Origin of the sequence: Intrasporangium sp., assembly GCF_040414665.1 — a bacterium.
Lineage (GTDB): Bacteria > Actinomycetota > Actinomycetes > Actinomycetales > Dermatophilaceae > Intrasporangium.
In genome coordinates, this window is sequence record NZ_JBEDUL010000002.1 from 1 (window position 1) to 57671 (window position 57671).

Annotated in this window: 46 protein-coding genes (1 of these 46 running past the window's edge); 17 read left to right on the forward strand and 29 right to left on the reverse strand. The window is 71.0% G+C overall.

The window, feature by feature from the left end; translation table 11 throughout:
- Together ABF401_RS00175 and ABF401_RS00180 are read left to right on the forward strand one after the other, a co-directional pair.
- Positions 1-1020, forward strand: a 1020-nt coding sequence (locus ABF401_RS00175) for an HNH endonuclease signature motif containing protein (RefSeq protein WP_353507495.1), incomplete at its 5' end; no start/stop codon positions are given.
- A 116-nt stretch (positions 1021-1136) separates the two neighbouring features.
- The gene (locus tag ABF401_RS00180) at positions 1137-2849 is read left to right on the forward strand and encodes a glycerol-3-phosphate dehydrogenase/oxidase (protein ID WP_353507496.1); all 1713 of its coding nucleotides are present in this window, start codon (positions 1137-1139) and stop codon (positions 2847-2849) included.
- A 78-nt stretch (positions 2850-2927) separates the two neighbouring features.
- Here the strand turns inward: ABF401_RS00180 and ABF401_RS00185 are convergent, their stop codons facing one another.
- A complete protein-coding gene (locus tag ABF401_RS00185) occupies positions 2928-5765 on the reverse strand; it encodes a M14 family zinc carboxypeptidase (RefSeq protein ID WP_353507497.1) in 2838 nt (945 codons plus the stop codon).
- Positions 5766-5917: 152 nt separating this feature from the next.
- On the opposite strand from ABF401_RS00185, the gene ABF401_RS00190 reads away from it, so the two are divergent.
- Complete coding sequence (locus tag ABF401_RS00190) at positions 5918-7111, forward strand: hypothetical protein (protein WP_353507498.1); 1194 nt, start codon at positions 5918-5920, stop codon at positions 7109-7111.
- Here ABF401_RS00190 and ABF401_RS00195 read toward each other — a convergent pair.
- The gene (locus ABF401_RS00195; protein WP_353507499.1) at positions 7106-7531 is read right to left on the reverse strand and encodes a VOC family protein; all 426 of its coding nucleotides are present in this window, start codon (positions 7529-7531) and stop codon (positions 7106-7108) included. The two genes, ABF401_RS00190 and ABF401_RS00195, sit on opposite strands and share 6 nt — an antisense overlap.
- Positions 7532-7644: 113 nt before the next feature.
- Between ABF401_RS00195 and ABF401_RS00200 the strand changes: the two genes are divergently transcribed.
- Together ABF401_RS00200 and ABF401_RS00205 are read left to right on the forward strand one after the other, a co-directional pair.
- Positions 7645-9507: a DUF294 nucleotidyltransferase-like domain-containing protein gene (locus ABF401_RS00200; protein ID WP_353507500.1), complete on the forward strand. Its 1863-nt coding sequence runs from the start codon at positions 7645-7647 to the stop codon at positions 9505-9507.
- Positions 9504-10190 carry an exonuclease domain-containing protein gene (locus ABF401_RS00205; protein WP_353507501.1) on the forward strand — a complete coding sequence of 229 codons (687 nt, stop codon included), beginning with the start codon at positions 9504-9506 and terminating at the stop codon, positions 10188-10190. The genes ABF401_RS00200 and ABF401_RS00205 overlap by 4 nt, the downstream gene beginning before the upstream one ends.
- An 82-nt stretch (positions 10191-10272) precedes the next feature.
- Here ABF401_RS00205 and ABF401_RS00210 read toward each other — a convergent pair whose 3' ends face one another.
- The gene (locus tag ABF401_RS00210; RefSeq protein WP_353507502.1) at positions 10273-11157 is read right to left on the reverse strand and encodes a DNA-formamidopyrimidine glycosylase family protein; all 885 of its coding nucleotides are present in this window, start codon (positions 11155-11157) and stop codon (positions 10273-10275) included.
- A 138-nt stretch (positions 11158-11295) separates the two neighbouring features.
- Here ABF401_RS00210 and ABF401_RS00215 point away from each other — a divergent pair, with 138 nt between their 5' ends.
- Positions 11296-12897 (forward strand): cyclic nucleotide-binding domain-containing protein, encoded by a 1602-nt coding sequence (locus tag ABF401_RS00215; RefSeq protein ID WP_353507503.1) that lies wholly within the window; start codon positions 11296-11298, stop codon positions 12895-12897.
- On the opposite strand, the gene ABF401_RS00220 is transcribed toward ABF401_RS00215, so the two are convergent.
- The 4 genes from ABF401_RS00220 to ABF401_RS00235 form a co-directional block, all read right to left on the reverse strand.
- A complete protein-coding gene (locus tag ABF401_RS00220) occupies positions 12831-15458 on the reverse strand; it encodes an Npt1/Npt2 family nucleotide transporter (RefSeq protein WP_353507504.1) in 2628 nt (875 codons plus the stop codon). The genes ABF401_RS00215 and ABF401_RS00220 overlap by 67 nt on opposite strands.
- Before the next feature lie 2 nt (positions 15459-15460).
- Positions 15461-15886, reverse strand: coding sequence for a cyclic nucleotide-binding domain-containing protein (locus ABF401_RS00225; protein ID WP_353507505.1), 426 nt, complete (start codon positions 15884-15886; stop codon positions 15461-15463).
- The gene (locus ABF401_RS00230) at positions 15871-17778 is read right to left on the reverse strand and encodes a GNAT family N-acetyltransferase (protein WP_353507506.1); all 1908 of its coding nucleotides are present in this window, start codon (positions 17776-17778) and stop codon (positions 15871-15873) included. Before ABF401_RS00230 ends, ABF401_RS00225 begins: the two co-directional genes overlap by 16 nt.
- A gap of 153 nt (positions 17779-17931) precedes the next feature.
- On the reverse strand, positions 17932-22794 hold the full coding sequence (locus tag ABF401_RS00235; RefSeq protein ID WP_353507507.1) for an ATP-dependent helicase: 4863 nt from the start codon (positions 22792-22794) through the stop codon (positions 17932-17934).
- A 77-nt stretch (positions 22795-22871) separates the two neighbouring features.
- Between ABF401_RS00235 and ABF401_RS00240 the strand changes: the two genes are divergently transcribed.
- From ABF401_RS00240 to ABF401_RS00250, 3 genes are all read left to right on the forward strand, one after another.
- Positions 22872-23372 carry a CinA family protein gene (locus tag ABF401_RS00240; protein ID WP_353507508.1) on the forward strand — a complete coding sequence of 167 codons (501 nt, stop codon included), beginning with the start codon at positions 22872-22874 and terminating at the stop codon, positions 23370-23372.
- Positions 23373-23558: 186 nt separating this feature from the next.
- Positions 23559-23978 (forward strand): CBS domain-containing protein, encoded by a 420-nt coding sequence (locus tag ABF401_RS00245; RefSeq protein ID WP_353507509.1) that lies wholly within the window; start codon positions 23559-23561, stop codon positions 23976-23978.
- 133 nt (positions 23979-24111) lie between these two features.
- Positions 24112-25113, forward strand: coding sequence for a UDP-glucuronic acid decarboxylase family protein (locus tag ABF401_RS00250; protein WP_353507510.1), 1002 nt, complete (start codon positions 24112-24114; stop codon positions 25111-25113).
- Here the strand turns inward: ABF401_RS00250 and ABF401_RS00255 are convergent.
- Genes ABF401_RS00255 through ABF401_RS00290 form a run of 8 tightly spaced genes read right to left on the reverse strand, consistent with a single transcriptional unit; the run spans position 25087 to position 35318 of the window.
- Positions 25087-26061 carry a glycosyltransferase family 9 protein gene (locus ABF401_RS00255; protein WP_353507511.1) on the reverse strand — a complete coding sequence of 325 codons (975 nt, stop codon included), beginning with the start codon at positions 26059-26061 and terminating at the stop codon, positions 25087-25089. The two genes, ABF401_RS00250 and ABF401_RS00255, sit on opposite strands and share 27 nt — an antisense overlap.
- The gene (locus tag ABF401_RS00260; protein WP_353507512.1) at positions 26058-26753 is read right to left on the reverse strand and encodes an SDR family oxidoreductase; all 696 of its coding nucleotides are present in this window, start codon (positions 26751-26753) and stop codon (positions 26058-26060) included. Before ABF401_RS00260 ends, ABF401_RS00255 begins: the two co-directional genes overlap by 4 nt.
- Before the next feature lie 6 nt (positions 26754-26759).
- Positions 26760-28175: a PfkB family carbohydrate kinase gene (locus ABF401_RS00265; protein ID WP_353507513.1), complete on the reverse strand. Its 1416-nt coding sequence runs from the start codon at positions 28173-28175 to the stop codon at positions 26760-26762.
- Positions 28172-30052 (reverse strand): glycosyltransferase, encoded by a 1881-nt coding sequence (locus ABF401_RS00270; protein WP_353507514.1) that lies wholly within the window; start codon positions 30050-30052, stop codon positions 28172-28174. The genes ABF401_RS00265 and ABF401_RS00270 overlap by 4 nt, the downstream gene beginning before the upstream one ends.
- A complete protein-coding gene (locus tag ABF401_RS00275; RefSeq protein WP_353507515.1) occupies positions 30049-31026 on the reverse strand; it encodes a glycosyltransferase in 978 nt (325 codons plus the stop codon). Before ABF401_RS00275 ends, ABF401_RS00270 begins: the two co-directional genes overlap by 4 nt.
- Complete coding sequence (locus tag ABF401_RS00280) at positions 31023-32111, reverse strand: glycosyltransferase family 9 protein (RefSeq protein WP_353507516.1); 1089 nt, start codon at positions 32109-32111, stop codon at positions 31023-31025. Before ABF401_RS00280 ends, ABF401_RS00275 begins: the two co-directional genes overlap by 4 nt.
- The gene (locus tag ABF401_RS00285; RefSeq protein ID WP_353507517.1) at positions 32104-33639 is read right to left on the reverse strand and encodes an HAD-IIIA family hydrolase; all 1536 of its coding nucleotides are present in this window, start codon (positions 33637-33639) and stop codon (positions 32104-32106) included. Before ABF401_RS00285 ends, ABF401_RS00280 begins: the two co-directional genes overlap by 8 nt.
- Positions 33636-35318, reverse strand: a complete 1683-nt coding sequence (locus ABF401_RS00290; RefSeq protein WP_353507518.1) for a carbamoyltransferase family protein — start codon at positions 35316-35318, stop codon at positions 33636-33638. The genes ABF401_RS00285 and ABF401_RS00290 overlap by 4 nt, the downstream gene beginning before the upstream one ends.
- A gap of 86 nt (positions 35319-35404) precedes the next feature.
- Here ABF401_RS00290 and ABF401_RS00295 point away from each other — a divergent pair, with 86 nt between their 5' ends.
- The 4 genes from ABF401_RS00295 (at position 35405) to ABF401_RS00310 (ending at position 40841) form a co-directional block, all read left to right on the forward strand.
- Positions 35405-36496, forward strand: coding sequence for an FUSC family protein (locus tag ABF401_RS00295; protein WP_353507519.1), 1092 nt, complete (start codon positions 35405-35407; stop codon positions 36494-36496).
- Between the two features lie 10 nt (positions 36497-36506).
- Positions 36507-37247: a phosphotransferase family protein gene (locus ABF401_RS00300; protein ID WP_353507520.1), complete on the forward strand. Its 741-nt coding sequence runs from the start codon at positions 36507-36509 to the stop codon at positions 37245-37247.
- A 114-nt stretch (positions 37248-37361) separates the two neighbouring features.
- Positions 37362-38222: a coiled-coil domain-containing protein gene (locus ABF401_RS00305; protein WP_353507521.1), complete on the forward strand. Its 861-nt coding sequence runs from the start codon at positions 37362-37364 to the stop codon at positions 38220-38222.
- A gap of 63 nt (positions 38223-38285) precedes the next feature.
- On the forward strand, positions 38286-40841 hold the full coding sequence (locus ABF401_RS00310; protein WP_353507522.1) for a DEAD/DEAH box helicase: 2556 nt from the start codon (positions 38286-38288) through the stop codon (positions 40839-40841).
- On the opposite strand, the gene ABF401_RS00315 is transcribed toward ABF401_RS00310, so the two are convergent.
- A complete protein-coding gene (locus ABF401_RS00315; protein WP_353507523.1) occupies positions 40838-41809 on the reverse strand; it encodes a zinc-binding dehydrogenase in 972 nt (323 codons plus the stop codon). The genes ABF401_RS00310 and ABF401_RS00315 overlap by 4 nt on opposite strands.
- A 108-nt stretch (positions 41810-41917) precedes the next feature.
- Between ABF401_RS00315 and ABF401_RS00320 the strand changes: the two genes are divergently transcribed.
- Positions 41918-42715: a DUF1206 domain-containing protein gene (locus ABF401_RS00320; protein WP_353507524.1), complete on the forward strand. Its 798-nt coding sequence runs from the start codon at positions 41918-41920 to the stop codon at positions 42713-42715.
- 28 nt (positions 42716-42743) lie between these two features.
- Here ABF401_RS00320 and ABF401_RS00325 read toward each other — a convergent pair whose 3' ends face one another.
- The 3 genes from ABF401_RS00325 to ABF401_RS00335 are packed head-to-tail and all read right to left on the reverse strand — an operon-like array spanning position 42744 to position 45146.
- Complete coding sequence (locus ABF401_RS00325) at positions 42744-43436, reverse strand: phosphatase PAP2 family protein (RefSeq protein WP_353507525.1); 693 nt, start codon at positions 43434-43436, stop codon at positions 42744-42746.
- On the reverse strand, positions 43433-44224 hold the full coding sequence (locus tag ABF401_RS00330) for a phosphatase PAP2 family protein (protein ID WP_353507526.1): 792 nt from the start codon (positions 44222-44224) through the stop codon (positions 43433-43435). Before ABF401_RS00330 ends, ABF401_RS00325 begins: the two co-directional genes overlap by 4 nt.
- A complete protein-coding gene (locus ABF401_RS00335) occupies positions 44217-45146 on the reverse strand; it encodes a diacylglycerol/lipid kinase family protein (RefSeq protein WP_353507527.1) in 930 nt (309 codons plus the stop codon). Before ABF401_RS00335 ends, ABF401_RS00330 begins: the two co-directional genes overlap by 8 nt.
- 50 nt (positions 45147-45196) lie before the next feature.
- On the opposite strand from ABF401_RS00335, the gene ABF401_RS00340 reads away from it, so the two are divergent.
- Entirely contained in the window at positions 45197-45826 is a 630-nt protein-coding gene (locus ABF401_RS00340; RefSeq protein WP_353507528.1) for a DUF1345 domain-containing protein, read from the forward strand.
- A gap of 23 nt (positions 45827-45849) precedes the next feature.
- On the opposite strand, the gene ABF401_RS00345 is transcribed toward ABF401_RS00340, so the two are convergent.
- Together ABF401_RS00345 and ABF401_RS00350 are read right to left on the reverse strand one after the other, a co-directional pair.
- Complete coding sequence (locus tag ABF401_RS00345) at positions 45850-46428, reverse strand: type 1 glutamine amidotransferase domain-containing protein (RefSeq protein WP_353507529.1); 579 nt, start codon at positions 46426-46428, stop codon at positions 45850-45852.
- A 122-nt stretch (positions 46429-46550) separates the two neighbouring features.
- Complete coding sequence (locus ABF401_RS00350; RefSeq protein ID WP_353507530.1) at positions 46551-47810, reverse strand: ATP-grasp domain-containing protein; 1260 nt, start codon at positions 47808-47810, stop codon at positions 46551-46553.
- Between the two features lie 293 nt (positions 47811-48103).
- Here ABF401_RS00350 and ABF401_RS00355 point away from each other — a divergent pair, with 293 nt between their 5' ends.
- A complete protein-coding gene (locus ABF401_RS00355; RefSeq protein ID WP_353507531.1) occupies positions 48104-49468 on the forward strand; it encodes a CoA transferase in 1365 nt (454 codons plus the stop codon).
- A 17-nt stretch (positions 49469-49485) separates the two neighbouring features.
- Here the strand turns inward: ABF401_RS00355 and ABF401_RS00360 are convergent, their stop codons facing one another.
- Complete coding sequence (locus ABF401_RS00360) at positions 49486-50094, reverse strand: class I SAM-dependent methyltransferase (protein WP_353507532.1); 609 nt, start codon at positions 50092-50094, stop codon at positions 49486-49488.
- A 62-nt stretch (positions 50095-50156) separates the two neighbouring features.
- Between ABF401_RS00360 and ABF401_RS00365 the strand changes: the two genes are divergently transcribed.
- Entirely contained in the window at positions 50157-50840 is a 684-nt protein-coding gene (locus ABF401_RS00365) for a TetR/AcrR family transcriptional regulator (RefSeq protein WP_353507533.1), read from the forward strand.
- Positions 50841-50861: 21 nt separating this feature from the next.
- Here ABF401_RS00365 and ABF401_RS00370 read toward each other — a convergent pair whose 3' ends face one another.
- The 7 genes from ABF401_RS00370 to ABF401_RS00400 all read right to left on the reverse strand — a co-directional run.
- On the reverse strand, positions 50862-51380 hold the full coding sequence (locus tag ABF401_RS00370; RefSeq protein WP_353507534.1) for a DUF4395 domain-containing protein: 519 nt from the start codon (positions 51378-51380) through the stop codon (positions 50862-50864).
- Positions 51381-51538: 158 nt separating this feature from the next.
- The gene (locus ABF401_RS00375) at positions 51539-53074 is read right to left on the reverse strand and encodes an MFS transporter (RefSeq protein WP_353507535.1); all 1536 of its coding nucleotides are present in this window, start codon (positions 53072-53074) and stop codon (positions 51539-51541) included.
- Positions 53075-53189: 115 nt separating this feature from the next.
- Positions 53190-54236, reverse strand: a complete 1047-nt coding sequence (locus ABF401_RS00380) for an ABC transporter ATP-binding protein (RefSeq protein ID WP_353507537.1) — start codon at positions 54234-54236, stop codon at positions 53190-53192.
- Positions 54233-55279, reverse strand: a complete 1047-nt coding sequence (locus ABF401_RS00385) for an ABC transporter ATP-binding protein (protein WP_353507538.1) — start codon at positions 55277-55279, stop codon at positions 54233-54235. Before ABF401_RS00385 ends, ABF401_RS00380 begins: the two co-directional genes overlap by 4 nt.
- 4 nt (positions 55280-55283) lie before the next feature.
- The gene (locus ABF401_RS00390; protein WP_353507539.1) at positions 55284-56210 is read right to left on the reverse strand and encodes an ABC transporter permease; all 927 of its coding nucleotides are present in this window, start codon (positions 56208-56210) and stop codon (positions 55284-55286) included.
- 13 nt (positions 56211-56223) lie between these two features.
- A complete protein-coding gene (locus ABF401_RS00395; protein ID WP_353507540.1) occupies positions 56224-57210 on the reverse strand; it encodes an ABC transporter permease in 987 nt (328 codons plus the stop codon).
- 121 nt (positions 57211-57331) lie between these two features.
- A protein-coding gene (locus tag ABF401_RS00400) for a peptide ABC transporter substrate-binding protein (RefSeq protein WP_353507546.1) crosses the window boundary here: on the reverse strand, positions 57332-57671 show its 3' end. 1271 nt of this gene lie beyond the right edge of the window; only the last 340 of its 1611 coding nucleotides appear in the window; its start codon lies beyond the right edge, outside the window — the gene reads right to left on this strand; it ends in the stop codon at positions 57332-57334.

The following is a 57671-nucleotide window of genomic DNA, read 5'->3' on the forward strand; positions in this document are numbered from 1 at the left end:
GACGGGTCCCGCCCGACCCACCAGCTCATCGTGGCCCGGCTGCGCCGGGTCCTGGCCGCCCACGCCCCGGCCGACGCCGGCGAACGCCGCGCGGACGCGCTGGCCCGCCGCAGCGCGTACGGCGCGATCGAGCCGGACGGCACCGGGACGATCACCATCACCAGCAGCGCCGAACGGACCGTGGCCATCCTCGAACGGGTCGAGTCGCTCGCCCGGGCGCTGCGCGCCGCGGGCGACCCGCGCACCCTGGACCAGCTGCGCTCCGACCTGGCCACCGACGGGCTGCTCGGCCACGACTACGGCCCCTGCCCCGAACACGCCGCGGACCCAACCGGCGAGCCCGCCGAGGCGGCTTCCGCCGGTGCCGGCCTGCTGACCCCGTGCCGGCCGGTGGCGCTCGAGCCGCTCCCCGGCCGGGACGGGCAGCCCGGCCCGTGCCCGTGCGCGCCGACCGCGCCACCCGCGAACGTGTGGATCGTGGTCCCGTTCGAGGTCGCCACCGGCGCCAGCGACGCCGCCTGCGAGATCCCCGGCCACGGCTGGGTCACCGCCGACCACGCCCGCGCCATCATCACCACCCCCGGCTCGGCGTGGCGCTGGCTGGCCGTCGACGCGCTGACCGGGCAGGCGCTGCACCTGGCCACCGACCGGTACCGCCCCACCCCCGCGATGATCGAGCAGGTCCGCGCCCTCGACGGGCACTGCCGCGGCCCGGGCTGCCAGGTCCCGGCGCACCGCTGCGACCTCGACCACCACCTGCCCCACCCGGACGGGCCGACCAGCACCGGCAACCTCGGCCCGCTGCACCGCGGCCACCACAACCTCAAGACCGCCCGGTCCTGGACCTGCGTCCCGACCGACGACCACGCGATCACCCGGGCACTGCACTGGCGCACCCTGGCCGCCCGCGACTACCTCACCCACCCCAAGAACTACCGCGAAGCCCTCGACGACCCCCCACCACCCCCACCCGCGTCACCGCCCACCCCGCCACCACCACCCGACGAACCACCCTTCTGACCCCACACCCCAGCCAGCCCACCCGCCCCCGGGAACCAAGCCCAGCGGCATACGCAAAATGCGTCTCGGCAGGTTGGTTATGGTGAGAGCGACGGCAAGGATCTGAGGGGAAGGGCATGACGACTCCCGTGCGCCTCGACGCGGAGTACCGCGCAGCGGCCTGGAGGCGACTCGCCACGAAGGAGTTCGACGTCCTCGTCATCGGCGGTGGGATCACCGGAGCCGGCGTCGCCCTGGACGCCGCCACCCGCGGCCTGTCGACGGCCCTCGTGGAGCAGCGGGACTTCGCCTCCGGCACCTCGTCCCGCTCGTCCAAGCTCTTCCACGGTGGGCTGCGCTACCTGGAGCAGATGAACTTCGATCTCGTCCGTGAGGCGCTCAAGGAGCGGGACCTCATGCTCAAGACGATCGCGCCACATCTCGTGCGGCCGGTCTCTTTCCTCTACCCCCTGACGAGCCGGGGCTGGGAGCGGCCGTACGTCACCGCCGGCCTGACCCTGTATGACTCCATGGGGGGCGCCCGGTCGATGCCCCGGCACAAGCAGCTGACCCGAGCCGGCGCGCTCAAGCTCGCTCCGGGACTCAAGCGCGACGCCCTGACCGGCGGCCTGCTCTACTACGACGCCCAGACCGACGACGCCCGGCACACCCTGACGACGGTCCGGACCGCCGCCGCCTACGGAGCGACCGTGCTCAGCTCGGCCCGCGTCGTCGGCCTGCTCCGCGCGGGCGAACGAGTCATCGGAGCGACCGTCGAGGACGTCGAGACGGGCGAGCGCCACGACGTCAACGCGTCCGTCGTCATCAGCTGCACGGGCGTCTGGACCGACGACATCCAGTCGATGGCCGGGGGCCGCGGCCACTTCCACGTGCGGGCCTCCAAGGGAGTCCACATCGTCGTCGCGCGCGACCGGATCAACTCGGAGACCGGCCTGATCCTGCGCACCGAGACGTCCGTGCTCTTCGTCATCCCGTGGGGCACCCACTGGATCATTGGCACGACGGACACCGACTGGGACCTCGACCGGGCCCACCCGGCAGCGACCCGCGCCGACATCGACTACCTCCTCGAGCACATCAACACGGTCCTCAAGGTCCCGCTCACCCACGACGACATCCAGGGCGTGTTCGCCGGGCTGCGGCCGCTGCTCTCCGCCGATTCGGAGCTGACGAGCGGGCTGTCCCGGGAGCACGCCGTCGCCCGACCCCAGCCGGGCCTCGTCTCCATCGCGGGCGGGAAGTACACGACCTATCGCATCATGGCCCAAGATGCGGTCGCCGCCGCCCGCTCCGACATCGGCGGTGACGTCAGCGACAGCGTCACCGAGTTCATCCCGCTCTCCGGGGCAGAGGGTTACGTCGCGCTCGTCAACCAGGTCGACCGGCTCGCCCGCAAGCAGGACCTGCCGGTGTGGCGGATCCGCCACCTGCTCGAACGCTACGGCTCGCTCGTCCATGAACTGTTCGCGCTGGCCGAGAACGATCGCACGCTCTACGAGCCGCTTCCCGGAGCCGAGGAGTACCTCAAGGTGGAGATCCGCTACGCGGCAACTCATGAGGCGGCCCTCCACCTCGATGACTTCCTCACTCGCCGCACCCGGGTGTCCATCGAGACGCCGCACCGCGGCATGGAGAGCGCGCGGGCTGTCGCCGACCTCGTCGCCCCGGTGTTCGGCTGGGACGAGGCTCGGGTCGAGGCCGAGGTCGCCGCGTACCTGGCCCGGGTCGACGCGGAGCTCGAGTCCCAACGGGAGACCGTCGACACCGAGGCCAATGCCGAGCGGCTCAGCGCACCCGACCCGCGCCGGATCCCCGTGAGCCGCGACTAGCTCGCCGACGTGGCGGAGTGGTTGGGCGCCCGAGGTCCCGGCCGGGGCGCTCGCCTCCGGCCGGGACCTCGGTGAGGGTCAGCCGACGACCGACCGCAGCGGAACCTTCGCGTCCTCCAAGTCACGCACCAGGTCCCGAAGGAACGGGTGCTCGTCGGCGTGGAGTCCGTCCGGGTTGGGGATCACGATGTACGCCGACCCGTCAGCAACCGAGGTCTGGGCGCTGTGGGTGTAGTGGCGGACGACGGCCTCGGCCTGGCCGCGGTCGCCCTCTGCGACCTGGATCGTGATGGGCCGCCACTCCCCGCCCAGGTTGGCCGGGACCGGTGCCGCCGCCGCCGCCGCCCGGGCTGCGTCCGCGCTCGACTGCGGAGCCGCCGTGCGCTGTGCCGGGCCGGTCGCCGATGGTGAGGTCCCCGCTGGGTAGAGCAGGGCGTTCGCGACCATGTGGATGCCGCTCTCGTTGTAGGCGCGGAACAGCGGGTTGTAGGCGAACAACACCGCGTGACCGGCGCCGGTCGGTTCGTCGACGAGCGCCACCGTTCCCTTGAGGGCGTCGGCGTGAACCGTGTAGCCGTTGAACCAGAACGAGTCGTTGCTCGGGTAGGTCAGCACATTGGTGCCCGTCGTGCTCGGCATGAGGATCGAGTCGGAGTTGTTGAACTCGAAGTCCTCTGCCGGCCGCCCGAGCGCGACGGGGCTGCTGGTGTCCACGTCGACCCGGAAGTGCGAGCCGAGAACCTGGTAGCCACTGGGCTTGGCCTTCTCCGTCGTGGAGGTCAGGCCGGCGGCCCGTGCGACGCGGGTGCCTTCGTTCCGGAGCCCGATGTACGTGCCACCGTCCGCGACCCACGCCTTGAGGTTGGCCAGACCCGCAGCGTTCAGACCGCCGTTGGCGCTGCTGCCGTCGGGTACGAGGAGCACGCTCCTGTCGGTGAACGCGGCAGTGTTGTTGTTGATGTCCGCCGTCGAGACCGACGTGAGGTCGAGGCCCCAGCGCTTGCCCAGCAGGTAGCGCGCCTCGCCGTGGGAGCCCGCCGTCGTCGAGACGCCGGTGCCGGCGAACAGCCCGACGTCCGGCAGCTGCAGCGCCGTCCCGGAGGCCGGTGTCGCGGCCCCGGTCAGCGTCACGCCGTGCGACCGCGCGAGCTTGTCGATCGCGCTGACCGGTCCGTTCGCGGGCACGCTGGCCATGTTGGTCGACAGGTCGCGTCGGACCTCGATGCCCTGGCCCAGCAACGCAAAGGTCAGATCGGACGCTGCGGCCGAGTCGAGCGGGTAGGAGTACGAACCGGTCGAGGGTGCGGCAACCGTGATGCCGCCATCGATCCCCTTCACCCGGTCGACCTTGGGTGCGAGGTCGTCTCCGGTGTAGATGGTCTCCACTCCCATCAGGAGCGGGTTGCTCCACGAGGAGACGTCGTAGAAGTAGGGGAACGGGACATAGGGGTCCTCGCCGATGAGCGCCTGGATCCAGTGCTTCTGGGGCTGCTCCATCGGGATCCAGTAGGCGCCGGCCGGCACCGTGAGGTTCCGTGCGCTGCGACCGCCGAAGATGCGTGCATCCGGAACGGTGACCGGGTCCTTGAGCCGGTAGACCTCCACATCCATCCCGCGGAGCCGCTCGACCAGCGCGCGGACGTCGCCCAGCTGCCGATCGGGCATCAGGAAGTACGACCGGATCTTGATGTCCGGGACCGGGAACTGAACGGTGTTGGTGGGCTGCACGACCTCGTTGGGCTCGAGCGTGCCGGTCTTGCCCTCGGCGAGTGCGGTCTGCCAGATCCGGTAGTAGCCCTGCAGGACCTCCTGCTTGTTGTCTGCTGCCCACCCGGTGGTGGCCCATTGCGTGAGGAACTGCTGCTGGACCCGGTCCGCAACCGCCGATGCGCTGCCCTTCTCGTAGGTCATGCCGGCGGCGCCGAACCCTGCTGCCGGGACGGTGTCGCCGTAGCCCATGAAGAACAGGTCGTAGGACTGGTAGTTGAAGTAGCACTCGACGGTCACGCCTGGACGGCAGGCTCCGTTGTAGTTCTCCTCGAAGGTCTGCGCGTTGGCCGTCCCGATGCGGTTGATCCAGTCGACCGGCTGGTCCGCGATCTCGTGGTGGATGGGATCTGCATTCGGCGGGAAGAAGTACTGCCGGCCCCCCATCTCGTGGGCGTCGATGAAGACCTGCGGCGGGTACGAGCGCAACAGGTCGATCTTGCCGTCCGTCTCCTGCTGGGTCCGGGCGAACCAGTCGCGGTTGAGGTCGAAGCCGAACTCGTTCTGGCGACGGCTCGCGTCCCGGCCGTCCGGGTTCTGGGTCGGCACGATGACGGTGACCAGGTTGTCCAGTCGCTTCTGCACGTCGCAGGACGCCCCGCTGGCCAGCTCGTACAGGGTCCGAAGCGCTCCGTCCGCGCCGCTCTTCTCTCCGCCGTGGACGTTGCCGGCCACCCACACGATCGCCGGGGTCTCGGCGGCATACTGAGCCGCCTTGTCCGGCTTGAGGGACCGTGGGTCACGCATCTCGGCGATCTGCGCGGCGACCTTCTGGAGCTGCCCCGGGACCATGGTGTGCTCGTTCGCCACGATCGCGTACGGGAGGGGCTGGCCATTCACGCTCTTGGCCATGACCCCGGTGATGACGCGGTCCGAGGCCTGGTCCACTGCCTGCAGGTAGTCGTAGATCTCCTGGGTCGTGACCGGACGGGTCTGCCCCGTGCCGAGGGGGAAGCCCAAGGCCTGTTCCGGGCTGGGCACCGACCCCACCCGGGCGTTCGGGTCCGGGCTGCACGTGCTGGTTGATGGCTGGGCGGCGCTGGCGACCGCGCCCGCCCCGACAGGGAGCACCGACACGACGAGTGCGGCGGCGGCAAGGCCAGCCACTCGGCGACGTGATGTCCCCTCTCTACCGTCGTGGAACACCATTGTTCCTCCTTGATCCGGAGAGGGTTTGCAAGGCACCCCGAAAGAAGGGGGTGTGATGGACGCTATTGGGTCAAGAAACGAGCTGCAACACGAGACGTTTTCGGGATGATTCGGTGGTCCAAGACGCAAGGGGGCGCTCCTACACTGGCCCGGTGAGGACCCGTCGCATCCTCGTCGCGCTCGGCGCAGCACTCTGCCTGCTCGCCGCCGGTTGCAGCGGCACGGGGCCCACCGGCCCAGCCCCGGCCATCCCGACTCGGGCGACCTCCCACGGCACCGGCGAGACCCCGCACGGAGCCAGCCCGACGACGGCGCAAGCGGCGCACGCAGCCCTTCGGGCCGGCGAGAAGGTCCAGCGGATTGCGATGCCAGCGACGTACCTGCCGAAGGCGCCGAGCGGCGGTACCGATGACTACCGATGCTTCCTGCTCGACCCCAAGCTCACCCGGGACAGTTTCGTCACGGGCTATGACGTGGAGCCCGGCGACGCGTCCATCGTCCACCACGTCATCCTCTATCGCGTCCCGGCGAGCAAGGTCGGTCTCGCCCGGGCGCAGGACGCCCGTTCGCCGGGCGACGGGTGGACCTGCTTCGGCGGCACGGGCATCGAGCAGCAGGGGGCGAGCCTCGACGACGCGCCCTGGGTGGGCGCGTGGGCGCCGGGTGGGACCGAGACCGTCCTGTCGCCGGATCTCGGAATCCCGTTGGAGAAGGGCTCCCGGCTGGTCCTGCAGGTCCACTACAACCTGCTCAACGGCCCCAAACCCGACCGGACCGCGGTGGACCTGCGCCTGTCGACCTCCTCCAGACTGACCCCCTTGGAGACAGTGCTCTACCCGGCGCCGGTCGAGCTGCCTTGCCGTCCGGGCAAGTCCGGCCCGCTCTGCAACCGGGAGGCCGCCGTCTGGGACGTCGCCCAGCGGTTCGGCGACCGGGCCTCGTGGCTCGTCGCCGGCCTCCTCATGCTGTGCGAGGGAGCGGTCACCCCTCATCCGGGGCCGACCCAGTCATGCACCCGGACCGTCGACGGGCCAGCGGTGGTCCGGGCCTCAGCAGGACACATGCACCTGTTGGGATCGAGCATCCGCATCGAGCTGAACGCCGGGACTCCCAAGGCCAAGACCCTGCTCGACATCAAGCAGTGGGACTTCGACGACCAGGGGTCTCGGCCGCTCCCGGCCACCCCGATCAAGCGCGGTGACCGGATCACGGTGACGTGCAGGCACGACCAGACGTGGCGTGACAAGCTCCCGGCCCTGGAGGGGATCCCGGAGCGCTACGTGGTCTGGGGAGAGGGCACGACCGACGAGATGTGCCTTGGCATCCTCAGCGTGACACGGTCATGAGCCTTCAGCGGCGGCTCCTGACGAGATGTTGACCATCCATCCGATGCCGAACTTGTCTGTGCAGGAACCGAACTCGTCTCCCCACATCTGCTTCTCGAGAGGCATGGTCACGTTGCCGCCCTCGGAGAGCTTGGTCCAGTAGCCGCGCAGCTCGTCGCTGTCGTCACCGCTCAGGCTCACGGTGATGTTGTCGCCCGGACGGTGCTCCATCCCCTGTGGCGTGTCCGACGCCATGATGGTGTAGCCGCTGTCGGTCTCCAGCTGCGCGTGCATGATCTTGTCGGCGTCGGGTGAGTCGGGCTGGCCGAACTCGCCGAAGGTGCTGAGGTTGAGCGTGCCGCCGAACACGTCCTTGTAGAACTCCATCGCGTCGCGCGCGTTGTCCTTGAACGAGATGTACGGGTTGAGTCGTGAAGCCATCTGATCCTGCTCCTTCGTTGCGGTGCTGATCGGGCGCCTACCAGCGTAGGACGCTCCGCCGACGGTGAGCGGGTTCAGCGGCGCAGCACCCGCTCGGGTGCGACGATGTCGCCGTGGCCGAAGTGGACATTCCGGAAGTCACTGACTTCCTCGCCGAGCACGCACCTTTCGCCGCGGTCCCTCGCGAGGACCTGGAGCGGCTCGGGCGCCGCCTCACCATCCGCTACGCGCGCCGCGGCACCCACCTGATGAGCGTCGGCAAGGGGAACGACGAGGTCTTCGTCGTCCGGTCCGGCGCCGTGCAGATCACTGACGAGAACGGCTCGCTCGTGGCGCGTGGCGGCGAGGGCACCGGCTTCGGCACGACCGCGCTCGGCGGCGCGCCCTCCCGCTTCGACGTGGTGGCCATCGAGGACAGCCTCCTGCTCGTCATGTCGTCAGAGGTCTTCACGGCACTGGCGGCCGGGCACGCGGCGGTCGGCGACTTCTTCTCCGAGCAGCGCGAGGCGCGCCTCCGCCACGCGCTCCAGTCGCTGCCGCACCACGACCGGAGCAACGCCGTCCTCCAGACGCGGCTTCGTGACCTGCTCCGGCGCGAGCCGATCACGACGCACGGCGACGCGACGATCCGCGAGGCAGCCGAGCTGATGGCCCGGCAGCAGGTTTCCTCGCTGCTCGTCGTCGACGACGACCGTCTCACGGGGATCGTCACCGACCGCGACCTGCGGACCCGAGTGCTCGCCGCAGGGCTCGAGACGACCGAGCCGGTCAGCGCCATCATGACGAGCAACCCGGTGACCGCCGCACCGGACGACCTGGCCATGGAGCTGGTCCTCGAGATGACATCCCGCAACATCCACCACATGCCGGTGGTCGAGGACGACCTCCCACTCGGCATGGTGACCAGCACCGACCTCATGCGGCTCGAGCGAGCCAATCCCATCCACCTCGCCGGAGACGTGGCCAAGGCGAAGGATCTCGACGCCCTGGTCCTCCTCAGCCAGCGGCTGCCCCGGATCGTCGACCAGCTCGTCCACGAGGACGCGACAGCGGACGGGATCGGGCGCATCGTCACCGCGATCGGGGACGCGATCGAGCGACGGCTCCTCGTCCTCGCCGAGCAGCACCTCGGGCCCGCGCCCGTGCCTTACGCGTGGATCGTCCTCGGCTCCCAGGCGCGGCTCGAGCAGGGGCCGGGCAGCGACCAGGACAACGCGCTCGTGCTGTCTGACGATGCGACCCCGGAGCACGACGCCTGGTTCGCGTCGTTCGCGTCCTTCGTCGTCGACGGCCTGGTGGCCTGCGGCTATCCGCCCTGCCCCGGCGGGATCATGGCGACGAACCCGCAGTGGTGCCAGCCCCTGCGAGAGTGGCGCCGGATGTTCGCCCGCTGGCTCGACGAACCGACGCCGGAGGCGGTGCTCCGGTCGGCCATCTTTTTCGACCTGCGGCTCCTGCACGGCGAGAGCACCCTCGTCGACGCGTTGGACCAGCAGATCGCCGAGGCGGCTCCGCAGAGCGGCCGCTTCCTCGCCCACCTGGCCCGCAACGCCGCGCGCAACGAGCCACCCCTGGGGTTCTTCCGCGGGTTCGTCCTCGAGCGGGAGGGCGAGCACAAGGACCGGGTCGACCTCAAGCGAGGCGGCGTGCACGCCATCGTCGAGGTCGCCCGCCTCCAGGCGCTCTCCCGAGGGTTGCCGCAGGTCAACACCCTCGCCCGGATCAGCGCCGCGGCCGGGGCGGGGGCGTTGTCGTCGGCGACGGCGGCCGACCTGCACGATGCCTTCGAGTTCATCCGCTACGTCCGCCTCACCCATCAGGCGCGCCAGCTGCGACAGGGACAGGAGCCAGACAACTTCGTCGCGCCGAGCGAGCTGAGCAGCTTCGAGAAGCGGCACCTTCGGGACGCCTTCCAGATCGTCCGGTCGGCACAACAGCTGGTCGTCCAGAGCTACCCACTCGGGTTCGTGACGTGATCCGGTCCCTCCTGCGTCCGGACCGGCGGCGCTCCCGGCTGGCGGAGCAGGCCCCTCCCGGACCGGTCCGCGACTACTTCGCGGTGCCCCTCCCGGGCTCGCGTACCGTCGCGGACGACCTGCGGCTGCTCGCCGTCGACATCGAGACGACCGGTCTCGACCCGCGGCGTGACCACATCCTGTCGGTCGGCTTCGTGCCTCTCGACGGCCTCGTCATCGACCTGTCCGGTGGGACGCACCTGCTGTGCCGGGCCGAGGCCGAGGTCGGCCAGAGCGCCGTCGTCCACGGGATCACCGACGACGCTCTGACGGCGGGCGTCCCGCTGTCCGAGGTCGTCGAGCGAGTGGCCGCGGCGCTGGCGGGCCGAGTCCTCCTCGCGCACCACGCCGCCATCGAGACCGAGTTCCTCTCCGCGGCCTGCAGGGCCACCCACGGTGTGCCCTTCCCGGTCGAGGTGGTCGACACCATGGAGCTGCAGGCCCGGGTGCTCCGCAGCCACACGGGCGCCGACCTGCCACCGGGCGCACTGCGCCTCGCGACGGCACGTGCGCACCTCGGCCTGCCGCGCTATGGAGCGCACGAGGCTCTGACCGACGCCCTAGCCTGTGCCGAGCTGTACCTCGCCCAGGTTGCCCGGTTGAGCGGTGGGCGGCCCGTGACGCTGAAGGCCCTGCAGCGCTGACACGCACCGGGCGACCCCGAAAGCCGTTCACTCGATCGACAGGGGCCGCCCGAAAGCCGTTCACTCGATCGGGTACGAGGCGTCAGGGTCGGTAGCGGCGACGGGCGCCCGCCCGACCGTCCTGCCTCGACTCGGAGCCGAGCGGCTGTTGGGGCCGACCGTCGTCGGTCGGGCCGAGACCGCCCTGGCAGCCCGGGCAGTAGAACATCGTTCGTTCCCGGGTGGGCTGGCCGATGGGCGCGACCCGCACGGTCGCGCCGCAGCGACGGCACGGTCGGCCGCTGCGGCCGTGCACGTAGGTCGTCTCGCCTCGGGCCCGCGAGCCGGTCGAGGACTGGACGGCGTCTCGACGTCCGCTGTCGATGAGCCGGTGCGCTCGCTCGACGACCTGCTCGACGAGCGTCCGCTCCAAGCCGGATGCGGTGGCCCAGGGCGGCAGCCGCAGCGCGAAGAGCGTCTCGGCGGTCCACAGCGTGCCGAGCCCGGCGAGGTTGCGCTGGTCGAGCAGCGCCTCGCCGATGGGAACCCGCGCCCCCGCGACGTTGTCGACCGCCCGGACGGCGTCCCAGTCGGGACCGAGCAGGTCCGGGCCGAGGTGTCCGACGAGCTCCCCCTCGCGGGCCGTCTCGACGAGGTCGAGCATCCCGAGACGGAGGCCCAGGGCAGTCCAGTCCCGGGCGGCCACGAGGGCGCGGAGGTCGGGTGAGCGCCGCCAGCCCGGCTTCAGGCCCGTCGTCGGCTCGATCCGCCACTGGCCCTCCATCCGCAGGTGCGAGTGGAGCGTCAAGCCGCCCTCGACCCGCTGGAGCAGGTGCTTGCCGCGGCTGACCACGTCAAGGGTCCGGCGGCCGGTGAGGTCAGCCGTCTCGATCCCGGGCCAGCGCAGGTCCGACTCGACGATCTCGTGCCCGGCCAGGGCCTCGTGCAGCCGGCGTGCCGTCCGCCACACGGTGTCACCTTCCGGCACCACGCCCTCCTCCCGGATCCGGCCCTCCAACAGCATTGGCGTTCGGCGTTCCTCGCATCACACATTGTGAACCCAGCGGCATACGGCAGAAATGTCTCTTCTCACTCGAATCGTCCGATGCTGCGTCACAATGGGCAGATGCGCTGGGGCCCCGTCCTCACGCCGCAGCGGGGACTCCAGACGGGATGGGGGCTCACCAGCGCGGCGCGGCTCTTCACGCCGGTGGTCCTCGTCGTGCTCGCCTACGAGCGTGGCGGGGCCGGCCTGCTGGCCGGGACCTCGGCCGCCCTTGCCGTCGTCGGTGCCCTCATGGCCGCGGTGGTCGGCCGTCTCGGGGACCGCGGCCATCTCGGCAGCGTGATCCGGTGGATCGTCGTGGGGTCGGCCGCGGCCCTCGCGCTCGCCACGCTCGGCGCGCTGGCGCAGTGGTCCGTGCTCTTCGTGCTGGCGCTCGGCGTCCTGTCCTGTGGACTGCTCTACGTCTACCGCCCGCTCCAGGCCGCGACCCTCCCCTGGCTGGTGCACACACCGCGGGAGCTCGCCGCGGCCAACGTCGCGTCGACCGCAATCGAGAGCGTCGCCTCGCTCGCCGGACCGGCGCTGGCGGGCGCCGCGCTGCTCCTCCTCTCGCCCGACGAGGCACTGGGGATCGGCGCCGTCTGCCTTGTGCTCGCCCTGCTGCCCGTCTCCCGGATCCACCTGCCGGCCGCATACCAGCACCGCCGCGTGGAGCCAGCCAGAAAGAGGTCGTATGCCGCCGGGCTCGGTGTGCTCGCCCGCGTCGTCCGCGGGGGCGGGGCTCCGGTCCTCGTGTTCGCCCAGACCTTCGCGAGGGGTGCCCTCACCGTGTTGCTTGTCATCCTCGTCCTCGACGAGCTGGCCGTTGGCGACGACGTGGTCGGCTGGTTGTGGGCCGCCCTCGGGGTCGGCGGGCTCGTCGGGGCCGCGGTCGGGGTGCGGGTCCTGCACGTCTCGCGCCTCGGCCGGAGCTTCGTCACGGGAGTCGTGCTGTGGGGGGCCGGGCTGGGAGTCCTTTCGATCGCTCGTACACCGTGGCTCGCCGCTCTCGCAATGGCCGTCATCGGGATCGGCAACGCTCTCGAGGACGCGAGCATGTTCACCTCGGTTGCCCGGCTCGCGCCTCGAGGAATGTCCGCGCAGGCGCTCGGGGCCATCGAGATCGTGGCCTGTGGCGGAATGGCGACCGGCGCCGCCCTCGCCCCCGCGGTCGTCGGGACGGTCGACGTGCAGACCGCCCTCCTCGCTGTCGGAGTGGCCCTCGTCGTGCTCGCGATGCTGTACCTGCCGTCGTTCCGCGCGGTGGACCGCACGGCCGGGCAGTCACAGGCCGCCACCGACCTGCTCACGGACGTCGTCATCTTCGAGCCTCTTCCCGTTGTCATCGTGGAGCACCTCGCGAGCCGGCTGGAGCCGCACGAGTACGGGCCCGGCGACGTCGTCATGCGAGAAGGCGAAGACGGGGACACGGTGCACATCATCGGATCGGGGACGGCAGCGGTGACGGTTGGCGGAGCGTCGCGACCAGACCTCGGGCCCGGAGATGCCTTCGGTGAGATCGCGTTGCTGCGTCACAGCCCCCGGACCGCGACGGTGACGGCTCGGGGCGACCTGACGACCTACTGCCTCGACCGAGAGGACTTCCTCACGGCCATTCAGGGCAGCTCGGCGTCGGCTGAGGCGCTCGCGGACGTCCGCCTCGCCCGGGACGCCTCGAGCTGAGCGAGCCAGTCGACCGTCTCGTCGAGGACGAGCTCGAGGCCGGTCGTGGGACGCCGGGGCGGCCGGGCGCGGACCCGCGAGACGACGGAGGGAATGGCGTCGGGCGCAACGGAGGGGAGCACCCGCAGCGCGCAGGCGCGCAGCCATGGGTCGCCCCACTGGTCGTCCGGGTCGACCGCGATGGATCGGACGAGCTCGGCGGCATCGCCACCGGTTCCGTCGCGGCTCGTTGGGTTGTCCTTCGTCTGGTCACGCTCCGACGGATGCAGGCCCGGGGCGACCACACCGAGGACGTGCGGTGCACGCCGTCCGAGCGCGACGTCGACCAGCTCCTCTGCAAGACCTCTCGTCGTGTCGTCCTCGTCCATCAGCCCGGCTGTGACGCGCGCCGGGCTGATGCCGGGGACGACGATCCCAACGAGCACGAGAAGTCGACGTGAGACCTCAGCGAGCTCATCACGTAGGGCGTCCCTGAGTGGCGCCGCCTCGTCGACTCCCTCCAGGACCGCCAAGCCGTTCCGGACGAGCTGGGCCCGGTCGAGCTGTCGGTCGACGGCCGTTCCCACCGCATTCCTGGCGCGAGTGTCGATGGCTTGGGCCGCCGCGGTGGCACGCATGCGGTGCAGCCCGGTGGCCGCCGCCTCGGAGACCTCCGGCCGCGGGTCGTGCAGGGCCGCGAGGAGCAGCGCCCGGCCACGTTCACCGCCGCCGCGAGCGGCGGCAGTGGTGAGCGCGACGAGACCCGGCCCCACCGTTCCTGCGTCGAGCCAGCCCTCGAGCTCGTCCACGAGCTGGTCACCGTGCGCGCAGAGGGCCTCCCGCAGCCCGGGGGTCTCCTGTCCCCGCCGCACGAGGCCGATGAGGTCAGGCACGAGCGCTGCGCTCGGAACGGCGGCCGCCGCCATGAGCGCATGGGCGGACGTGGCCTCATCAGCGAGAACCTGTCGCCAGACGAGGTGGCCATCCTCACGGCGGCCGGGCTGCCCGCGCGAGACGGCGGCCGCTGCGCGAGCGCGCACCGCGACGTCGGGGTCGCCCAAGAGGCTGCCGACCCGCTCCCGGACCTCGGGCCGGCGCATCTCACCGCCCCCCGCCAGCGCCTCGACGGCGGTGCACCGGACGGAGGGGTCGCTGTCCGACAGCGCGCCCACCGCCGCGTCGGCGAGACGCGGAGAACGGGCGTCCCGAAGCACGTCGATCCCGGTGCGACGATCGATCGGGTCATCGCTGGTGAGGAGGCGCCCGATCGCGTCTGCCGCGCCGCTGTCGATGCGCAGCGCGACGGGATCCCAGGAGCGGTCGGCCAGCACACCGCCGAGGTGTCCGGCGTAGCCGCGATACGCCTTGACGGCGAGCAGGATCCAGACGAGGGTGAGCGCGCCCGTGGTCCACACGACAGCCTGCACGTCGAGGCCGAGAGCCCGGACGAGGAGCAGGTAGGCACCGACGAGTCCGACCGCGATGGGGATTCCGGCCCCCTCGACGAAGGTCTGCGCCCGGAGCCGGTCACCGCGACGGATCCCCTGGTAGGTCGCGGCGATCGACGTCCGGGTCGTGCCGTCCGTCAGCGAGATGTCGACGATCTGGGCGGCACACACGGCAACGAGGTAGGTGAACGTCGCGATGCCCGGACCCAGACCCACGCTGAGCACGACGATGGTCATCACGAGCACGCCGACGGGGTTCAGGAGCAGGCCGAACCGGATGCCGAAGCGACTGAGCAGCCGCCCCGCGAGCAGGAGGGTGAAGAGGACCGCAACGATGTTGAGGATCGCGCCGAAGGCGCCCATGAACTGGGCGAGGCTGTCCGGGTCGGCGTAGTAGGCGGCCGCACGGTCCCAGACGACGTAGTCGAACAGCTGCGTCACTCCGGCCGAGACGATCTGATAGCCGAGGACGAGCAGGACGAACGGCTCCCGGAGCAACCGCAGGTCGGCCAGTCGGGACCTGGTCCTCCGTGCGTCCTGCGGTGCTGGCATTTGCGAGGGCGCGGTGAGCAGCTGACCCGGAAACTGCCGGCTCGTCGACCAGACGAGACCGATGAAGCCGAGCGCCATGACGAGGTCGATGAGCAGCAGGTTCGTCGGCCCGCCCAGCGGCGCCACCAAGGCCGCGGCCACGAGGCCGCCCACCGCGAAGCCGATCGAGAAGCCGGCCACGACCCGAGGGAAGTCCCGTTTGAGCGTCTGGACGTCGTAGAGGCGAACGGCTTGCGAGCCGACGAGCAGGAAACCGGTGGGGATCGAGAGCGGGAACAGGACGATGAGGACGAAGGTCACCCACGCCATGTCCCAGCGGCTGAGCAACACCCAGGCGGTGGCGACCAGCACCACGTAGAGAGTGAGCACCGCGAGCGCGAGCCGGCCCAGCGGCATACGGCGTTGGGCGACGGTGACCGCTGACGACACGGCCACGCCGGCGATGGCCACGCCGATGTAGGCGAAGGGCAGCGCTCCCGCCCCGAAGGTGTGGAGGAAGACGGCACTCGCGGGCACGACGAGGAACGCGACGGTCAGGCCCAGGGTGATCGCCTGACCGCCCAGGAGGGCGAGCAACCGCATTCTCACGGTTGCGGCTCGCGCTTCTCACGGAGCCGGTCGACGAGGGCGAGGATGACCCCGTGCGCGATCTCCGGGCGGCTCTCGAGGGCCTCGTCGAAGTCGGCCTTGGAGAGCCGGAGGGCGGCGACGTCCGTGACGGCGACGACGGTGGCGGATCGAGGCTGCGGGTCGAGAACGGCGAGGTCACCGACGACCACCGGCGCCTCGGCCCGGATCCGGCCGTCGCCACGAATGATCTCGATGACCCCCGACGTCACGACATGCAGCCAGTCCTCGGTGGCTCCCCGGCGGATGATCTCGTCACCGGCGGCGAAGTCCTCCTCGATGAGCGCTCCGGCGAGCCCGGCGAGGACCCGCCCGGGCGTCGCCGCGAAGATCCCGACGTGGCGCAGCATGGCCACGCGGTCGACGGTCAGGAGGCGCGCCATGGGCTCTCACCCCCAGCGGTCCTCGTGGGGATGCGAACCTCATGGACGCCGTCGGCCGTGTGAACCTCCGCATCCCCGGCAGCCATGAGGACATGGAGCATCGCGCCGTTGCCGGCGAGAACGTCCGCGGTGAAGGCCAGCACCCCGTGCCGAGCCGCGTAGTCGGACATGATGCGGTGCAGGGCATGCCCGAGGCCGAGCCCGTGCCAGGCGGAGTCGACCATGTAGGCGACGTCGGCCGAGCCGGTGTCCGCGTCGACGTAGTACTGGGCGGATGCGACGACCTGCTCGTTCTCGCGTCCTCCGGTCACCGCGACGAACGCCATCTCGGACTCGTAGCCGACGCTGGTCAGGTGCTCGGCGGCGTTACGGGTCAGCGAGGAGAGGTTCCGGAAGAAGCGGGTCTTGACGTCCTCTGGCCGCATCCGGAAGAAGAGCTCCTGGAGCAGCGCCGCGTCGCCGGTTCGGGTCGGGCGCACGAGGACCGCGATGCCGTTCTTGAGCGTGACCGTCCGCTCCTCCGCCACCGGGTAGGGCAGGCGTGAGCGCAGCTGCTGGCCGGGCGGGACGAGGCCGCACGACGCGGCTGCGTCCAGCAGCGCATCGCGGTCGTCCGGGTGGGCCAGCTCGATGAGGGCCACGGCCCGTTCGCGAAGAGACCGGCCATGGAGGTAGGCAATCCCGAACTCCGTTGCGATCCAGCGCAGCTCGTGCCTCGGGATGGCCACTGCCTCCTTCGGGCCGAGGCGTGCGACGAACGAGGGGGATCCATCGGGCTGCCGCGAGGCGAGCGCGACGATGGCCTTGCCCCCGGGTGACACCGCAGCCGCTCGGTGGAAGTCGGCTTGCGCGCCCAGTCCGCCGTAGATCTCGTCGCCGAGTGCATCGACACACACCTGGCCGGTCAGGTCGACCCGGAGGGCCTGCGTCACGGAGACGAGCCGGTACTGGGCCGCGAGCCCGGCCTGGACGTCGTCGATCGGGCGGAACTGGAAGTGCGGGTTGCCGTCGATGGCGTCATAGAGGCGCTGGCTCCCCATGGCAGCGCTCGTCACCACGACGCCCACATCGACGGTCTTGGCCCTGCCCGTGACGATGCCGGCCTCGACGAGGTCGAGGACAGCGTCGGTGATGACGTCGGAGTGGATGCCCAGATCATGGCGCTGCTGCAGGTGCGCCAGGACGGCGGCCGGGATGCGACCCAGCCCGACCTGGAGGGTCGCGCCGTCAGCGATCACGCGTGCGACGTAGCCGGCGATCCGCTCGCCGACGTCGCCGACCCCGGGGTGCGAGTAGGTGATGACCGGCCCTGGGACGTCGACGAAGTAGTCGATCCGGTCGACGGGGACGGTGCTCGCGCCCTCGGTCCACGGCATGGCCGGGTTGATCTCGGCGATGACGAGACCCGCCGACTCGATGGCCGCGGGCGCGGCGTCGACCGACACCCCGAGGCTGACCCTCCCGCAGCGGGGCGGGGTGACCTGGACGACCGCGACATCCAGCCGTTGTCGACCGGTGCGGAGGTCGGCCGGAAGGTCGGTGAGGCTCATCGGCACGTAGTCGACCGCTGCGCCGAGGGGCTTGACCTCACGCACGAGGTCGGCGAGCTCCGCGCCGACGAAGATCGTCCGGTGGTCGAAGTTCGTGCCGCTGTTGAGCGCGCGCACCCCGTCAGTGAGGTGATGCACGAGCCGCAGGCCGAGGTGCGCGTACGGCTGGTCCTCAAGGGCCCGCACCACTGTGCGTGGCGTTGCACAGGCGCTGCCGACATAGACGGTCGAGCCCGCCGGCACGGCGGCGGCCGCCGTTCCTGCACTCACCAGTCTGGAACGCCACTCCTCGTCGGTTTCCGTCGCCGTCGCGTCCGCCCGGCCGGCCGGCCTCGTCGTCACTGGGCCACACCTCCCTGGCGCTTGGCGCGGCGACGCGCAGGACGGGAGGATGCAGCGCCCGGCAAGCCACCGCTGGTGGTCCTTCGTTCGAGAATGGCACGCTGCTCATCCAGACGCGAGGGATTGCCGAAACACCACCGTGCCTCGAAACGGTCAGCGTCGCAGACGCAGTCCCCGCGGCGTCATGTGGAATCCGGCCTGGGACAGCGCCTGGACGAGTGGGTGGTCCGAGCCGAGGACCGGCGAGCCGTCGGCCTTCTCGACGGTGAGCCGGCCCAGGGCGCCCTCACGCACCGCGAGCGCCAAGGCATCCGCGGCAGCCTGCAGCACCTCGAGGTCCTCGGACCAGCAGAGCATGGTCTTGCCCCCACGCTCCACGTAGAGCACGAGCTCTCCGTCGACGAGCACGACGAGCGCCCCTGCCTTGCGGCCGGGCTGGTGGCCCTTGCGGACAGTGGGCCCCTCACCGCGCTCCCCCGGCGCGCCCGGGGTTGAACTGGGCCGGCCGGGCCAGGCGAGGGCAGCGCCGTAGGGGTTCGACGGGTCGCTCGCCGCGAGCACGAGCGCGCCTGGAGCCTCGGCACGCCGCGTCGAGCTCGGTCCGTCGGCTCCCGTGACACCGGGAAGCCTCGAGAACGACCGGAGCCGGTCGACCGCACCCGTGGAGGCGAACTGCGAGGCACCAAGCGACTCGACGAAGTAGCCTCGGCGGACCTTGCCGGCCTCCTCGGCGGCGGCGAGCACGCGGTAGACCGCCGCGAAGCCGCCCGGCACGTCCTCCGCGACCACGGAGCCCCGGGTGAGCACGCCGTAGCGGTCGAGCAGGAGCTCCGCGCTCGTCACGGCGCGGACGGTCGGGTCGGTCTCGGCCACCGGCAGCAGGGTCCACCGTCCGACGCCTGCCGCTGGAGCGGACTCGAGCGAGCGAGCCCGCAGCGCCCTTGCGGTCGCGGACTCCTCAGCAGCCGCAAGGCGCTCGGGGCTCACGCCCGCGAGCGAGCCCCCCGCCGAGCGCGCCATCGACCCCTGCAGGGATCCGAAGCGCCCGAGCGAGGTCCGGCGGCCGCCGTAGCGTGCCGACCGTGGAGCCGTCGAGCTGCGCTTGTGGGCGGTGCGCCCGCCCGACAGCAGGCCGCGGAGCGGCGCAATGGTGTCATTGGTGAGGCGGCCGGCCCAGAGGAGCGACCACAACGCGTCGAGGAGGTCGGAGTCAGCGAGGTCGGTCCCCCTCGCGGTGCCCAGCGACCGGACCCGGTCGGCGAGCGGGCGGAAGAACCAGGCACCTCCGCCCGCGAGCGCCTCGAGGACCGCGTCCTCGGCGTCGCTCGGATCGCCCCGCTCCGGCGGGACCAGCGTCAGATGGGCCGTGTCGGCGAGGTGGAGGCTGACCCAGCCGTCGTCCCCGGGCAGGGAGCCGTGGCCGCGCCAGATGACCTCGCCCGAGCTCATCACCTCGTCGAGGAGCGCCGGGCGGTAGTCGGCAACGCGAGCCGGCAGGACGAGCGTCTCGAGCGCGCTCGCGGGGACGACTGCCCCGGTCAGCTGCTCGACCGCGCGCAGCAGGCCCTCGCGTCCACGCTGACCACCGCCGACGCCCTGCCAGTGCGGGAGGAACCTGGCCAGGTCGACCTGGGAGACCGGCTCCACCTCGTGCCGGAGCGCCGCCAGCGATCGCCGCCGCAGGATCCGTAGGACCTCGGCATCGCAGAACTCGGCACCGTGCCCCCCACCGTTCTCGGTGGGCAGCAGCTCGCCCTCGACGACTCGTCCGGCCGAGACGAGGCGCCGCAGGGAGTCGTGCACGACGGCGGGGCCGATGCCCCACCACGCGGCGACGGTGTGCACGGTGAAGGGTCCGTGGGTCCGCGCGAAGCGGGCGACGAGGTCGCCGAGTGGATCGGCCACCGGCTCGAGAAAGGCGTCCGGGACCCCGACCGGAAGGGCGGTGCCGAGGGCATCGCGCAGGCGGCCCGCGTCCTCGACCGCCGCCCAGCGATCCTCGCCGGCCACCCGGACGCCGATGATCCTGCGGGCCTGCTCGAGCGATCGGAGCGCCGCCTCCACGTCGGCCGCCCCGAAGCCCTCGGCCGACCGCGCGAGGACATCGCTGGTCGAGAGCGGCCCGAGGACGCGAACGAGGTCGGCCAGGTCCTCGGCATCCCGAGCGGCTCGCTCGGGGGTGAGCCGCTGGAGCTCGGCCTCGGTCCGCGCGACCGCCGCCGGATCGAGCAGGTCTCGCAAGGCGAGCGCATCTCCTCGGCCGAGCAGCTCGGACAGGAGCGACGGGTCGAGCGCCAGCGCTGCAGCACGCCGCTCGGCCAGCGGCGAGTCGCCCTCGTAGAGGTACTGGGCGACGTAGCCGAAGACGAGGGACTTGGCGAACGGGCTCGGCTGGGCCGACTCCACGTCGACGACCGTGACTGCACGAGAACGGATCTCGGTCATCAGCCCAACGAGGCCGGGCACGTCGAAGACGTCCTGGACGCACTCACGGACAGCCTCGAGGACGATGGGGAAGGTCGGGTACTGACTCGCCACCTGGAGCAGCTGTGCCGCCCGCTGGCGCTGCTGCCACAGCGGCTGACGCCGGTCCGGGCGCCGGCGCGGCAGGAGCAGTGCCCGCGCGGCACACTCGCGGAACCGCGCGGCGAACAGCGCCGACCCACCGATCTCCTGCGTCACGAACTCGACGACGTCCTCAGGCTCGAGGGTGACGAGCTCCACGAGCTGGCGGCCGATCTGCCCACTCGACGCGGCCGCGCCACCCTCGTCGAACTCGAGATCGGGCAGCCGGAACACGATGCCGTCATCACCGTGCATGGCCTGCACGTCGATCCCGAAGCGTTCCCTCATCCGGGCGGCGACGCAGAGCGCCCACGGCGCGTGGACCTGCCCGCCGAACGGCGAGAGCACGGCGACCCGCCAGTCGCCGATCTCGTCCCGGAACCGCTCGACGACGATGGTCCGGTCGTCGGGCACGTGCCGGGTGGCCTCGCGCTGCTCGGTGAGGTAGGCCAGCAGGTTGTCGGCCGCCCACTCGTCCAGCCCCGCCTCGACGACCCTGGCCCGCGCCTTGGCGCTGGGCAGCCCGACGACCTCGCGAACGAAGGCGCCGACGGCACGACCCAGCTCGGCGGGCCGGCCCTGCTGGTCGCCCTTCCAGAACGGCAGGCGACCGGCCTGCCCGGGCGCAGGCGTCACGAGCACCCGATCGTGCGTGATGTCCTCGATCCGCCACGACGACGTGCCGAGGGTGAACACGTCACCGACGCGCGACTCGTAGACCATCTCCTCGTCGAGCTCGCCGACCCGGCGCCCCGGCCCCTCGCCCGACGCGAGGAAGACGGCGTAGAGACCGCGGTCCGGGATCGTCCCGCCGCTCGTCACGGCAAGACGCTGCGCACCACGACGTCCGGTGAGCGTGTCGGTGATCCGGTCCCACACGATGCGCGGGCGCAGCTCGGCGAACTCGTCGCTCGGGTACTTGCCGGCGAGCATGTCGAGCGTCGCCTCGAGCACCGTCCGAGGCAGTCCGGCGAAGCTCGCCGACCGCCGCGCCAGCGCCTCGACCTCGTCGACCGTCCAGTCGTCCATCGCGCACATGGCGACGATCTGCTGCGCCAGCACGTCGACCGGGTTGGCGGGGACGCGCAGGCTCTCGATCGCCCCGGCCTGCATCCGCTCGACGACGACGGCGGTCTGGACCAGGTCACCCCGGAACTTCGGGAAGAGCACCCCGCGGCTGACGGCGCCCACCTGATGGCCCGCTCGGCCCACCCGCTGCAGGCCGCTCGCGACGCTCGGTGGGCTCTCGACCTGGACCACGAGGTCGACGGCACCCATGTCGATGCCGAGCTCGAGGCTGCTCGTAGCGACGACGGCGGGCAGCCGCCCGGCCTTGAGGTCCTCCTCGATGGCCGCGCGGTGCTCCTTGCTCACGGAGCCGTGGTGGGCCCGGGCGAGGACGGCCGGGGCGCCGTGGCTGGCTCCCGACTGCGCCATGATCTGGGCAGGCGGCCCATGATCGACCGCCCCGGCCTCGGACACGCGCTCCTCCCAGATCTCGTTGAGGCGGGCGGTCAGGCGCTCTGCGAGCCGACGGGAGTTGGCGAAGACCAAGGTCGAACGGTGCTCCGTGATGAGGTCGGCGATCCGCTCCTCGACGTGCGGCCAGATGGACGCCTGGGGAGCGTTGCCCGCAGCCGGGCCCGACAGGTCGGGCACTCCTGGGGAGATCTCGGCCGGGGCGCCCGACAGCTCAGCCATGTCGGGGACGGGGACGACGACGTCGAGGTCCCATTCCTTCGTCGACGGTGGTTGCACGATCTCAGCAGGACGGCCTCCCGCGAGGTAGCGCGCCACCTCCTCGACGGGTCGGACCGTTGCGGAGAGGCCAACCCGCTGCGCCGGCCTGTCGAGCAAGGCATCCAGGCGCTCGAGGGACAGGGCGAGGTGCGCGCCGCGCTTCGTGCCGGCGACGGCGTGGACCTCGTCGATGATCACCGTCTCGATGCCGTGCAGTGCCTCGCGCACCGACGACGTGAGCATGAGGAACAGCGACTCAGGCGTCGTGATGAGGATGTCGGTCGGCGTCCGCGCGAAGGCGCGGCGCTCGGTTGCCGGCGTGTCACCGGAGCGGACCGACACCCCGATGTCGGGGACCGGCAGCCCGAGCCGCCGGGCCGCGTGCCCGATCCCGACGAGAGGCGCGCGCAGGTTCCGCTCGACGTCGACGGCGAGCGCCTTCATCGGCGAGACGTAGAGGACGCGGCACCGCGCCAGTCGCTCCTCCGGCACGGGCTCGGTCGCCATCCGGTCGATGGCCCAGAGGAAGGCGGACAGCGTCTTGCCCGAACCGGTGGGTGCGACGACGACGCAGTGGTGGCCGGAGGAGATCGCCTCCCACGCCCCGGCCTGCGCGGCCGTGGGCGCGCTGAAGCTGCTCCGGAACCACGCCGCCGTCGCCGGAGAGAAGCGGTCGAGCACATCCATGCCCGCCTGATCTGCCTTGCCCATCAGCCCCAGCCTGCCACCTGCCGCTGACAGTGGGCGCAGAGCCGGTGTGACCGCGCGGCTGGGGGTAGGGGGTGGTGATGAGCCGACCGGACGACCTGACGAAGCGCGCCGAGGAGATCGCGCGCTCCATCGCCCGCGCCGCCACCCGTGCGGGGCATACCGTGGCGCTCGCGGAGTCCCTCACGGGCGGCCAGATCTCGTGCCAGCTCGGCGCGGCACCCGACTCCAGCGAGTGGTACGCGGGCTGCGTCGTCGCCTACGCGAGTGACGTGAAGCGCAGAGTGCTCGGGGTGCCGGCCGGTCCGGTGGTCAGCGAGGCGGCAGCCGCCGCCATGGCCGAGGGAGTGGCGGACCTGCTCGGTTCCGACCTCGCGGTGGCCGTCACGGGCGTCGGTGGCCCGGATCACGAGGAGGGCGAACCGCCCGGGACCGTGTGGTTCGGGATCTGCGACCGGGGGACGGTGACGACCGAGCTGGAGCGCCTGGACGGTGACCCGGAGGAGGTCCTCGCCCAGACGACGGTGCACGCGTTGACCTTGCTGGATCGCGCCCTGCAGGGTCGCGCCGCCCCCGGCTGAGCGGCATACGGCTGCCTCTCCCTGACTCCATGTGAGCTGCCGACTTGTCGGGGTATGGCATCGGGAGGAGAGTGGAGCGTGGGCGACGTGCCGGATGGCCGCTGACGCCCGTCGTCGTTGCCAGCGCCTGCCGACGCACCGCCTCCATCACCCACCAGGACGACCCTGAGGTACGAGGAGGAACTGATGACGACTGCCCGAGACATCATGAACGCTGGAGCGACCTGCGTCGGCGAGGACCAGACCCTGCTCGAGGCTGCGCGGATGATGCGGGACATGGGAGTGGGCTCCCTGCCCATCTGCGGCAACGACCAGAAGCTGCACGGCATCATCACCGACCGAGACATCGTCGTGAAGTGCGTGGCCGAGGGCAAGGACGTGTCGACGTGCACGGCCGGTGAGCTCGCCCAGGGTGAGGTCACCTGGGTCGACGCCATGACCGACGTCACCGACGTCGTGGACGTCATGGGCCGCGAGCAGGTCAAGCGGCTTCCTGTCATCGAGAACCACCAGCTCGTCGGCATGATCAGCGAGGCAGACCTCGCGCGTCACCTCGACGAGCACCAGCTGAGCGAGTTCGTGGAGAAGGTCTTCGCGCGACCCTGACCTTCACTGAAGGCTTTTGCCGTATGCCGCTGGGCCGGCTCCCGTCGGGGAGCCGGCCCTGCGGCGCCTGCACGTCGTCACGCCGGGCTCCGGTGCCCGTTTCCCTTCCGGTGGTCGGGGGTAGTGGGCTCGCGTGAACCAGTCGAACGCCGATCGTCGCACGCCCCGGCGCGTTGTCGTGACCGGCGGGGCCGGTTTCCTCGGCAGCCACTTGTGCGAGGCGCTCCTCGACGCCGGCTCAGAGGTGCTGTGCATGGACAACTTCATCACCGGCACGCCAGACAACGTGCACCACATCCAGGAGCACCCTCGCTTCCGGCTGATCCGGTGCGACGTCACCGACTTCGTCCACGTGCCGGGCGAGGTCGACCTCGTCCTCCATTTCGCGTCCCCCGCTTCGCCCATCGACTACCTCAAGCTGCCGATCCACACGCTCAAGGTGGGGGCCATCGGCACCTGGCACGCGCTCGGCCTGGCGAAGGACAAGGGCGCCCGGTTCGTGCTCGCCTCCACGTCGGAGGTCTACGGCGACCCGCAGGTCCACCCCCAGCCGGAGAGCTACTGGGGGCACGTCAACCCGATCGGTCCGCGGGGCGTGTACGACGAGGGCAAGCGCTACGGCGAGGCGCTGACGACGGCCTACCGGTGCAGCGAGGAGGTCGACACCGGCATCGTCCGCATCTTCAACACGTACGGCCCACGGATGCGCCCCCACGACGGCCGGGCCATCCCGACCTTCATCCGGCAGGCGCTGCGCGACGAGCCGATCACTCTTGCGGGAGACGGGTTGCAGACGCGATCCGTCTGCTACGTCGACGACCTCGTCGCCGGGATCCTCGCCTTCGCCGGCAGCGGGCATCCCGGTCCCGTCAACATCGGCAATCCCGACGAGATGACCGTCCGGCGGATCGCCGAGGACATCGTCGCGGCGGCCGGCTCACGATCGGAGATCATCAGCATCGACCGTCCGGTCGACGACCCGCAGGTCCGCCGGCCCGACACTGCCCTGGCCGAGGACCTGTTGGGTTGGCGGCCGCTCGTGCCGTGGGAGAAGGGGCTGGAGCGGACGGTGGCGTGGTTCCGCGAGGAAGCCACGGCCGCAGGGGAGCTACCTCCGGAGAGCCTCGTCGGCTGACAGGCGGCGCGCCTCGGCCAGCACGTCCTCGACTGCGATCCGCCTGAGCCGGATGTCCGTCGTGTGGCCGTGGGGATCGCCCGGAGGGTCGCCCGGCTCGGGCCGATGGAGCACGCGGTGCAGGTGCGAGTCGATGCGCGGGCCCCAGTGGTCCGGAGGCGTCGGGCCGAAGAGCAGGACAGAGGGTGTGCCGTAGGCGGTCGCCACGTGGGCGACACCGGTGTCCCCCGACACGAGGAGCCGTGCGGCGCCGATGAGCGCAGCCAGGTCGCGCAGGCCGAGCCGGCCTGAGAGATCGGCGACTCCGGGGTGGGCGGCCACCCGCCGGCAGGCGTCCTGCTCACCCGGTCCACCCGTGACCACGACGGGCCAGCCCTCCTCCGACAGGCTGGTCGCGACCGCCGCCCAACGGTCCGGTGGCCAGCGCCGGGAGCCGGCCGCGGCGCCCGGGTGGATCACGACCGGCGTGTCGGGGAGGTCAGCGAGCGGCGAGCCGGGATCGGCCTCGGGTGGGGGCAGCCGGAGGTCAGCGGCCGAGCAGTCGCCGCCGGCCGAAGCGACGAGCCGGCACCACCGGTCGACCTCGTGCTCATCCGCCTGCCATGCCGGCCCATCGACGAATCCCGCTGCCGCACAATGGAAGGCGACCAGGTGGCGCGGCGACAGCCGGCCCAGAGCCCGGTGACTCTCCGGTCCGCTGCCGTGCAGGTTCACCGCGACGTCGGGGCCCGGATCGTCCCACCGAGGGGTCGACGGGCCGTCGGTCGGCACGACCCGGTCGACGAGGCCGTGGGCAACCATGAGCGCGCCCAGCGCCGGGTCCGCAGCGAGCGCGACCTCCGCCGACTCCCACCGTCGGCGGATCCCGCGCAGCGCCGGGACCGCCGCATAGAGGTCGCCGAGCCCGAGCGCACGGAGCACCAGGACACGCTCGACCACTGGGGTCACGGCCAGGACGGCTCCGTCGACGGCGCCGCCACCACCTCGCGCAGCTCGAAGCCCTCGGGCTGCTGGAGCACCATGACGATGGCGCGGGCCACATCCCCCGGGTCACTGAGCTTGGCGTCCGGTGGCGGCTTGTACTGCTCGTCGCGCCCGTCGAAGAAGTGCGTCCGCATGCCGCCCGGGGTGACCATCGTGACGCCGACCCGGCCAGCCAGCTCGGTGGCGAGTGCTCGGCTGAACCCGACCACCCCGAACTTCGACGCGCAGTAGGCAGTGGCATCGCCCGCGGCCCGCAGCCCCAGGGTGGAGCCGATCGTGACGACGGCGCCGCGGGAGCGCTCGAGGTGCGGCAGACAGGCCCGCACGACGGCGGCCGTGCCGATGAGGTTGACGCGGATGACGCGCTCCCAGTCCTCGGCCGGGACCGTGGCGAGGGGCCCGCACGAATCAGTCCCGGCAGCGGTCACGACGGCATCGGGCGGCCCGACCGTGCGGACGAGCTCCTCGACGGAGGAGGCGACGGCGGCGGTGTCCGACACGTCGGTGATGGCGTGTGGCGCGCCGCTCTCCGGAACCACCCGGTCGAGCACGGCGGGCTTGCCACCAGCGGCTGCCACCGCCTCGACCACGGCGGCGCCGAGCCCGCTGGCCCCTCCGGTCACGTAGACGATTCCGAGGTCACGCATATCGGTCATCGAGAGTTACCCCGCATCCTTGAGGATCGCTGTTGTCGACCGCCCCGGGAGGAGCGGCAGGATCTGGACTCGCCCACCCCAGCTGCGGACGAGGTCCGCCTCCGGGAGGACGGCTCCGGCATAGTCGGCGCCCTTGGCCCACACGTCGGGCCGGATCCGGTCGAGCACGGCGGACGGCTCGTCCTCGTCGAAGATGACGACGGCGTCGACCGCGTCGAGCGCGAGCAGGACCTGGGCACGGTCCCGCTCGGTCTGCACGGGCCTGCTCCTGCCCTTGAGGCGCCGGACGGAGGCGTCCGAGTTGAGCAGCACGACCAGCGCATCACCGAGGGCGCGCGCCGCGCGAAGGCTCTGGACATGCCCGGCGTGGAGCACGTCGAAGCACCCTCCCGTCGCGATGAGCGCGCCGCCGCGCGCGTGCACCTCACGAGCCAGTCCCATCGCCGCCGCCTCACCGAGTCGGGTGACGACGTCTGGGTCCCGCCTGCGCGGGCTGCCGCCGTCGGGGCGGTCAGCTGCGGCGGCGGACCCGACCCGATGCGCGCTGACCCCTCCAGCCGCGACCCAGGCGGAGGCCTCTGCGACGCCCAGCCGGATGGCGTCGGAGAGGTGCTGCCCTCGCGTCAGCGCGACGGCCACGGTCGATGCATAGCGGTCGCCTGCACCGCACGTGTCACCGTCGTGGCACTCGGGCGCCGGGATCCGCAGGACGTCGCCGTCCGATCGAGCGAGCCAGACGCCCTCGGCGCCAACCGTGACGGACACCGCAGTCGAGCGCCATCGCTGGACGAGCTCGGCTGCCACGTCGGGCGGCCGGGCGACCGACCGGCCGCTGGCCGCCACCGCCTCCGCCGCCTCGGCGGCATTCGGCGTCGCGACCGCGCAGCCGGCGATGGGCGGCGCACCGCGCGGGTGCGGGTCCCAGATGACCGGCACCTGTCCGGCCTTGTCAGCGAGCACCTCCCGCAGCGGCTCCATGCGCGTGGTCCCGGCGCCGTAGCAGGAGACGAGGATCCCGTCGGCTGCCTCGAGCGCCTCCAGCGCCCGCCGTGGAAGTCGCCCGAGCGGCGCGGCCGGACCGCCCTCGTCGAGCCGGGCAACGACCTGGTGGCCGATCCGGATCCGGCACTTCGTGCGGGTGGCGCCCTCGTGCCCGAGGGCGACGAGATCGACCCCTGCCGCAGCGAGGCCCGCACGAACCCGCTCCCCTGCTGCGTCGTCCGCCACGGGGGCGATGAGCGTGACGTCGACGTCCGCACCCGCCCCCAGGACCGCAGCGAGCCCGGCACCGCCCGGCCCCTCGTCGACGCGCTCCACGTCGATGACCGGCGCCGGTGCGTCGGGGCACAGCCGCGTGGTCGAGCCGACCACCTCCCGGTCGAGGAGGACGTCGCCGACGACGACGAGGTTCGGCCGGCTCACGACGCCCTCCTGCCGGAGGCGCCCTCGAGCATCGCCCGCGCCGCAAGGACGCTGTCCATGGCGGCACAGAGCGCATGGATGATGACGAGGTGGACCTCCTGGACTGCGGCGCTCGACCCGGCGGGCACGGCGATCGCACTGTCCGCCATCGCAGCGAGCGGGTTCGGGGCCGGTCCGGTCAGCGCCCAGACGGTGAGCCCCACGTCGTGGGCGCGCTTGGCGGCGTGCAGCACGTTGCTGCTCGTGCCGCTCGTCGACAGGAGGACGACGATGTCACCCGGCCGGCCGTGCGCCTCCACCTGTCGCGCGAACACCTCGTCGCCCCCGTAGTCGTTGAGGATCGCGGTGAAGCTCGACGACTCTGCATGGAGCGAGATCGCCGACAGCGGCCGCCGCTCCGTCAGGAACCGGCCGACCAGCTCGGCGGTGAGGTGCTGCGCCTCGGCCGCGCTGCCGCCGTTGCCGGCCGCGAGGACGCGGCCGCCGTCGGGAAGCGAACGGGCAAGCTGCTCGCCCCAGGACTGGACGAGCGGCCAGGCGCGCTCCACCTCGGCGAGGCCGTCCCTCAGCTCGCGCTCGTGACGCTCGAGCCACGAGTGGCCGAGCACGGCGTCCCCCCAGTCCGCGGGGAGCTCGGAGGCATGCGGCACCGGGAGAGCGCTCCCGTTCGTCGGGGTGCGCGCCACGTCGGCGAGGATCTGCTCGGTGGCGGCAGCCACGATCGACCAGTCGAAGCGCTGGAGTGCTCGCCGGCGTGCTTCGGCGCCCATCGCGGCGCGACCCGCGGGGTCGGCCAGCAGCTCGCGGACCACTGCCGCCAGCGCCTTGGAGTCCCCCGGCTCGACGAGTCGACCGGTCTGACCGTCGATGACGGAGTCGAGCAGCCCGCCCACGGCATGCCCGACGAGCGGCCGGCCACAGGCAGCCGCCTCCAGCGGGGTGATCCCGAAGGGCTCGTACCACGGTGTCGAGAGCACGACGTCTGCCCACCGGTAATGCTGGGGCAGGTCCTCGTGAGCGATGCCCCCGAGCAGGCGGACCCGGTCGGCGACGCCTGCCTCGCGAGCGACCTCGAGGAGACGCCGCGCCTCCGGGTCGTCGAGGATGCGGCTCTCGTCAGGTCCGCCCGCGATGGCGAGCTCGGCGCCCGGGATCTCCGCGAGCGCCCTGATGACCGTGTCGCAGCCCTTCCGGGGCACGAGCCGACCGACGACGAGGAGCCGGCCACCGCGGTCGGCTGAGCTCATCTCGGCGGCGGCGTCTCCACCGTTGTCCGGGCGGAACAGCGCCGTGTCGACGCCGCACGGGACGACGCGCGCCCGGTGCACCGGAGCGCCCATGGCGCCGAGCTCGGCCACCTCGTCCGAGCAGGTCGCGATGATCCGGTCGACCTGCCACGCGAGCTGGCGCTCGAGGTCGATGCGGTCGGCGGGGCTGGTGTCGTCCGAGCCTTGGTGGCGTTGCTTGACGGTCCCCAGCGCGTGAAAGGTCTGGGCGACCGGCACCCCGACCGCCCGAGCAGCCTGGACGGTCGCCAGGCCGGACATCCAGAAGTGGGCGTGTGCCACGTCGGGCGGGCCAGTGGCCAGCCAGTCCTGCTCGAGCCAGCGTCCGAACTCCGGCATGTAGGGCAGCAGCTCGTCCTTCGGCACCGCTCGTGGCGGGCCCGCGGGGACGTGTACCACCGTGACTCCGGGCGCGAGGGCAACTCGCTCGGCGAGGGACTCGTCATCCCGTCGCGTGTACACGTAGACGTCGTGGCCGCGCTGCCCGAGGTGGCGGGCGAGAGCATCGACGTGGACGTTCTGACCACCGGCGTCAACGCCACCGAGGACGGCCAGGGGGCTGGCGTGCTCGGAGATGAGGGCGATCTTCACGAGGTCACCTCCTTGAGGACGTGGTCCCAGCTGTCGAGGAACCGATCGAGGGAGTAGCGGTTGAGGACGTGGGCGCGGGCGGCTGCACCGTGCCGCCGGGCGGTGGCCGGGTCGTCGAGCCACTCCTGCGCGGCGGCGTGCAGGCGAGCGAGGTCGTTGGAGACGACGCCGGCCTCGGGTGGCACCGCCTCGGGGGCCTCCGTCGTCGACAGGGCGAGGACCGGCAGGCCGAGCGCCATCGCCTCGAGCATGGCCAGCCCGAGGCTGGTCCACCGGTAGGGGTGCAGGTAGGCGCGATGCCGGCCCAGCACGGCGTGCAGCTCCGCCTGGGTCAGGTCATGGGTGCGCCCGGTCAGGTCCACTCCGCGTTCCTGGGCCACTCCGACCAGCGCTGCGGTCTGCATCCCGTAGACGTGCACCGGGACGTGCCGCGCCACCCGCAGCAGCAGGTCGGTGCCGGCGACCCGCCATCGCCGCACCGGCTCGTTGACGACCGCCGCGAGGCTCGGGTCCGCGCCGGTGTAGCGGTGGCCGGGGTCGGCCACGCCGTGCTCGACGACGAAGACCTCGTGGTCGCCGCAGTCCCACGCCATCGCGTTGAAGTACGTGACGTGAACAAGGGGTATGCCGCTGAGCCGGCTCTCGAAGGTCACTGCATGCCGGGTGCCCACCGCGGTTCCCGTCGGCGTGTTGTGCTCGACGTACACCGCGGGCACGTCCACACCGACCCGCAGGCCCGTCCACTGCTCGAGAAGCTCCGCCTCGTGCGGGCGCTGGAGGACGACCACGTCGAACGGCTCGCCCCTCAGGTGGGCCACCGGCACCTCACGGGCCCGCGCCGGCCAGTCCCACGTCAGGGCTCGACCGCGGCCGTCGGCGTCGCGATCGGGTGTCAGGGGGATGACGTAGTCGTGCGGTCCCGAGAGGAACGACGTCATCCAGGAGCCGTGCACGTGCCAGGCGAGGACCCTCATGCGACCACCACCTCGGAGCTCACCAGCTCGTCCACGGCGTCGACGACCTCGGCGCGGGAGATGCCTGACAGGCATGGGTGCCCGTCGACCGGGCACTCGCGGGCCCGCGTGCCGCGGCAGCCGGCATGCTGGTCGCCGAGAACCCGGAACGGGACACCCCACGGGCCCCACCGCTCCACCGGCACGACGGGGGCGAACAGGCTGACCACGGGTGTGCCCACGGCAGCAGCGAGATGGGCGGGGCCGGAGTTGACCGAGACGACACACTGCGCACCGGCCAGGATCTGGGCCAGCTCTGCGAAGCTGGTCGTCCCGCGTGCGTCGGTGACTGGCTCGCTGCCTGCCGACGCGAGCGAGCCGACCCGTCGTCGCGCGTCCGCGGTGGCCGACGCCGCTCCGGTGACGACCACGTGCCAGCCGGCGTCCATGAGTCCAGCCACCAGATCAGCGGTCTGCCAGTCGGGAATCGAGCGGGAGGGGACCGATGCGGTTGGGTGCACGACCACGACATGCCGCGGCAGCGACGCCGCGAGTCCGGTGGGCGGGCCGAGCGCTCGCAGGCGGAGGCGGAGATCGTCACCGGCCGGCGGCTCGTGTCCGGCCGCCCGCGCAAGTGCCAGTGCCGCCTGCACCTCATGGCCGCCCTCCGGTCCCCCGGTGTCTGGTGCCCCATCGGGGAGACGACGGTGCCGGACGTCGAGCAGGGAGCCTGCGTAGTCCTCGCTGCTGCCGGCGACGCGCGGGATGCCGGCCAGGCGGGCGAGCAGTGCGATGGGCAGCGGGCTCTGGTGGAAGGAGGTGAAGATGACCGCCTCGTCGTAGCCGCCGTCCCTCAGCCGCTCGACCAGCCCGAGCATGCCTGGCGAGTCGACAGGTGGGGGTTCGTAGCCGACCCAGGGCGCGTCGAGAGTGATGACGTCGTCGATGCCGGGGAGCAGCTCGGCGGCGGGCGCGCCGGCGGGCGAGACGAGCAGGTCGAGGCGGCTGGCACTGTTGCGCAGGGCGCGTAGCGCCGGCCCCATGAGCAGGACGTCTCCGAGGCTGTCGAGGCGCACGGCGAGGACTGAGCGACGCAGTTCAGGCACGGGACCGCCCCCGCGCCAGTGCGACGTCCACCGCGGCGGACAGGGTCTGTGCCACCCACGGTGCCGACTCGATCTCGTCCCTCCGGGTCACGGACGTGGGCACGAGAATCCCCGTCGCCCCCGCGGCGCGCGCCGCCAGCACGTCCGCTCCGATGTCGCCGATGACGACGCACCTCGTCGGATCGACCCCGAGGCGCCGGGCCGCCGCGCGGACGAGTCCCGGGCGTGGCTTCCGACAGTCGCAGCCGTCGTCGGGCCCGTGGTGGCACACCTCCCACGCGTCGAACGGCCCGACCGTCCGGTCGATCCGCTCGTTGACGGCTCGCACGTCGTCCGTGCTGATGAGGTTGCGTGCCACGCCTGACTGGTTGGTGATGACGCCCACGCGAATCCCCTTGATGCGCAAGCGATCGACCGAATGTCGGGCGTCCGGCTTCGGCCGGACCTCCTCGGGGTCGCCGTTGTAGGGGACGTCCTCGACGATCGTGCCGTCCCGGTCGAAGAGGACCGCCTCGATCGGAGGTGGCCACGGCTCTGCGTTGCGATGTCGCCACCAACCGGTGAGGCGGTGCGCCACGGCCAGCGGAGGAATCATCGCGCTCGTCCACGCCATCGTGGCGACCTCACGCGGAGTCCTCGGTCCCGGTGCGATGCGGCGCAGCATGAAGTCCCCGGTGAGTCCCAGCCAGGCTGCGGCGCCCAGCGCGCCCACACGCCTGCCACGCAGCCCCAGGGCGGCAAACGTCGTGGCGGCGGCCAGCGTCGTTGCGACATGCCAGGGCAGCCGGCCTCGTCCGGTCTCCGCGCGACGGCGCCAGTCCCTCCCATGGAGACGGCGCATCAGGGCGTCGTCGGTGTTGCCGCGCTGCACGCGGACGCTCACCCAGGGATCCGCCGGCCGCACCGGGTGCAGGACGTACCGCTCCCCCACGGCGAGCTGCCATCCGGAATCGCGAACGCGAAGGGCGAGGTCGGCGTCCTCGCGATAGGCCCTGGGGAAGCGTTCGTCGAAGCCGTCGACCTCCCGCAGCGCGGTGGCCCGGTATGCCAGGTCGGCGGTGGCCCAGGTGGCCCGTTCGAGACCGGCCGTCGAGCGCTCCCAGTCCGTCGGGCGCCTCCCGTCGGGCAGGGGCACCCGGATCCGGCCCTGGACACCGGCGACCCGGTCGCCGGCTGCCGCGAGATCGCGCTGGAGTCCGCGTGCCCAGCCGGCGGGCACGACCACGTCGTCGTCGAGGAACGCGATCCATTCGGTGCGGGCCAGTCGTGCCCCGAGGTTGCGCGCCGCCGCAGGGCCCCTGCCCAGGCCCAGCACGACCCGCACGGAGATCCGCTCGGCAACCTCGTCGGGCACCTCGATCGCGGGGGTGGGTTCCGGGCGGTCGTCCACGACGATGACCTCGGCTGCCGCACAGTCCTCCTGGCGAGCCAGGCCCACGAGGAGATCGGCCAGCGTGGCGCGTCCCACGGTGGGAATGACGACGGTGTGGTCCGCCGCCCCCGGAGCTGAGGCGACCCGTGACGTCACGACGAGGACCCCTGCGTGGTGAGGCCGGCGCGCCGCACGAGGTGCGGGCCGAGCACGAGCGCGTCCACCGGCGTCGATCCGAAGAGCTCGAGGGCGTCCCTGGGGGCGTCCACCATGGGCCGTCCCGCGGTGTTGAGGCTCGTGTTGATGACGACGGGCAGGCCGGTCCGGCGGTCGAAGTCGCGGATCACCCCGGCCAGACGGGGCTGGGTCGCTTCGTCGACCGTCTGGATGCGGGCCGTGCCGTCGACATGGACGACGGCCGGGATGCGGTCGACCCACTCCGGCGCAACCCGATGGACGAAGAGCATGTAGGGACTCGGGATCGGCCCCTCGCTGAAGATCTGCTCGGCCCGCTCCGCGAGCACCATCGGCGCGACGGGTCGGAACTGTTCCCGGCCCTTGACGTCGTTGAGCCGCTCGAGGTTGGCGGCGTGACCGGGATGGGCGAGCAGGGACCGCTGGCCCAGGGCGCGCGGCCCGAACTCGCTCCGGCCGTCGAACCACGCGATGACCCCGTTGGCGGCGAGGAGAGCCGCGACCTCGCCGGCGAGGTCGTCGGGAGTGGTGAACGGCACGGCCGCCGTGCGCAGCGCCGCCGCCAGCTCGTCATCGGACCAGCCGCGTCCCAGAGCCGCGGTCGTGAAGGGCTCGGCGAGCGATGGGCCCCCGTTGTCCCGGGCGAGGTCCGCCGTCAGCTGCAGGGCTGCCCCGAGGGACGTCCCTGCATCGCCAGCGGCAGGCTGCACCCACACCTCGTCGAACGGCGTCTCTCGCCAGAGGCGGCTGTTCGCGACGCAGTTGAGTGCGACGCCGCCCGCGAGGCACAGAGTCGAGTCACCGGTGCGGGCATGCAGCCACGTGGCCAGGTCCACGAGCACCTCCTCCAGGCGCGCCTGGACGCTGCAGGCGAGGTCGGCATGGGCCCCGGACCACTCGCCATCACCCTTCGGCCTGGCCGGCGCAAACTCTGACCACTCCGGGATGGAGGCCTCGAATCCCCCGGTCTCCGTGGCGAACACGTTCTCGCGGAACCAGCCGAGGTGTCGGGGACGACCGTAGGACGCCAAGGCCATGACCTTGAACTCGTCGCTGGAGCGAAGGAAGCCGAGGTGCTCCGTCAGCGACTCGTAGAGCAGGCCCAGCGAATGGGGCAGCTGCTGTGTCGCGAGCGTGTCCAGGCGCCCAGCCTCGTACCGCCCGGAGAGGTGGGAGGCCTGTTCACCACGGCCGTCGAGCACGAGGACGCTGGCCGGCCGACCCGGCTGGGGTATCGGAGCGGCCAGGGCGGCCGAGGCCGCGTGTGCGACATGGTGCGCGATGAAGTGCACCTTCGACGGGTCCAGCCCGGGCAGCACGGACGCGATGAACTCGGGTGCGCGTTCGGCGTAGAGCCGTCTCAGGTGGTCCCAGGGGTCGTCGAGCCCCATGTCCTCCGCCGGCTTGGCCAGCTGGGGGTCGAAGGAGTACGCGACGGCGTCGAGGTCCTGGGGCGCCAAGCCGGCGTACTCCAGACACCATCGCATGGACAGCTCGGGCAGCTCCCACGCGGAGAAGGGGACCGGGCGCTTTCCGTGCTTGCGCCGGCTGAACCGCTCCTCCTCCGCCGCCGCGGCGAGACGGCCGTCGACGACGAGTGCCGCCGATGGGTCATGGAACAGCGCGTTGACTCCCAACACTTTCACACCGAAGGGCCTACCCATGCCCGGGCGAAAAGCACTTCCAGCCGAGGCGGCGCCTCCGGAACGGGGCCTAGGTTGAGTGGATGGAGCAGGCCGGTGTACCGCGCCCCGGTGCGTCGCGTGCCGGACACGTCCGCCAGCTCGGCCGGAGGCTCGTCACCATCGGTCCACACCGGGGTGCGCACCGCGTCGCCCTCCGGGCCGGCATCTCGGTCCTCGTCCCCCTGCTCCTCCTCGTCGCCGTGGGCCGGCCGGAGTGGACGCCGTACGCCGCGTTCGGCGCGTTCACCTCGCTCTACGGCCGGGCGCACCGGCGTGCCGAGCGGACAGGCATGCAGGCGATGGCCGGGCTCGCCCTCGTCGTGTCCGTGACCCTCGGTGTCGCCGTGTCGCTCGCTCCGGGGTCACGGTGGCTGGTCGTCCCCGCCGGCGCCCTGCTCGCGGCCTGGGGTTCACTCACCTCCGACGCCTATGCCTGGCACCCGCCGGGTCCGCTCTTCCTCGTGTTCGGACTCGCCGTGTGCGCCATGATCCCGGCCGAGCCCGTCGACCTGGTCATCGCCCCCGCAATCGCGGCGGCGAGCGCCGGCTTCTCGCTGCTGGTCGGCCACCTCGGCGTCCTTCGCGAGCCGGGCTCCTGGGAGCGTCCGTCGCTCCCGAGGCCTCAGTTCCGGGACGCCCTGGACCCCGTCGGGTCACGGGCCCACCTGATTCGCTACGTCGTGGCGCTCTCTGTGGCTGGAGCGTTGGCCACGGCTCTCGGTTGGGTGCACCCGTACTGGGCGATGGTGGCTGCCGTCGTCGTCCTGGCTGGTCCCGACCTGGCCTCCCGCCTCGTCCGCGGCCTGCACCGCATCGTCGGCACACTGCTCGGGATCGGAGTCGCCGCAGTCGTGCTCGCCCGGTCGCCGCAGCAGGGCGTGTGGGCCGTGGTCGTCATCGCCGCGCTGCAGGTGTTGGCGGAGCTGTTCGTCGGACGGAACTACGCCCTGGCCCTGCTCTTCGTCACACCGCTGGCGCTGCTGATGGGACAGCTGGTCGCGCCCTCGCCCGTGGGACCCTTGCTGGGCGACCGGTTGCTCGAGACGGTGGTCGGCTCGCTCGTCGCCATGGCAGTGCTCCTCCTCGTCCCCGACCGTCTGCCCCGGCGGCGAACCGCATCCACGCCCGAGTGAGGGAGGGTCGATGTCCGAAGAGGTCGAGGTCGTGGTGGCCCATCACGACTGCGCCACCCTCCGCGTCGGCGAGGTGTTCCTCAAGATCGACGCCGACCAGACGCGGACCGACGTCGAGGTCGAGGCGATGACCCTGGCGCCGATCCCGACCCCGCGGATCCTGTGGCACAGCCCGCCCGTCCTCGCGCTCGCCGCGCTACCGGGCACACCGCTCGGCCGCCTCGGCGAGCCGTCGGGCGCGTCCGCGGCGGCGTGGGTCGCCGCGGGTGCCACGATGCGGAAGCTGCATGATGCGCCTCTGCCGCCGTGGCCCGGGGCGAGTCTTGACGAGAGGGCGGCGGAACTCGACCGCGAGTGCGCATGGCTCATTGCGAACAATGTCCTTCCCGCGGAGCTGGTCACGCGCAACCGCGAGCTTGCCGAGGCTGCACTCCGCCCGTGGACACCGATGTTCGTGCACGGCGATCTGCAGGTCGCCCACGTGTTCGTTGACGGGGACCAGATCACTGGCGTGGTCGACTGGTCCGAGGCCGGTCGGGGCGATGCCTTGTACGACCTCGCCATCCTCACGCTCGGTCACCCGGAACACCTTGACGACGTCGTCGCCGGCTACGGCCGGGACGTCGACCTCGACGTCATCCGCGCCTGGTGGTCACAACGGAGCCTGACGGCGATCCGCTGGCTCGCCGAGCACGGATTCGACCCGTTCTCACCGGGTTGCGAGGTCGACGTGCTGAGGGCCCAGCTGTGAATCCGATCCTCGTGCCGGGCCAGCACGTCGATTCTCGTGCGTGAGGTGACCCCGCCCATCTACGATGCCCCGAAAGAAGGCTCAGGGGGGTCCAATAGAAGGCAGCACCCAGACATGTCCGGTTTCGACAGATCTGCCCGCACGGCCTCGGTCATCCGCCGGAGGTCCCCCGGCCGTCGGCCCGCAGCGGCGTTGGCCCTCGCAGCGGCCCTGGTCGGCGTGCTCTCGGGGGGACCGGCGTCTGCCGCAGCCACCTCCACGACCATCGGCATCTGCCACGGAGTCCTGAACCAGCTGGCGTCCCGCGGCACCGTGCAGGCGAACCTCCTCAAGGCCGCGGCGAGGCAGAATGCGGACCTGATCGGGTCCATGACGGCACGGCGCACCGCCCTGCAGGAGCAGGCCACGGACCTGCAGGCACAGGTCGACCAGGCCAACCAGCAGCTCGCCGAGCTCGAGGCCAAAGGCGTCGAGCTCGAGGAGGGCCTCAAGACCCGCCACCTCACCCTGGACTCAATCAGCGCGCAGCAGGCCAGCGTCGCCGATCACATCGCCACCCTGCAGAAGACGCTGTTCAGCCTGCAGGCGCAACGGACCGACGTCCAGACGCGGCTGGACACGCTGGTGGCCGAGCTCAACGACCTCCTTCCCCAGGCAACGCCCGGTGATGCTGCCGTCCTCGACCTCCAGGCCCGGATCGCTGCGCTGCTGGTTCAGCTGAACCAGCTGGGCGACGAGATCGCCGCGACGGAGGCCCAGCTGGCAACGCTGCAGGGCCACCTCATGTCGCTGGACACCCAGGCCGCCGCCGAGCAGGCGGCCCTTCGCGGCCTCGAGGCACAGGAGAAGGCGAACAACGACGCAATCCTCGCCGAGACGGCCAGGCTGCAGGGCCTGCAGGACGAGCTCCGCAGCGCCGAGGACCAGATCAGTGCGATCGACCGCACGATCGCACTCGGTGGGTGCGCGGCCTGAGCCCGGTCCCGGGAAGCCAGCCCAGCGGCATACGGCATCGTTCTGAGGCGCCATACTCGCGGGGTGAAGAACCTCACCGAGCGCATCCCACGGGACGTCGACCCCGACTCCCTGTACGAGGCGTTCGTCGGGTGGGCGACCGACCAGGGGCTCATCCTGTATCCGCACCAGGAGGAGGCGTTCCTCGAGGTGCTGAGCGGTAGCAACCTCATCCTCTCGACTCCCACCGGCTCCGGGAAGTCGCTCGTTGCGAGCGCCGCCATCCTCACCGCCCTCGCCGAGGACCGGGTCTCCTTCTACACCGCGCCGATCAAGGCGCTCGTGTCCGAGAAGTTCTTCGCCCTCGTCGACCAGTTCGGCGCCGAGAACGTCGGGATGATCACCGGCGACGCATCGGTCAACTCCGACGCGCCCATCATCTGCTGCACGGCCGAGATCCTCGCCAATCTCGCCCTTCGCCAAGGGGCGACCGCCGACGTCGGCCTCGTCATCATGGACGAGTTCCACTTCTATTCCGAGCCGGATCGCGGCTGGGCCTGGCAGGTGCCGATTCTCGAGCTCCCCCAGGCCCAGGTCATCCTCATGTCCGCGACCCTCGGTGACGTGACGATGTTCCGCGACGACCTGACCCGGCGGACGGGGCGGGCCACGGCCGTGATCACCGGCACCGAACGGCCCGTGCCGCTCGAGTTCTCCTACGCGGAGACGCCGATCAACGAGACCATCGAGGAGCTGCTGGAGCACGACCGGGCGCCCGTTTACGTCGTCCACTTCACGCAGGCGGCAGCGCTCGAGCGCGCCCAGGCCCTCGTCGGCGCACGGATCACGACGCGCCAGGAACGGGATGCGATCGCCGACCGGATCGGCGGCTTCCGGTTCGGGGCCGGCTTCGGCCGGACCCTGTCACGGCTCGTGCGACACGGCATCGGCGTCCACCACGCCGGCATGCTGCCGAAGTACCGCCGACTTGTCGAGCAGCTGGCCCAGGACGGCCTCCTCAAGGTCATCTGCGGCACCGACACGCTCGGCGTCGGGATCAACGTGCCGATCCGCACCGTCCTGCTCACCGGGCTGACGAAGTTCGACGGGACGAAGCAGCGGCTGCTCAAGGCCCGGGAGTTCCACCAGATCGTCGGGCGGGCCGGACGGGCCGGATTCGACGCGCGGGGCTGGGTCGTTGCGCAGGCGCCGGAGCACGTCATCGAGAACCTCCGCGCCCTCGAGAAGGCGGGCGACGACCCGAAGAAGCAGCGGAAGGTCCAGCGCAAGAAGGCGCCCGAGGGGTTTGTGAGCTGGTCGCGCGAGACGTTCGAGCGGCTCATCGCGGCGGAGCCGGAGCCGCTCCAGCCCCGGCTGCGGATGTCTCACTCGGTGCTCATCAATCTCCTTGCCAGGGAGGGCAATCCGGTGGCGCACGCGGTGCGGCTCATCAGGGAGAGCCACCATGACGACAAGGACCAGCGCCGGCTGGGGCGCCATGCGCTCGTCCTCGCCAGGGAGCTGCTCACATCCGGCGTCGTCGAGCGGCTGCCCCACGCCGACGCGTCCGGGCGGCGCCACGCGCTGACGATCGACCTCCAACGGGACTTCGCGCTCAACCAGCCGCTCGCGCCGTTCGCGCTCGCCGTCATGGACACCCTTGACCCGGAGTCGGAGACGCATGCCCGCGACATCGTGTCGGTCATCGAGGCCATCCTCGAGGACCCCCGCCAGGTCCTGTGGGCCCAGGAACACCGGGCCCGCGGAGAGGCCGTCGCGGCGATGAAGCTCGACGGGATCGAGTACGAGGAGCGGATGGAGCGGCTCGAGGAGGTCACCTGGCCCAAACCGCTCGGGGACCTGCTCGAGGCGATGCTCGCGACCTACCGGCAGACCCATCCATGGGTCTCGGCCGACGCCCTGTCGCCGAAGTCGGTGGTCCGCGAGATGTACGAGCGCGGCATGACGTTCAACGAGTTCATCTCGGCCTACGGCCTCTCGCGCTCCGAGGGGCTGGTGTTGCGCTACCTCAGCGATGCCTACCGGACGCTGCGGCACACCGTCCCCGAGTCCCACCGCAGCGAGGAGCTCGAGGACCTCATCGAGTGGCTCGGCGAGCTGGTCCGGCAGACCGACTCGAGCCTGCTCGACGAATGGGAGGACCTCGTCAATCCCGCGGAGGCCCTGTCGACGGCACTGGCTCGAGAGGCGGAGGTCGCGCCACCCGCCCGACCCATCACGGCCAACGAGCGTGCGTTCAGGGTGCTCATCCGCAACGCGATGTTCCATCGGGTCGAGCTCGCGTCGCGCGACCAGTGGGAGTCGCTCGGGGAGCTCGAGGCGCGCGTCGCCGAGCTGACCGACCCGCCGCAGAAGGTCGTCATGGACGCCCAGGCGTGGAACGACGCCCTCGGCACCTACTACGACGAGCACGACTCCATCGCGACCGACCAGCAGGCGCGTTCGCCGTCGCTGCTGCAGCTCGAGAAGCTGCCCGGGACGTGGCGGCTGCGCCAGGTCGTCGTCGACCCGGACGGCGACCTCGACTGGGGCATCACGGCCGAGATCGACCTCGCCGCGAGCGACGAGGTCGGTGCGGCCGTCCTCACGGTCACCGGCCTGGGGCGCCTCGGCGGCTAGGGCAGCAGCACGACCTTGCCCATCGTCCGGCGCGACTCGAGGTCGGCGTGCGCCTGGGCCGCCTCGTCGAGGGGGTAGGTCGTGACGAGCGGCGACCAGCGCCCTGCCGCCAGCCAATCGAGGGCCCGGCCCGCGAGGCCGGGGATCCCGCCAGGCAGGGCAAGCATCCTCGCCCCGAGGGACCACGACACGGTCAGCCCCCGCTCGATGACGTCCGTCGTCGTGAAAGCCGTCGGCTCCCCGGCCGAGTATCCGAACATGACGAGCCGACCACCCGGCCCGAGCAGCTCGAGCGTCCTCCGGCCGACGTCGCCACCCACCCCGTCATAGACGACGCTCGGCTCCCCGACCGCCGCACGGACGCTCTCCTCCCAGCCGTGCTGGGTGTAGTCCCCGACGTAGGACAGGCCGAGCGCGCCGAGCCGCTCCACCTTCTCGCGGCCGCCGGCCAGGGCCGCGACCGTCGCGCCCGCATCTCTCGCACCCTGGGCCAGGAGCCACCCCAGCCCTCCCGCGGCCGAGGGAATGAGCACCGTGTCGGTGGGCCCCACCGGCTCGCTCTCGAGGATACCCATGGCGGTGCGACCGGTGCCGACCACCGCGACGGCGTCGGCGACGTCGACGCGGTCCGGGAGGGGGAAGAGCTTCCCGGGGTCGGTGACCGCCTGCTCCGCGTAACCGCCGGGCACCATCCCGAGATGGGCGACGACACGGCGGCCAAGCCATTCGGAGGGCACCACCGAGCCGAGGGCGTCGACCACCCCCGCCACCTCCCGGCCCGGGATCGTCGGCAGCGCTGGCCGAGGCATCGGGCCGGGCTCCCCCCGGCGCAGCGTCGTGTCGACGAGGTGCACGCCGCTCGCCTGGACGGCGATGCGCACCTGTCCAGGGTCGGGACTCAGGTCGGGAAGGTCTTCCGGCACGAGGTTCTCTGCCGGACCGAACTCGTGAAGTCTGATCGCTCGCATGCAACGAGCCAACAATCTCAAGCGCCCTTGAGGTCCAGTCCTTTTCGCGGGCAAAAGCGCCGTGCGCGGGTAAGGGAACGGCAGAAACGAGCGAAAGGACGTTGCAGGATGACAAACATGGACGCGGGTCAGGTCAGGCAGGTGGCTCGGCGAGCGGAGAACCAGGATGCGCTCCTGATGGCTGCTCGGGTGGGCTACGCCGTGAACGGGGTCCTCCATCTGCTCATCGGCTGGATCGCCCTTTCGCTCGCGTGGCGCCTGGGCGTGTCCGGGAGCGCGGACCAGTCAGGGGCCCTCGGCGTCCTCGCCTCGAACACGTTCGGGCGGGTGCTGCTCTGGATCGCGGTCGTCGGCTGGCTCGGCCTCGGGCTGTGGCATCTCCTCCAAGCGGCGCTGAACCGCGGTGAGGCGAAGGACCGGCTCAAGTACGCCGCGAAGGGCGTCACCTACCTCGTCCTGGCCTGGACGGCGTTCGCCTTCGCCCGCGGAGCCAGCTCGTCCAGCTCCCAGCAGACGTCCGACTTCACCGGCAGCCTGATGAGCCAGCCGCTCGGGACCGCCCTCGTCATCGTCGTGGGCCTCGTCATCATCGGCGTCGGCATCTACCACATCCACAAGGGTTGGAAGCGGAAGTTCCTCGCCGACCTCCAGGAGCACCCGGGCGAGTGGGTCGAGAAGCTGGCCCGCTTCGGCTACATCGCCAAGGGCGTCGCCCTCATCGTCGTCGGCGGCCTCTTCGGCATCGCGGCCATCCAGAACGATCCCAAGCAGGCCACGGGCCTCGACGGAGCCCTGAAGACCCTGCTCGATGCTCCTGCCGGACAGTGGCTCGTCACGCTCGTGGCGCTGGGCTTCATCGCCTACGCGATCTACTCCTTCGTGCGAGCGAAGAAGGCTCGCATCTGACAGCCCCCGGTCGGCCCCTCAGCGCGCCTCAATCGCGCCGGCGGCGGAGCCAGTGCCAGGCCAGCAGGGCGCAGACGACACCGTTGACGAGGCCGAGCAGGACATCGCTCAGGTGGTGCATCCCCCGGTAGAGCCGCGCGTACGACACGAGCAGGGGCACGAGCAGGCAGACGGTGGTGACGAGCCGGCGCAGCCACGTCCGCTCGATCCGCTGCGCCATGAATGCGAAGGTCAGGTAGAGCGCTGTCGACGCGCCGACGTGACCGCTCGGGTAGCTCGACGTCGGTGGCGCCGGGTCCAGCTTCTCGACCTCCGGCCGGGGGCGCGCGACGATCCACGCCGCGATGACGAAGACGGTCGCCTGGATGGAGATGGCGATGGCCGGGACGATGGAGTACCACCACTGCCTCGTCCGCCACAGGAGGATGGCGCACACGACGACGCAGGTGGCGATGATGATCTCGGTGTTGCCGATGCGCGACCAGATCCCCGTCGTCGTTTCCCAGACGGTGCTGCGCGACGGTCCTCCCTGAAGTTCCCGGTTCACTGCGGACTCGCCCTGGAGCCCGGCGAGCGGACCCATGATGAGCCAGCCGACCGAGACGATCACGCCGAAGAGGACGAGGCTGGGCGCGATCACCCGGAGGGCGGCGTCGCGCCAGGCCTCCCGCGCGCCGGGTCTCGACTCGTCTCGTTGCCAGCGGTGGAGGTCAACGCTCATCGGTCTTCGCCTTCGTCGGGGGGCAGGGGGTTGAGGTCGCGGGACTCGGGTCCGGCTGTGCCCTCGGGTGGTGGGGGCACGTGCTCCGTGCCCGGTCTCCAGCCGAGGTAACCGATGTAGGAGGCGACCCCCAGGCCGACCCCGAAGATGAGGCCACCGACCACGTCGGAGGGGAAGTGCACCCCGAGGAAGACCCTGTCGAGAGCGGTGATGAGCGCGAAGGCGACCGCGCAGGCGGTCACCCAGCGACGGGCGCGGGGCGAGATGACCGGCCAGACGAGCAGCGTGAGGATCGTCGCCACGGCGGCGGCGTTGGCGGCGTGCCCGCTGGGGAAGCTGTAGCCCGGCGCGTGCGACACAGGGTCAGGGACGATGGGCCGGGCCCGGCGCACGACCTCCTTGATGCCCAGCTGCAGGGCCCAAGCGACCATCATCGTGACGAAGGCCCACAGCGCACGGGTCCTGAGGTGATAGCGGCGCCAGATGACGATGCACACGACCGTGCCGACGATGTAGACCCACTTCGGCTGGGTCGACTCCTGCCAGACGATGAGGGCATCACGCAGGGCCGGGTTCGCCCGGGTCACGTCGGTCGCGGCGGTGATCGCCCGCTGGTCCAGCTCGACGACCGGCGTGGCCTTGAGGCGCACGACGAAGGCGAGCGCCGTGAGGGGGACGGCGAAGACCAGCCCGTAGCCAACCGCCTTGAGCATCCGACGACCCCGGCCGTATGCCGCTGGGCGCGGTCCCGGCGCCGGCGTGGTTCGTCGGGTGGCTTGGTCAGCCATGACGCACCAAGAGGGACTGAGGGTCCACTCGGATGTCGAGGCGCTGGTGCGGGCCGATGGGGTCGCCGTCGATCTCCGCCTCGATCGGTCGCCCCGTCCCGATGGTGAACTCTCGGCCACGCAGCCTGGCGAGCCGCTGGTGGCCGACTCGATGCCGAGTCGCGATGTCGGCGATCACGGAGGCCCACCCTACGGCGCCCCGAGGGGCAATGACGACCGCGTCGAGCACCCCGTCGTCGACCGTGGCGTCCGGCATGAGCTCGAGCCCGCCCTGGAGGGTGCCGCAGTTGCCGACGATGACCGTCCTCGCGTGCCGCCGCACCTGGTCGCTCGGTGACCCGGCGACTCCGTCGCTGCCCGACGCCTCGACTCGAGCGGAGAATCCGCGGTTGAGCAGCTGTCGAAGGCCGGACATGACGTAGGCCGGCCAGCCGATGACGCCCTTGACCCGCTCGCTCGTCCCGGCCATGATCTCGCCGTCGAAGCCGAGGCCGGTCATGATGAGGAAGACCTCCTCGGGCTTCCCGTCGGCGGAGACGAACCCCACGTCGATCGGCCGGTCAGACCCGGTGAGGAGCGGTTCGATGGCAGTCGCGGTCGAGTCCACGGGCAGGTCGAGGTTGCGCGCCAAGAGGTTGCCCGTCCCGGCCGGGAGCAGGCCGAGGGGAACGCCGGTGCCGACGAGGGCGCTGGCGACCGCGCGGACGGTGCCGTCACCACCGAGCGAGGCCACGACGTCCGCGCCGGCCTCGACAGCGTCCCGCCCCTGCTTCTCACCGGTCTGCTCAGCCGTTGTCTCGATCCAGCTCGGTTCCTCCCACCCGTGCCGACGACAGGCCTCCGCAACGACCCTCCGGTCCGCCTCGAGGTCCTCGACCTTCGTCGGGTTGTAGACGACGGCGAGTCGTCGGGTCGGGGCCATGGCGCTCATCCTCTTCGGTTCCGGAGTCTCGACCAAGTAACGTCCGAGACGTGCCAACCATTCGTCGACGACTATTGGCCGCGTTTCTCCTGGGTGTCGTCGCAATGCTCATACCCCTCGGAGCCGCCGATGCACTCCTCGCACGCCTGCTCGTCGCCTTCGTGGTCGCCGGTCTCGCCTTCGCGGTGCCGCTGCTGGCGCACCTGCTCGGCCACGACGCGCCCGCGACCCGACTGAAGGTCGAGGGCCGCGATGGCGACCGCGCGTGGTACGACGTCGTCGTCATCGTCGTCGGCCTGGCCAGCCTCACCGGCGTCGCCATCCTGCTCATCGGCGGCTCGGCCTCCGGCTCGGCCCAGGTCATCGACGCCGTCATCGGCCTGCTCAGCGTCGCCGTGGGGTGGCTGTGCGTGCACACCATCTACCTGCTGCGGTACACCCGGCTGTACTACTCCAGCGACGATCCCCCGATCGACTTCAACCAGAAGGAGGACCCTGCGTTCTCCGACTTCGCCTACTTCTCCTTCGGGCTCGGCATGGCCTATCAGGTGTCGGACACGGCCCTGCGGACCACCGAGGTGCGACGCGTCGTCCTCGGGCACACCATGCTCGCGTATCTCTACGGCACGGTTGTCATCGCCGCTGCGATCAACCTCGTCGCAGGCCTCGGCGGTATCTAGCCCGGCCGCACCGGCCCTCGCCGTCAGGTCGTCGAGCCAGCCCCCGCGGCCGATCCTGCGGCCTGACTGGCGGACCCGTGCTGGATCGACTCGAGCAACGCCGAGCAGAACTGGGGCAGGTCGTCAGGCTTGCGGCTCGTCGTGAGGTTGCCGTCCTGGACGACCCTCTCGTCGACCCAGTCGCCACCCGCATTGCGGATGTCCGTCCTGAGGCTGGGCCACGACGTGAGGCGGCGCCCCGCCACGACGTCGGCCTCGACGAGCATCCACGGCGCGTGACAGATGGCCGCGAGCGGCTTGCCGGAGGCGACGAACTCCTTGACGAGGGCCACCGCCTGCTGGTCCTGACGCAGGGCGTCCGGGTTCGCGACGCCGCCGGGGAGGACGAGCGCGTCGAAGTCGCCGACCCGGGCATCGGGGACCGTCAGGTCGACCTGCTGCGTGTCCCCCTTGTCGAGGTGGTTGAACATCTGGACCGAGCCCGCCTTCGGGCTGACGAGGACCGCCTCGTGCCCGGCGTCGGTGACCGCCTTCCACGGCTCGGTCAGCTCGATCTGCTCGACCCCTTCGGCGGCGACGAGGAACGCGACCTTCTTGGACATCGGCTGGGCCCTTTCGGTGAGTGGACGCCATCGCAGGGCGTCGCTGGGTGCTGGTCACGCGCCCTTACCCCACCGACCGCGGAGGTCACGCGGCCAGGAGAGCCAGCTCAGCGGCATACGGCCTAAGGGTGTGCGGCCAGCCGCGACTCCTCGTCACGGATCCACAGGCCAACGAGGCCCTGGAAGTGCGCCATGAAGCGGTCCCGCTCGTGCTCGGGATAGGTGAGGTCCACCGTCGTGCGCAGCAGCTGGTGGAACCCCTCGCCCCGGAACCACTCGAGGGCGGCCGCGTCGAAGTGCGCCAGGTACCGCGCGCACCACTCGGTGTAGGCCGCCGTCTCGAAGTACTCGTCGGCGATCGCGAGGTAGGCGTCGAGCTTCTCCTCGTCACTGAGGTCCTTGCGGTCGCCCACGTCGAAGTACCGCCGGGTCTCGAGCCCGATGGACCTGGAGCGGCGGCCGGTGACGACGCAGTACGCCGACCAGCGCACGAGCGCCTTGATGGCCCACGGGAAGTAGTAGTGCAACGACGTGACGGCCACGTCGGGACACGCGTTCGCGTAGTCGATGGGATAGACCTCGTCGCCCTTGACGAGCATCTCGCAGGAGTTGAACTCCCAGCTGAACATGGCGTTGACGATCCGGCTGATGGCCGCCGTCTCGTGCCCGGCGCGCGGACTGAGGAAGCCGTGGCTGACGGCGTAGCGGTTGTGCATCGGCTCGTCCGGCCGGAAGTTCATCACCATCGTCTCCGGGCCGATGGACAGGGCCCTGGCGAAGACGTCGTACTCGATCGTCGCCTGCAGGTGCATGAGCATCTCACCGGATGCGTCGTAGGCGGAGATGAGGTCCTGCTCGTCGTCGACCCGGGAGACGCCCCGCCAGCCGCCGCCGTCGAAGGGCTTCATGTAGAGCGGGTAGCCGAGGTTGCTCGCGATCTCCTTGAGGTCGAACGGACGGTTGTACCTCGCGCTCGTGTAGGCCCAGCGGACGTTGTCGACCGGGTTCTTGTAGGGGACGAGCACGGTCTGCGGAACCTTGAGCCCCAGGCGCATGAGGGCGCAGTAGGCGCTGTGCTTCTCCATCGACTGGAAGGTGAACGGACTGTTGAGCAGGTAGGTGTCGTTGACGAGGGCGGCCTTCTTGAGCCACTCGCGCGGGTGGTAGTACCAATGCGCAAGGCGGTCGATGACGAGCTCGGTCCGGACCGGCTGGCGCAGGTCGAACGGCTCGATCGTCAGTCGCTCGGACGCCAGCTCATGCGTGACGCCGTCCTCGGTCGTGATCGGCCCCACCAGCCCGAGCAACGCCTCGAAGGCCGTCGGCCAGTCCTCCTCCGCGCCGAGGAGGAGCCCGATGAGGTGCGTGCGCGTCGTCGCCATGGGGCCGATCCTTGCAGGAATGTCGCGTGGCGTGGGGGCTTCCGACTGCCCGGCTCCCCCGGCGCACCCTTACCAGTGGAGTGCCTGCTCGACAGGCAGCTGCATCCATCGAGCGGGACCAACGCGCAGGACCTCGGTGGCACGCCACCTCGGCTGCTCGCCCCGCCTTGCGCAGGACCAAGCGTGTCGGCTGGCGAGCTTGGGCGCCAGTGGTTTCGGTGTGTCGCCCGTAGAGCCGGAGCATGCCGTATGCCGCTGTGCCCGCCGCCGCTCCACGGTGCACACTCGCTGGTGTGGAGTTCACCAGCAGCCGCTTCGCGGCCATCGAGTCGGCGCTCGAGCCCGTCCTCGGTCCTGGGATGGTCGACGAGCCGGTCGCGTGGTCGGGCCCGCGCTCATGGTGGGCCGGACCGCTCGACGTCGAAGGACTCGCCGCCGCGAGCGTGACGCTGGTCCTGCGCGCCGCCTCCGTCCTCGCGCAGGAACGTGGGCGTCCGATCCGGCTGGGCACTGCGGCAGACCGTGTCGCGGGAGCATTCGGCTCCCTCGCCCACCTCCGGGTGGACGGGCGCGCCCCCCGGCCCTGGGCGCCCATGTCGGGTTGGTTCGAGACGTCCGATGGGTGGATTCGGCTGCACGCCAACTACTCCCACCACGCCGCCGCCCTGTCGCGATCGCTCGCCGTGCAGGACCGCGGCGAGCTCGAGCACGTTCTTCGCCGCATGGACTCGATGGAGGCGGAGCGCCGAGTGCGGATGGGGGGCGGGATTGCCGGGGCGATGCGAGCGGTGGACGAGTGGCGCGCCTCGCCCATGGCCACGGCGCTCGAAGGGACCCCGTGGATCGCCTTCCACCGCGGCGGCGAGGCGCGACCCCTCGCGCCGACGACCGGCCTGCCGCTCAGCGGGATCCGGGTGCTCGACCTGACCCGGGTGCTGGCGGGACCCACCTGCACCCAGCTGCTGGCGCTCCTCGGCGCAGACGTGCTCCGGCTCGACCGTCCCGACCGGCCCGAGGACCTGGACACCTATGTCGCCACCGGTGCCGGGAAGCGCTCGGCCCTGGCCGACCTCCGTCTCGAGGACTCAGCCCACCGGGTTCGTGAGCTCCTCGAGGGCGCCGACGTGCTCGTGACGGGCTATCGTCCAGGAGCTCTGGCCGGCGTCGGTCTGGACGATGCCACAATCCGCTCTCGGCACCCGCATCTCGTCCACGTCAGCCTCTCGGCGTGGGGCGATACCGGCCCCTGGGCGCTCGATCGGGGCTTCGACAGCATCGTCCAGGCAGTGTCGGGGATCGGGCACCGCTACGGGTCGAGCGATGCCACCGGGCGATTCACGCCGGGAGCGCTACCGGTGCAGGCGCTCGACGTCGCGGTTGGCTTCGGCATGGCGGCGGCCGTCCTCGCGCTGCTCGTGACCCGGCCGCGGCTGGGAGCCCGAAGCGCCCACCTGTCCCTGGCTCGCACCGCGGCCCTCCTGCTCGACGCCGGACCAGATCCGGCGGCCCGGCCCCGGGCCCTGGACGTCCGGACGGTCGAGACGTCGACGCCGTACGGCCGGCTCAGCCGCGCTGTGTCGCCGGCCACCCTCGACGGCTCACCGCTACCCCTTCCAGCACCGGGCGAGTACGGCACCGCAGGCCTCACGTGGCTCTGACCCCAGCGGGCCGGGGATCAGGCCGTTGTCGGGCGCTTGCGGAGCCGATACCACTGCGGCTTCGTCCGCTTCAGCGGCCCTGGCATGCCGCTCGTGTCCGCGGGGTCGACGGAGAGGAGGTCCCACCCGGAGAAGGCGGCCTCGACGTCTGCCCGCGTGACGCCGCGCGGAACGAAGGGTAGACCGGCGGGCTGGAAGCCGAGAAGGAGCACCGTGGACCCGTCGGCGGCACACGCCGTGATTCCCGCGGCCTCGGCCTGGCGTTGCGAGGCACCGAGCCCGTGGAAACAGCCGACGTCGAGGAAGAAGTCGAACCTGCCGAGGCTGGCCGGGGGAAGGTCCGTGACATCGCCCACCGTGAAGGTGGCCGATGAGCCGCCGCTGGCCCGGGCCGCGTCCACGGCGCGAGCGACGTTGTCGACCCCCACGGCCTCCCACCCGCGCCGGGCGAGGTCGTGCGTGTGCTGCCCGCGCCCGCAGCCCAGGTCGAGCGCCCGGCCGAACGGCCTTGCCCGGTCGGCCTCCTCCCGGTCGAGCAGTGCGCCGAAACTCTCGTTGGCGACCTTGCCGGCGCGCTCCCAAGGCGTGACTCCGAAGCGGTAGGCCAGTGCATAACCCGTGCTCATCCGTGCCTCCTCCATTTGCTTCGGGTGATACCCGAATGAAAGTAGGTCTAGGGTGATCCTCGATGACCGAACCTGTCAAGAGGCGGGCCTACCGCTCCACCGTGCGGGCCGAGCGGGCCCGCGCCAACCGCGAGTCGATCCTGCGCGCTGCGCGCGAGCTGTTCATCGCGAACGGCTACCCGCACACGTCCGTGGCGGCGGTCGCCGCCGAGGCGGGGGTCAGCGAGGATCTGGTCTACCTCCACTTCAAGACGAAGCGCCGGCTGCTCGTCGAGGTCCTCAACTACAGCGTCACCGGCGACGTCGAGAGTCCGCGCGTCCTGGAGCAGGAGCGACCTCAGGCCGTCCGCCAGGAACCGGACCAGCGGCGGCAGATCGCGCTCTTCGCAGCGGACATCTCCGGGCGAACGAGCCGGGCCCGCCCGATCGACGACGTCATGCAGTCAGCCGCCCTCGTCGACCCCGAGATCGCGGAGAAGCATCGCGCCATGCACCGGACCCGTCTGGCCAATCTGACCCAGCTGGTCGAGTGGATCGCGGCGCACGGACCCCTCCGCGACGGGCTCACGGTCGAGGATGCCGCGGCGACCGTGTGGGCCCTGACCGGGCCGCCGATGCACCGGCTCCTCGTCGATGAGCTTGGCTGGGACCTGGACCGGTTCACCGCCTGGGTCCGGGAGACGCTCGAGTCGACCCTCCTGCCCCCTCTGAGTCCGAGCCGGACCGACCCCGACGGACCCGACTGAGCCGGGCTGAGTGGTTCGGGCTCAGGAGGAGAGGGCCCGTACCCGTGCTCGCCGCGTGATGTCGGCGCAGTCGAGGCAGACGTCCTCTGGGACGAGCCCGAGTCGCATGAGCTGGCCGAAGAGAACGCAGCCGACGCACAGGCCGAGGAGCGACTCGAGCGCGGGAAAGACCACCATGACGACCGTGATGCCCATGACGGCGACGAGCGGGCCCTCTGCCCCCGTTGCCACGTGCAGCCCATACGCGAGCGTTGCGGTGAGGGTCAGGACCGCTCCGATCGCAGCCGCGAAGCGCTTCGGCGGCCCCGCAGTTGGGCGCGGCGCGGCCGGGACGCGCGGTCGGACCCACGCCTGGACGAGTCGGGCCACGGGGCTGCGCCGCGGCCCCAGCGTTGCGCGCAGGGTGAAGTCCACTGCGAGCAGCGCGAGGAGCCACCACTGCCCCGTGGCCAGCGTGGCGGCCGAGAGGACGAGGACGACGGCTGCAATGAGCCGGACCGTGACGTCGTCGACAATATCGGGGAACCGGGAGAGACGCATGCTTCATTATGCATTGCATAAGTCGCGCTTATGCGCAGCATCCCATCACGTGGACGAGGCCCCCCGCCCGATCGAGTGAACGACATTCGGCCCGATTCCTGTTCACTCGATTAGCGATGGGGATTGGGGATCGGCGCTGAGTCCCCCGGGATGGGCGGTCAGTCGCGCAGGACCCGGAGGGCGGCGATCGCGACCACGATGAAGAGCGCGGCCCCGAAGCCGGCCACGACGTTGAGGCTCGTCGTGAATGCACCCTGTGCGGCGGCAAGCAGCTCACGGCCGGCGGCGCCCGGAAGGGTGGAGGCTGCCTGGAGCGCGCCGGCGAGGGAGTCGAGCGCAACGGTGGTCGCGCTGGAGGCGTGCTCAGCGGCATACGGCTGAAGCTGGTCCCGGTAGACGAAGGTGGCGAGCGAACCCAGCCCCGCCACTCCCACGGCGATCCCGAACTCACCGGAGGTCTCGGACATCGACGCCACGGAGCCGGCGCGCTCGGGCGGTGCGGCCTGCATCATGACGGACATCGTCAGGGTCGACGGGAGCATGATCCCGAAGGATGCGAGCGACATGCCGAGGACGAGCAGCCCGAGTCCGGCGGTCGGCGCGATCTGGGTGTATGCGACGAGTCCGGTGGCGCAGATCCCGAGCCCCGCGGCCATGGTGCGGCCGGTGCCGAGCCTGCGGGCGATCGTCGCGGACGACGACGAGCCGAGGAGGAGTGCGACGTTGGCCGGGAGCATCCACAGACCGGCGCCGAGCGGGTCGAGTCCCGCGACGAGCTGGAGCCACTGGGTGCCGAGGAAGGAGACGCCCGCCATCACGACGCCACCGACGAGCATGACCGCGAGCGCGGTCGAAAAGGCCCGGCGACGGAAGAGCGCGAGGTCGACGAGCGGGTTCTCGATCCGACGCTGCCGCCGGACGAAGAGAACACCCATGGCGACTCCCGCGGCGACCGCGAGAGCGGCTGTGGTTGCGCTGCCACCACGCGCAACCTCCTTGAAGCCGTGGATGATCGGCAGGATCGTCGCCAGGGAGAGCCCTGCGCTGGCCAGGTCAACACTCGCGCCCGGCTGTCGCTCGGACTCCGGCAGGACGCGGTGGCCGACGACGACGAGCAGGACCATGAAGGGCACGCCGAGCAGGAACGCCGAGCCCCACCAGAAGTGCTGGAGCAGCAGCCCACCGACGAGCGGGCCGACCGCCATGCCGCCCATGAAGCAGCTGAACCAGATGCCGATGGCGGTCATCATCGACTTCTCGTCGGTGAAGATGGTGCGGATCAGCCCCATGGTCGAAGGCATCAGCGTGGCCCCGGCCACACCGAGAACGGCTCGCCAGAAGACGAGCTGTCCCGGTGACGAGGCATAGGCGGCGCAGACGCTGGCGATGCCGAAGGCGACCGCACCGATGAGCAGGAGGCGCTTGCGTCCGACCCGGTCACCGACAGCGCCCATCGTCACGAGGAATCCCGCGAGAACGAACGAGTAGATGTCGAGCATCCACAGCTGCTGCGTGGTGCTGGCGCCGAGATCGGCGGAGAGCGCCGGCAGGGCAAGGTAGAGCACGCTGACGTCCAGGCTGAGCAGCAGAGCCGTCAGGGCGAGGACGGACAGCGCGACCCATTGGCGGGTCGTCCGGCCGGTCTCGAGCGGCTTGTCGCTCGGAGCCGGGGCGAGCTCGGTGGTCGTGCTCATGGGACTTCCTCCGGTCAGGTGACGGGCGTTGGTTGCCTTTCACCTGTCCGTCGGCTGGGGAAGTCACATTTCGACACGACCACCGAGATCGCATCCGCGAGCTGTGCGCCCGAGGTCAGGTCGTCGCGCCGACGACGTCCCTCATCTCTGCGAAGTGGCACGCGCTCGGGTGGTTCGAGCCGGGCCTCGTCACGAGGGCCGGCTCCTCCGTGGCGCAGATCTCCTGAGCCTTCCAGCACCGGGTGCGGAAGCGACACCCGGACGGCGGGTTGGCCGGCGACGGCACGTCACCCTCGAGGATGATGTGGTCGCGACGCTCCCGAAGGGTCGGGTCGGGCACGGGGACCGCAGACAGGAGCGCCTGGCTGTACGGGTGCGTCGTGTGCTCGTAGATCTCGTCCTCGACGCCCGTCTCGACGATCTTGCCGAGGTACATCACCGCCACGCGATCGGCGATGTGACGCACGACAGACAGGTCGTGGGCGATGAAGATGTAGGCAAGCCCCAGCTCGTCCTGGAGCTTCTCCAGCAGGTTGACGACCTGGGCCTGGATCGACACGTCGAGGGCGCTGACCGGCTCGTCGCAGATGATGATCTCCGGGTTGAGCGCGAGCGAGCGGGCGATGCCGATGCGCTGGCGCTGACCACCGGAGAACTGGTGCGGGTAGCGGTTGATGTGGTCGGCGTTGAGGCCGACCAGGTCGATCAGCTCGCGAACCCGCGCCGTGCGGCCCTTCTTCGGCACCACCTCGGGGTGGATGTCGAAGGGCTCGCCGATGATGTCGCCCACCGTCATGCGGGGGTTGAGTGACGTGTACGGGTCCTGCATGACCATCTGGATGTTGCGGCGGACCTTGCGCATGTCTCGGGGTGAGACCGTGGACAGGTCGCGGTCCTTGAGCAGGATCTTGCCCTCGGTGGGCTGCTCGAGGCCGACGAGGAGGCGGGCCAGCGTCGACTTGCCGCAGCCTGACTCGCCGACGACACCGAGGGTCTCGCCGCGACGCAGCTGGAGGTTCACGCCGTCGACGGCGCGCACCGCTCCGATCTGCTTCTTGAAGACGATGCCCTGCGTCAACGGGTAGTGCTTGCGGAGGTCCTCAGTCGCGAGGACCACGTCACCGAACTTGCTCGGCGTCTCGGTCACAGAAGCCTCGGTCATGACTCGATGACCTCCCTCCAGTAGTGGCACGCGGCGACCCGGTCCACGTCGACGTCATAGTGCGGGGGCTCCGGCGGAACCTTGCAGTTGTCCTGGGCGAACCGGCACCGCGGGTGGAACGCACAGCCCGGCGGGATGTTCGTCAGGACCGGCGGGAGTCCCTTGATGACGGCGAGCTCCTGCCCCTTCATGTCCACGCGGGGGATCGACTCGAGCAACGCCTTGGTGTAGGGGTGGGCCGGCCGCGCGTAGATGTCGCCGACCGGCGCGTCCTCGACGACCCGTCCGGCGTACATGACCGAGATCTCGTCCGCGACGTCCGCCACCACCCCCATGTCGTGGGTGATGAGGATCAGGCTCATGTTCCGCTCGCTCTGGAGCTCGGCCAGCAGGCCCATGACCTGCGCCTGGACCGTCACGTCGAGAGCCGTGGTCGGCTCGTCGGCGATGAGGATCTCGGGCTCGAGGGCGAGAGCCATCGCGATCATGACGCGCTGACGCATGCCGCCCGAGAACTGGTGCGGGAAGTCGTTGATGCGGTCCTTGGCAGCGGGGATGCGCACGAGGTCAAGCAGCTCGATGGCCCGGGCCTTCGACGCCTGACGGGACATACCGCGGTGCTTCCGGAACAGCTCGGCGAGCTGGAACCCGACGGTGAAGACCGGGTTCAGCGCGGAGAGGGCATCCTGGAAGATCATCGCGATGTGGTTGGCCCGGACTCGTCGACGGTCCTCGTCGGAGAGCTTGAGCAGGTCCACGCCGCGGTAGAGGATCTCACCCTTGGTGATCTCCGCCGGCGGGCTGTCGAGGATGCCCATGATGGCCTGCGCCGTGACGCTCTTGCCGGAGCCGGACTCGCCGAGGATCGCCCGGGTCTGCCCTTGGTGCAGCACGAAGTTCATGCCGTTGACGGCATGAGCCCGTCCCGAGGTCGTGCGGAACTCCACGTGGAGGTCGCGCACCTCCAGCGGGGGGGCGCTCATGTCCAGCTTGGTGAGGAACCGCGCAGTCGACTCGGACTTGACGGGAGTATCGGTGGTCATCGAGTCACCGCATCTTCGGGTCGAGGGCATCGCGCAGCGCGTCACCCATGAGGATGAAGCTCAGCACGGTGCCGATGAGCAGAACCATGGGGAAGATCAGCAGCCAGGGGGCCTCCAGGAAGTAGACCTGGTGCGCCGTGATCATGATCCCCCACGACTCCTCGGGTGGCTGCAGGCCGACTCCGAGGAAGGTCAGCGTCGCCTCGGCGGCGACGAAGCTGCCGAGGGCGATCGTGGCGAGCACCGTCACGGGCGCGATCGCGTTCGGCAGGATGTGCCGCATCATGATGCGCCCGTTTCCCGCACCGAGGGACCGCGCCGCGAGGACGTAGTCGAGGTTCTTCGCGGACAGCACGGCTCCTCGCATGACGCGGGCGATCGTCGTCCAACCCAGGATGACGAGCACCATCGTGATGGTCAGGATGTTCTGCTGCTTGACCACGGTGAGGAAGACGAGCGCTCCGAGCAGGAACGGAAGCGACAGGAAGATGTCGACGATCCTCGAGATGATGGTGTCGGCCCAACCGCCGTAGAAGCCGGCGAGGAGGCCCAGGCTGCCGCCGATGAGGACGATACCCACGGTGGCGCCGATCGCGATGGTCAATGACGGCTGGGCGCCGTAGATGGCGTGCGAGTAGTAGTCGCAGCCGAGGATGTTGAACCCGAAGGGGTGTCCCGCCTGCGGCGGCTGTCGGCTCTGGGAGATGACGCAGTTGCGGGGGTCCTGGTCGGTCCACAGCGTCGGGAAGAGCGCCATGGAGCCCACCACGAGGATGTACAGCGCCGAGAGCACGAACGTCGGGTTGCGGATCAGCTGCCTGCGGGCGTCGCTCCACAAGCTCGCCGATTCGCCGGAGGCGCCCGGCCCTTCCGTTGTGGGCGGACGGGCCGTCGTCTCTTCGACGGCGGCGGTGGGTACGAGATCACTCATTGTCTGCTCCCGCTCACTCGTATCGGATGCGTGGGTCGAGAACCGCATAGAGGATGTCGACCAAGAGGTTCGCGACCAGGAAGATCAGGGCCGCGAGGGTGACGATGCCGATGACCACGCTGGCGTCGCCCGTCCTGGCGCTCTGGGCCGCGACGCGACCGATGCCGGGGACGTTGAAGATCGACTCGGTGACGACGGCGCCGCCCATGAGGACGCCGAGGTCGACGCCGAGGGAGGTGACGACCGGGATGAGCGAGTTGCGCAGCGTGTGCACGCCGGTGATCCGGCGGGGCAGCAGGCCCTTCGCCCTGGCGGTGCGCACGTAGTCCGCCCGGATGTTCTCCACCATGCTCGTCCGGGTCAGCCGGGCGGTGACCGCGAGGCTGGTGGACCCCAGCACGAGACCGGGAATGACGAGGCTCAGCCAGGGATAGTCGGGCTTGTAGCCAGCCGCGAACAGGCCCTGGGAAATGGCGTCCGGGATGCTCGGATCGGCGCGCAGCGTGTTGCCGAACTTCACGCCGACGAACTCCCGGATGACGATGCCGAGCACGAAGATCGGCACCGCGATGGCGAGCGTCGTCGAGATCTTGACGAAGTAGTCGACGAACCCGCCACTGCGAAGGCCCGCCAGGACGCCGGCGACGACACCGACCAGCGCCTCGAAGACGAAGGCGATGAGGGCCAGGCGGATGGTGTAGGGCAGGGCACTGCCGATGATGTCGGTGACCTCACGCTGCCCCACGAGGCTGATGCCGAAGTCCCACTGGGCGATGTTGGCGAGTCGATCGCCGAACAGGCCGAAGCACGGGTTGCCCTGCTGGGTGAGGCAGGGGTCGTTCAGGTTGAGGCGCTCCGAGAGCGCCTGGAGCATCGCCGGCGTAGGCGTGCGGTCGCCGAACAGCGCACGGACCGGGTTGCCGGTCAGCTGGATGCCAAGCGAGGTGATGTAGTGCAACAGGAACATCGTGCCGAGCACGGTCGGGATGAACTGGAGCACCCGCCGTATGACATATCTCCCCACGGTCGGGGCCTCCTATCGACGTGCTGGTGGCGGCGACGACCCTACTCCGGGTCGCCGCCGCCACCAAGTCTGGATTGGTTTCAGCCGGTGCGGAAGGTCACTGCTGCTTCAGCGTGATCTTTCCGTACTCAGCGTCCGAGATCTTGTTCCAGACGAACGTGTCGACGTTGGAGCTGTACAGCGCCGCCACCTTGCTGAACCACATCGGGATGACCGGCAGGTCCTCGCCGATGATGTCCTCAGCGGCCTGGTACTTGGTGATAGCGCCAGCCGTGTCAGCAGCCGAGTCACCCTCGCTCAGCAGCTTGTCGAACTCCGGGTTCGAGTACCCCGAGTTGTTGCTCGAGGCATCCGTGCCGTAGAGCGGCTTGAGGTAGGTCTCGATGACCGGGTAGTCCGGGCCCCAACCGAGGCGGAACGGACCGGTGAACTTCTTG

What these genes read in the sequence shown, in the direction of transcription:
- ABF401_RS00320 (WP_353507524.1), top strand. Translation starts at nt 41,918, where the DNA reads ATGACAAACATGGACGCGGGTCAGGTCAGGCAGGTGGCTCGGCGAGCG.
- ABF401_RS00335 (WP_353507527.1), bottom strand. Translation starts at nt 45,146, where the DNA reads ATGGCCCCGACCCGACGACTCGCCGTCGTCTACAACCCGACGAAGGTC.
- ABF401_RS00215 (WP_353507503.1), top strand. Translation starts at nt 11,296, where the DNA reads ATGCGCTGGGGCCCCGTCCTCACGCCGCAGCGGGGACTCCAGACGGGA.
- ABF401_RS00325 (WP_353507525.1), bottom strand. Translation starts at nt 43,436, where the DNA reads ATGAGCGTTGACCTCCACCGCTGGCAACGAGACGAGTCGAGACCCGGC.
- ABF401_RS00305 (WP_353507521.1), top strand. Translation starts at nt 37,362, where the DNA reads ATGTCCGGTTTCGACAGATCTGCCCGCACGGCCTCGGTCATCCGCCGG.
- ABF401_RS00365 (WP_353507533.1), top strand. Translation starts at nt 50,157, where the DNA reads ATGACCGAACCTGTCAAGAGGCGGGCCTACCGCTCCACCGTGCGGGCC.
- ABF401_RS00185 (WP_353507497.1), bottom strand. Translation starts at nt 5,765, where the DNA reads ATGGTGTTCCACGACGGTAGAGAGGGGACATCACGTCGCCGAGTGGCT.
- ABF401_RS00360 (WP_353507532.1), bottom strand. Translation starts at nt 50,094, where the DNA reads ATGAGCACGGGTTATGCACTGGCCTACCGCTTCGGAGTCACGCCTTGG.
- ABF401_RS00330 (WP_353507526.1), bottom strand. Translation starts at nt 44,224, where the DNA reads ATGGCTGACCAAGCCACCCGACGAACCACGCCGGCGCCGGGACCGCGC.
- ABF401_RS00245 (WP_353507509.1), top strand. Translation starts at nt 23,559, where the DNA reads ATGACGACTGCCCGAGACATCATGAACGCTGGAGCGACCTGCGTCGGC.
- ABF401_RS00300 (WP_353507520.1), top strand. Translation starts at nt 36,507, where the DNA reads ATGTCCGAAGAGGTCGAGGTCGTGGTGGCCCATCACGACTGCGCCACC.
- ABF401_RS00350 (WP_353507530.1), bottom strand. Translation starts at nt 47,810, where the DNA reads ATGGCGACGACGCGCACGCACCTCATCGGGCTCCTCCTCGGCGCGGAG.
- ABF401_RS00375 (WP_353507535.1), bottom strand. Translation starts at nt 53,074, where the DNA reads ATGAGCACGACCACCGAGCTCGCCCCGGCTCCGAGCGACAAGCCGCTC.
- ABF401_RS00225 (WP_353507505.1), bottom strand. Translation starts at nt 15,886, where the DNA reads ATGGCGCGCCTCCTGACCGTCGACCGCGTGGCCATGCTGCGCCACGTC.
- ABF401_RS00315 (WP_353507523.1), bottom strand. Translation starts at nt 41,809, where the DNA reads ATGCGAGCGATCAGACTTCACGAGTTCGGTCCGGCAGAGAACCTCGTG.
- ABF401_RS00220 (WP_353507504.1), bottom strand. Translation starts at nt 15,458, where the DNA reads ATGCGGTTGCTCGCCCTCCTGGGCGGTCAGGCGATCACCCTGGGCCTG.
- ABF401_RS00380 (WP_353507537.1), bottom strand. Translation starts at nt 54,236, where the DNA reads ATGACCGAGGCTTCTGTGACCGAGACGCCGAGCAAGTTCGGTGACGTG.
- ABF401_RS00275 (WP_353507515.1), bottom strand. Translation starts at nt 31,026, where the DNA reads ATGAGGGTCCTCGCCTGGCACGTGCACGGCTCCTGGATGACGTCGTTC.
- ABF401_RS00180 (WP_353507496.1), top strand. Translation starts at nt 1,137, where the DNA reads ATGACGACTCCCGTGCGCCTCGACGCGGAGTACCGCGCAGCGGCCTGG.
- ABF401_RS00345 (WP_353507529.1), bottom strand. Translation starts at nt 46,428, where the DNA reads ATGTCCAAGAAGGTCGCGTTCCTCGTCGCCGCCGAAGGGGTCGAGCAG.
- ABF401_RS00235 (WP_353507507.1), bottom strand. Translation starts at nt 22,794, where the DNA reads ATGGGCAAGGCAGATCAGGCGGGCATGGATGTGCTCGACCGCTTCTCT.
- ABF401_RS00195 (WP_353507499.1), bottom strand. Translation starts at nt 7,531, where the DNA reads ATGGCTTCACGACTCAACCCGTACATCTCGTTCAAGGACAACGCGCGC.
- ABF401_RS00370 (WP_353507534.1), bottom strand. Translation starts at nt 51,380, where the DNA reads ATGCGTCTCTCCCGGTTCCCCGATATTGTCGACGACGTCACGGTCCGG.
- ABF401_RS00385 (WP_353507538.1), bottom strand. Translation starts at nt 55,279, where the DNA reads ATGACCACCGATACTCCCGTCAAGTCCGAGTCGACTGCGCGGTTCCTC.
- ABF401_RS00240 (WP_353507508.1), top strand. Translation starts at nt 22,872, where the DNA reads ATGAGCCGACCGGACGACCTGACGAAGCGCGCCGAGGAGATCGCGCGC.
- ABF401_RS00260 (WP_353507512.1), bottom strand. Translation starts at nt 26,753, where the DNA reads ATGACCGATATGCGTGACCTCGGAATCGTCTACGTGACCGGAGGGGCC.
- ABF401_RS00295 (WP_353507519.1), top strand. Translation starts at nt 35,405, where the DNA reads ATGGAGCAGGCCGGTGTACCGCGCCCCGGTGCGTCGCGTGCCGGACAC.
- ABF401_RS00390 (WP_353507539.1), bottom strand. Translation starts at nt 56,210, where the DNA reads ATGAGTGATCTCGTACCCACCGCCGCCGTCGAAGAGACGACGGCCCGT.